The 42,114-nt window shown below is 48.2% G+C and carries 45 protein-coding genes and 6 pseudogenes; 26 read left to right on the top strand and 25 right to left on the bottom strand.

Features of this window, described 5'->3' with window-relative positions; translation table 11 throughout:
- Window positions 1-298: 298 nt before the first annotated feature.
- The gene (locus tag DXA15_RS26575; RefSeq protein WP_196029218.1) at window positions 299-463 is read right to left on the bottom strand and encodes a hypothetical protein; all 165 of its coding nucleotides are present in this window, start codon (window positions 461-463) and stop codon (window positions 299-301) included.
- Between DXA15_RS26575 and DXA15_RS14265 the strand changes: the two genes are divergently transcribed.
- The 19 genes and pseudogenes from DXA15_RS14265 (at window position 462) to DXA15_RS28035 (ending at window position 14,664) form a co-directional block, all read left to right on the top strand.
- Window positions 462-1,388, top strand: a complete 927-nt coding sequence (locus DXA15_RS14265; RefSeq protein WP_005783105.1) for a ParA family protein — start codon at window positions 462-464, stop codon at window positions 1,386-1,388. The genes DXA15_RS26575 and DXA15_RS14265 overlap by 2 nt on opposite strands.
- 2 nt (window positions 1,389-1,390) lie before the next feature.
- Window positions 1,391-1,831 carry a DUF3408 domain-containing protein gene (locus DXA15_RS14260; protein ID WP_004291503.1) on the top strand — a complete coding sequence of 147 codons (441 nt, stop codon included), beginning with the start codon at window positions 1,391-1,393 and terminating at the stop codon, window positions 1,829-1,831.
- Between the two features lie 2 nt (window positions 1,832-1,833).
- Window positions 1,834-2,187 (top strand): DUF3408 domain-containing protein, encoded by a 354-nt coding sequence (locus tag DXA15_RS14255; protein WP_004291505.1) that lies wholly within the window; start codon window positions 1,834-1,836, stop codon window positions 2,185-2,187.
- Between the two features lie 16 nt (window positions 2,188-2,203).
- Window positions 2,204-2,932 (top strand): hypothetical protein, encoded by a 729-nt coding sequence (locus DXA15_RS14250; protein ID WP_004304280.1) that lies wholly within the window; start codon window positions 2,204-2,206, stop codon window positions 2,930-2,932.
- A 201-nt stretch (window positions 2,933-3,133) separates the two neighbouring features.
- A complete protein-coding gene (locus tag DXA15_RS14245; protein WP_002560983.1) occupies window positions 3,134-3,451 on the top strand; it encodes a DUF4134 domain-containing protein in 318 nt (105 codons plus the stop codon).
- A gap of 10 nt (window positions 3,452-3,461) precedes the next feature.
- Entirely contained in the window at window positions 3,462-3,794 is a 333-nt protein-coding gene (locus tag DXA15_RS14240; RefSeq protein ID WP_004291514.1) for a DUF4133 domain-containing protein, read from the top strand.
- On the top strand, window positions 3,791-6,295 hold the full coding sequence (locus tag DXA15_RS14235) for a TraG family conjugative transposon ATPase (protein ID WP_004291515.1): 2,505 nt from the start codon (window positions 3,791-3,793) through the stop codon (window positions 6,293-6,295). The genes DXA15_RS14240 and DXA15_RS14235 overlap by 4 nt, the downstream gene beginning before the upstream one ends.
- Before the next feature lie 40 nt (window positions 6,296-6,335).
- A pseudogene (locus tag DXA15_RS14230) lies at window positions 6,336-6,715 on the top strand (DUF3876 domain-containing protein).
- A gap of 23 nt (window positions 6,716-6,738) precedes the next feature.
- Complete coding sequence (locus tag DXA15_RS14225; RefSeq protein WP_004304283.1) at window positions 6,739-7,368, top strand: DUF4141 domain-containing protein; 630 nt, start codon at window positions 6,739-6,741, stop codon at window positions 7,366-7,368.
- Window positions 7,369-7,371: 3 nt separating this feature from the next.
- Complete coding sequence (gene traJ, locus DXA15_RS14220; RefSeq protein WP_004291518.1) at window positions 7,372-8,376, top strand: conjugative transposon protein TraJ; 1,005 nt, start codon at window positions 7,372-7,374, stop codon at window positions 8,374-8,376.
- A 31-nt stretch (window positions 8,377-8,407) separates the two neighbouring features.
- Complete coding sequence (gene traK / locus DXA15_RS14215) at window positions 8,408-9,031, top strand: conjugative transposon protein TraK (protein WP_004291519.1); 624 nt, start codon at window positions 8,408-8,410, stop codon at window positions 9,029-9,031.
- A gap of 6 nt (window positions 9,032-9,037) precedes the next feature.
- Window positions 9,038-9,346 (top strand): TraL conjugative transposon family protein, encoded by a 309-nt coding sequence (locus tag DXA15_RS25535; protein ID WP_004291520.1) that lies wholly within the window; start codon window positions 9,038-9,040, stop codon window positions 9,344-9,346.
- A complete protein-coding gene (gene traM / locus DXA15_RS14210; protein WP_004291521.1) occupies window positions 9,327-10,679 on the top strand; it encodes a conjugative transposon protein TraM in 1,353 nt (450 codons plus the stop codon). The genes DXA15_RS25535 and traM overlap by 20 nt, the downstream gene beginning before the upstream one ends.
- A gap of 34 nt (window positions 10,680-10,713) precedes the next feature.
- The gene (gene traN, locus DXA15_RS14205; RefSeq protein ID WP_004291522.1) at window positions 10,714-11,700 is read left to right on the top strand and encodes a conjugative transposon protein TraN; all 987 of its coding nucleotides are present in this window, start codon (window positions 10,714-10,716) and stop codon (window positions 11,698-11,700) included.
- Window positions 11,701-11,702: 2 nt separating this feature from the next.
- Window positions 11,703-12,277 (top strand): annotated as a pseudogene (locus DXA15_RS14200) (conjugal transfer protein TraO).
- Window positions 12,278-12,284: 7 nt separating this feature from the next.
- Window positions 12,285-13,187, top strand: a complete 903-nt coding sequence (locus DXA15_RS14195) for a toprim domain-containing protein (protein ID WP_004291524.1) — start codon at window positions 12,285-12,287, stop codon at window positions 13,185-13,187.
- Window positions 13,184-13,681 (top strand): annotated as a pseudogene (locus DXA15_RS14190) (DUF3872 domain-containing protein); the annotation flags it as partial. The gene DXA15_RS14195 and the pseudogene DXA15_RS14190, both read left to right, overlap by 4 nt.
- 1 nt (window position 13,682) lies before the next feature.
- Window positions 13,683-14,210, top strand: a complete 528-nt coding sequence (locus DXA15_RS14185) for a hypothetical protein (RefSeq protein WP_004291526.1) — start codon at window positions 13,683-13,685, stop codon at window positions 14,208-14,210.
- A gap of 64 nt (window positions 14,211-14,274) precedes the next feature.
- A complete protein-coding gene (locus DXA15_RS28035) occupies window positions 14,275-14,664 on the top strand; it encodes a hypothetical protein (protein ID WP_004291527.1) in 390 nt (129 codons plus the stop codon).
- A 33-nt stretch (window positions 14,665-14,697) separates the two neighbouring features.
- Here DXA15_RS28035 and DXA15_RS14175 read toward each other — a convergent pair whose 3' ends face one another.
- From DXA15_RS14175 to DXA15_RS14130, 9 genes and pseudogenes are all read right to left on the bottom strand, one after another.
- Window positions 14,698-15,006, bottom strand: coding sequence for a hypothetical protein (locus tag DXA15_RS14175; protein WP_004304290.1), 309 nt, complete (start codon window positions 15,004-15,006; stop codon window positions 14,698-14,700).
- A 53-nt stretch (window positions 15,007-15,059) separates the two neighbouring features.
- Window positions 15,060-15,362, bottom strand: a complete 303-nt coding sequence (locus DXA15_RS14170; RefSeq protein WP_005783104.1) for a hypothetical protein — start codon at window positions 15,360-15,362, stop codon at window positions 15,060-15,062.
- Window positions 15,302-15,535, bottom strand: coding sequence for a DUF3873 domain-containing protein (locus tag DXA15_RS14165; protein ID WP_004304291.1), 234 nt, complete (start codon window positions 15,533-15,535; stop codon window positions 15,302-15,304). Before DXA15_RS14165 ends, DXA15_RS14170 begins: the two co-directional genes overlap by 61 nt.
- 19 nt (window positions 15,536-15,554) lie before the next feature.
- Window positions 15,555-15,811 (bottom strand): annotated as a pseudogene (locus DXA15_RS14160) (hypothetical protein).
- A gap of 24 nt (window positions 15,812-15,835) precedes the next feature.
- The gene (locus DXA15_RS14155; protein WP_004291532.1) at window positions 15,836-17,167 is read right to left on the bottom strand and encodes a PcfJ domain-containing protein; all 1,332 of its coding nucleotides are present in this window, start codon (window positions 17,165-17,167) and stop codon (window positions 15,836-15,838) included.
- Window positions 17,164-17,580 (bottom strand): PcfK-like family protein, encoded by a 417-nt coding sequence (locus tag DXA15_RS14150; RefSeq protein WP_004291533.1) that lies wholly within the window; start codon window positions 17,578-17,580, stop codon window positions 17,164-17,166. The genes DXA15_RS14155 and DXA15_RS14150 overlap by 4 nt, the downstream gene beginning before the upstream one ends.
- Before the next feature lie 13 nt (window positions 17,581-17,593).
- Window positions 17,594-17,815 (bottom strand): hypothetical protein, encoded by a 222-nt coding sequence (locus tag DXA15_RS14145; protein ID WP_004291534.1) that lies wholly within the window; start codon window positions 17,813-17,815, stop codon window positions 17,594-17,596.
- Between the two features lie 11 nt (window positions 17,816-17,826).
- The gene (locus DXA15_RS14140) at window positions 17,827-18,042 is read right to left on the bottom strand and encodes a hypothetical protein (protein ID WP_004291535.1); all 216 of its coding nucleotides are present in this window, start codon (window positions 18,040-18,042) and stop codon (window positions 17,827-17,829) included.
- Between the two features lie 161 nt (window positions 18,043-18,203).
- Window positions 18,204-18,614 carry a hypothetical protein gene (locus tag DXA15_RS14130; RefSeq protein ID WP_004291538.1) on the bottom strand — a complete coding sequence of 137 codons (411 nt, stop codon included), beginning with the start codon at window positions 18,612-18,614 and terminating at the stop codon, window positions 18,204-18,206.
- Window positions 18,615-18,720: 106 nt separating this feature from the next.
- Here DXA15_RS14130 and DXA15_RS28030 point away from each other — a divergent pair.
- A pseudogene (locus DXA15_RS28030) lies at window positions 18,721-18,932 on the top strand (hypothetical protein).
- 302 nt (window positions 18,933-19,234) lie between these two features.
- Here the strand turns inward: DXA15_RS28030 and DXA15_RS14120 are convergent.
- The 7 genes from DXA15_RS14120 to DXA15_RS14095 form a co-directional block, all read right to left on the bottom strand.
- Entirely contained in the window at window positions 19,235-19,831 is a 597-nt protein-coding gene (locus DXA15_RS14120) for a FecR family protein (RefSeq protein WP_158579667.1), read from the bottom strand.
- On the bottom strand, window positions 19,810-20,112 hold the full coding sequence (locus DXA15_RS25280) for a hypothetical protein (protein ID WP_158579666.1): 303 nt from the start codon (window positions 20,110-20,112) through the stop codon (window positions 19,810-19,812). Before DXA15_RS25280 ends, DXA15_RS14120 begins: the two co-directional genes overlap by 22 nt.
- A 168-nt stretch (window positions 20,113-20,280) precedes the next feature.
- Complete coding sequence (locus DXA15_RS14115) at window positions 20,281-20,823, bottom strand: RNA polymerase sigma-70 factor (RefSeq protein WP_128134445.1); 543 nt, start codon at window positions 20,821-20,823, stop codon at window positions 20,281-20,283.
- Window positions 20,824-21,038: 215 nt separating this feature from the next.
- Window positions 21,039-22,226: a phosphoribosylaminoimidazolecarboxamide formyltransferase gene (locus tag DXA15_RS14110; RefSeq protein WP_128134444.1), complete on the bottom strand. Its 1,188-nt coding sequence runs from the start codon at window positions 22,224-22,226 to the stop codon at window positions 21,039-21,041.
- 20 nt (window positions 22,227-22,246) lie between these two features.
- Window positions 22,247-23,134, bottom strand: coding sequence for an SDR family oxidoreductase (locus tag DXA15_RS14105; protein WP_199676321.1), 888 nt, complete (start codon window positions 23,132-23,134; stop codon window positions 22,247-22,249).
- Window positions 23,131-24,354, bottom strand: coding sequence for a DcaP family trimeric outer membrane transporter (locus DXA15_RS14100; RefSeq protein ID WP_128134442.1), 1,224 nt, complete (start codon window positions 24,352-24,354; stop codon window positions 23,131-23,133). The genes DXA15_RS14105 and DXA15_RS14100 overlap by 4 nt, the downstream gene beginning before the upstream one ends.
- A gap of 15 nt (window positions 24,355-24,369) precedes the next feature.
- Window positions 24,370-25,596, bottom strand: coding sequence for a hypothetical protein (locus DXA15_RS14095; protein WP_128134441.1), 1,227 nt, complete (start codon window positions 25,594-25,596; stop codon window positions 24,370-24,372).
- Between the two features lie 156 nt (window positions 25,597-25,752).
- Here DXA15_RS14095 and DXA15_RS14090 point away from each other — a divergent pair, with 156 nt between their 5' ends.
- Complete coding sequence (locus tag DXA15_RS14090) at window positions 25,753-27,117, top strand: TrpB-like pyridoxal phosphate-dependent enzyme (RefSeq protein ID WP_128134440.1); 1,365 nt, start codon at window positions 25,753-25,755, stop codon at window positions 27,115-27,117.
- Window positions 27,118-27,220: 103 nt separating this feature from the next.
- Here the strand turns inward: DXA15_RS14090 and DXA15_RS14085 are convergent, their stop codons facing one another.
- Window positions 27,221-27,628, bottom strand: a complete 408-nt coding sequence (locus tag DXA15_RS14085) for a DUF3836 domain-containing protein (protein WP_128134439.1) — start codon at window positions 27,626-27,628, stop codon at window positions 27,221-27,223.
- A 369-nt stretch (window positions 27,629-27,997) separates the two neighbouring features.
- Between DXA15_RS14085 and DXA15_RS14080 the strand changes: the two genes are divergently transcribed.
- Window positions 27,998-29,206, top strand: a complete 1,209-nt coding sequence (locus tag DXA15_RS14080) for a hexokinase (protein WP_128134438.1) — start codon at window positions 27,998-28,000, stop codon at window positions 29,204-29,206.
- 47 nt (window positions 29,207-29,253) lie between these two features.
- Here the strand turns inward: DXA15_RS14080 and DXA15_RS14075 are convergent, their stop codons facing one another.
- The 4 genes and pseudogenes from DXA15_RS14075 to DXA15_RS14065 form a co-directional block, all read right to left on the bottom strand.
- On the bottom strand, window positions 29,254-29,925 hold the full coding sequence (locus DXA15_RS14075) for a DUF2461 domain-containing protein (protein WP_009860024.1): 672 nt from the start codon (window positions 29,923-29,925) through the stop codon (window positions 29,254-29,256).
- A 39-nt stretch (window positions 29,926-29,964) separates the two neighbouring features.
- Window positions 29,965-30,252: a hypothetical protein gene (locus tag DXA15_RS26570; protein WP_233567280.1), complete on the bottom strand. Its 288-nt coding sequence runs from the start codon at window positions 30,250-30,252 to the stop codon at window positions 29,965-29,967.
- Window positions 30,249-31,373 (bottom strand): sialate O-acetylesterase, encoded by a 1,125-nt coding sequence (locus DXA15_RS14070; RefSeq protein ID WP_233567279.1) that lies wholly within the window; start codon window positions 31,371-31,373, stop codon window positions 30,249-30,251. Before DXA15_RS14070 ends, DXA15_RS26570 begins: the two co-directional genes overlap by 4 nt.
- Window positions 31,374-31,423: 50 nt before the next feature.
- Window positions 31,424-33,633: pseudogene (locus DXA15_RS14065) on the bottom strand (patatin-like phospholipase family protein).
- 204 nt (window positions 33,634-33,837) lie between these two features.
- Between DXA15_RS14065 and DXA15_RS14060 the strand changes: the two are divergent.
- The 4 genes from DXA15_RS14060 to DXA15_RS14045 all read left to right on the top strand — a co-directional run bounded on the left by DXA15_RS14060 (window position 33,838) and on the right by DXA15_RS14045 (window position 38,922).
- Window positions 33,838-37,860, top strand: coding sequence for a glycoside hydrolase family 2 TIM barrel-domain containing protein (locus tag DXA15_RS14060; RefSeq protein WP_128134437.1), 4,023 nt, complete (start codon window positions 33,838-33,840; stop codon window positions 37,858-37,860).
- Between the two features lie 152 nt (window positions 37,861-38,012).
- Window positions 38,013-38,234 carry a DUF3791 domain-containing protein gene (locus DXA15_RS14055; protein ID WP_010800877.1) on the top strand — a complete coding sequence of 74 codons (222 nt, stop codon included), beginning with the start codon at window positions 38,013-38,015 and terminating at the stop codon, window positions 38,232-38,234.
- On the top strand, window positions 38,231-38,707 hold the full coding sequence (locus tag DXA15_RS14050; RefSeq protein WP_010800878.1) for a DUF3990 domain-containing protein: 477 nt from the start codon (window positions 38,231-38,233) through the stop codon (window positions 38,705-38,707). Before DXA15_RS14055 ends, DXA15_RS14050 begins: the two co-directional genes overlap by 4 nt.
- Window positions 38,704-38,922 carry a hypothetical protein gene (locus DXA15_RS14045; RefSeq protein ID WP_010800879.1) on the top strand — a complete coding sequence of 73 codons (219 nt, stop codon included), beginning with the start codon at window positions 38,704-38,706 and terminating at the stop codon, window positions 38,920-38,922. Before DXA15_RS14050 ends, DXA15_RS14045 begins: the two co-directional genes overlap by 4 nt.
- 88 nt (window positions 38,923-39,010) lie before the next feature.
- Here the strand turns inward: DXA15_RS14045 and DXA15_RS14040 are convergent, their stop codons facing one another.
- From DXA15_RS14040 to DXA15_RS14030, 3 genes are read right to left on the bottom strand one after another with little or no spacing between them, the layout of a single operon-like run.
- The gene (locus DXA15_RS14040) at window positions 39,011-40,174 is read right to left on the bottom strand and encodes a 6-bladed beta-propeller (RefSeq protein WP_128134436.1); all 1,164 of its coding nucleotides are present in this window, start codon (window positions 40,172-40,174) and stop codon (window positions 39,011-39,013) included.
- 31 nt (window positions 40,175-40,205) lie between these two features.
- Window positions 40,206-40,778, bottom strand: a complete 573-nt coding sequence (locus tag DXA15_RS14035; RefSeq protein WP_233567278.1) for a hypothetical protein — start codon at window positions 40,776-40,778, stop codon at window positions 40,206-40,208.
- A gap of 1 nt (window position 40,779) precedes the next feature.
- A complete protein-coding gene (locus tag DXA15_RS14030) occupies window positions 40,780-41,976 on the bottom strand; it encodes a 6-bladed beta-propeller (RefSeq protein WP_128134435.1) in 1,197 nt (398 codons plus the stop codon).
- Window positions 41,977-42,114: the final 138 nt, after the last annotated feature.

Here is a 42,114-nt window from a genome sequence, read left to right as displayed (position 1 = left end):
GAGGGAAAGCCCGCCCCCTGCAAGGGCAAGTGCTTTTCGTGGCTGCTCAAAATATTTTGAGCGGCTGAAAAGACATCTTGCTATGTTCAGGTGAACATAAAAATCCGTCAGGGGACGGATTGGGAAAATACCTTTCAGGACTCCGGGCCGCGCGTCATCGGCGAACCCTGCTGTCCGGGTGCAAAGTTACGCCCTTAAAGCGGTATCGGACAGATGCTTGACCCGGTCAATGACTGCCAACCGGCGCAACGTGCCGCCACTTGCCGGAGAAGTGATACAGGTTCCAAAATATACTTGTTTATTTGCAGCATGATTCAAGAAACGAACGATTTGAAGATATGATAAACGGAACATTCAAATACCCGGAAATCCGCTTCTTCGGATACTTGCCGAAACGGATACCCGAACCGTCGGAAACCCGGTTCTCCGACAATTCGGTGACGTATGGATTCAATGACTTCATGACGCAATGTCGTCAATCACCATTTGTCCGACGCACCGCTTCACCACAGAACCGGATACGCGACGACCCGCCTGCGTGTGTAGTCACGGAAGCGGATGGTGCGACAGCCAAATCCGTATGGAAACAGAAAAACAAATCATCAACAATTAAAATAAATGGAACTATGAGTAAGGAAATCTTCGTTGCATTCGCAACACAGAAAGGTGGCATCGGCAAATCCACTGTCACGGCACTTGCCGCCAGCTACCTGCACAACGTGAAAGGCTACAATGTCGCCGTCGTGGACTGCGACGACCCGCAGCACAGCATCCACGGGCTGCGCGAACACGAAATGGGGCTTATCGACAGCAGCACCTACTTCAAGGCTCTCGCTTGCGACCATTTCCGCCGGATCAAAAAGAACGCCTACACCATCGTCAAAAGCAATGCGGTGAACGCCCTCGACGATGCCGAGAGGATGATTGCCACTGAGGACGTGAAACCCGACGTGGTGTTCTTCGACATGCCCGGCACACTCCGAAGCAACGGCGTGATAAAGACGCTCTCGCAGATGGACTACATTTTCACTCCGCTGAGTGCCGACCGCTTTGTCGTGGAGAGTACCCTGAAATTCGTCACGATGTTCCGCGACAGGCTGATGACTACCGGACAGGCGAAAACAAAGGGGCTGCATCTGTTCTGGACGATGGTGGACGGCAGGGAGAGGAACGACTTGTACGGCATCTACGAGGAAGTGATAGCCGAAATGGGCTTTCCGGTACTTTCCACCCGCTTGCCCGACAGCAAGAAGTTCCGCCGTGACCTTTCGGAAGAGCGCAAGAGCGTTTTCCGCTCCACCATCTTCCCGATGGACACGGCACTGCTGAAAGGGAGTGGCATCCGGGAGTTTTCCGAAGAGATAAGCGACATCATCAGACCGCAGTGAGCATGGGCAGCAGGAAAGTGAACACGGAAGGCATCGACGAGGAACTGCTGTTAGCCTCCATCGGGCGGCGCACACAGGACGGGACACTGCGCCCCGCACAGGAAGTACCCGCAGCTGCACCGACCGAAGAGGACACCGCCGCACCGGAACCATCTCCTGTGCAACCCGTAACACGGGAAAAAGCGCAGAGGGAAAGTGGACGCCGGAAAAGGCAGGACGAGGACTACAACGAGCTATTCCTGCGCCGCAACGAGATAAAGACCCGCCAATGTGTCTATATCAGCCGTGACGTCCACGGCAAGATCCTCAGAATCGTGAACGACATCGCCGGAGGGGAAATCTCAGTAGGCGGATATGTGGATACCGTGCTGCGCCAGCATCTGGAACAGCACAAGGAGAGAATCAACGAACTGTACAAGAAACAACGTGAAGATCTGATTTGAAAATGGAAAAAGAAATGACACCGAATGAAAAAAGACCACAGCAAGACTGCGGAGGTATGTTTACCCAAGTGCAGGCGAGTGTGGAAATACTGTCGCCTGTCCCGGTAAGCGGCAAATGCAGTGAGAAGGACTATGAACGCCTGTTCATCCGCGACCCGGAAGTAAAGGCACGTGAGGGGAAGATGGCGTATGTGCGCCCGGAGTACCACGAGCGTATCATGCGTATCACCCGTGTAATCGGGCATGACCGGCTTACGCTGTCCGCTTACATCGACCATGTGCTGACGCACCACTTCAACCAGTGCGAAGATGCGATAAAGAGCCTTTATGCCCGAAATTACAATTCAGTATTCTAACCAAAAACGGAAGGATATGAATTACACAATCAGCATGACAGACATTCTGCTGGCGGTATCGGTCGGCTGCAACCTCTGGTTCCTGTTCCTGCTCCTTTACGAGCGCATCATGGACACGCGGATTGTCCGCTTCTTCAAGGGCATTGTCGGATTATGGCGGTCACTGGACGGGAATGAGGCTAAACGCATAGCGGCACACGAGGAAGTCCCTGCGGAAAAGGCGGACATCATCGGCAAGAGCCGTTTCAGGATGGCATCCACCCGGACAACCGCTGCCATACCGACGCAAGAAGCCGCCACTATTGAAAAAGGCATTGAGCTGTCGGAGGAAGAGGCTACTTTTGACGACGGAAAAACGGGAAACGCATCCCGCCCGGCACAAGTCCCGGAGGAAAAACTCGATGAGACCTTCACGAGCATACCGCCGGAGGAACTGGGATACGGGGACGACGAACCGGAAGAGGACGCCTCGGACACGCCACGGGCTTCGGGCAGCAGCTTTGACGAGATTGACGACGCCTGCAAGACCGCCAAAAACCCGGACGCGACACAGGCGGAACGTGAAAAGGCGGCTAAGGTGTTCACCGACATGGAGGGCACGGAGTTGTACGAGAAAATGATGGAAGGCTCTTCGGAGATAGGCATCCGCATCAAGGGGCTTATCGAGATTCGGCTGAAGAAATCTGAAAAGGAGTTCGTCGTGCCGGACAACATCGAGGAGTTCGACATTCGCAACTATGTATGACAACAATAAAAGAAATGAACATGAAAGAATGACATCAACCCACGCGGCGAGGAAACGCAAGGCGCATCCCCATCCGCAACGGACACGCCCACGTCCGTGGAAACAAACGGGCATCCACTAAAACCAAAGTAAAGAAACAAAGTATCAACCGCCCGACAAAGGACCATCCACCCTTTTGACGGCAAAAAACAAGAACAGTTTATGAACAAGAACATCTTGAAAAACAGAAAAGCAATCCTCTCCGCGGCACTTGTCATCGCCGCAACCGCCTCCGCTTTCGCGCAGGGAAACGGCATCGCGGGCATCAACGAAGCCACCTCTATGGTGAGTTCTTATTTCGACCCCGGAACTAAACTGATATACGCCATCGGTGCAGTCGTCGGGCTTATCGGGGGCGTAAAAGTGTACGGCAAGTTTTCATCGGGCGACCCCGACACCAGCAAGACAGCCGCCTCGTGGTTCGGCGCGTGCATCTTCCTGATTGTTGCCGCCACCATCCTGCGCTCATTCTTCCTTTAATAAATAATGTATGGCTGAATACCCAATCAACAAGGGTATCGGCCGTCCGGTAGAGTTCAAGGGCTTGAAGGCACAGTACCTCTTCATCTTCTGCGGAGGTCTGCTGGCTCTCTTCGTCCTGTTCGTCATCCTCTACATGGTCGGTATCGACCAGTGGATATGTATCGGCTTCGGCGCGGCATCGTCCTCCCTCCTTGTATGGCAGACCTTCGCGCTGAACGCCCGGTACGGTGAACACGGGCTGATGAAATTAGGAGCGGCACGGAGCCATCCCCGATACCTTATCAACCGGCGGCGGATAACCCGTCTGTTCAAACGACAACGAAAGGAAGAAAGACAATGAGGAATACATCGAAAATGACAACACTGGAAAACAGGTTCCCACTTTTAGCGGTGGAGCATGGCTGCATCATCTCAAAGGACGCCGACATCACGGTGGCTTTCGAGGTGGAACTACCGGAACTTTACACCGTGACGGGTGCGGAGTACGAGGCGATACACAGTTGCTGGTGCAAGGCTATCAAGGTGCTGCCGGACTACTCCGTCGTCCACAAACAGGACTGGTTCATCAAGGAACGCTACAAACCGGAGCTTCAGAAGGACGACATGAGCTTTTTAAGCCGCTCTTTCGAGCGTCACTTCAACGAGCGTCCGTACCTGAAACACACCTGCTACCTCTACCTGACCAAGACAACAAAGGAGCGTAACCGGATGCAGAGCAATTTCAGCACGCTGTGCCGGGGACATATCATCCCGAAGGAGCTGGACAGGGAAACCACGACCAAGTTCTTGGAAGCCTGCGAACAGTTCGAGCGCATCATGAACGACAGCGGGCTTGTCAGGCTGCGCCGCCTCTCCACCGATGAGATTGTGGGTACTGAGGGAAAGACGGGACTTATTGAACGCTACTTCTCGCTCATGCCGGAAGGTGACACCACCTTGCAGGACATCGAGCTTTCGGCAAGGGAGATGCGCATCGGCGACAACCGCCTGTGTCTGCACACCCTCTCCGACGCGGAAGACCTGCCGGGCAAGGTGGCTACCGACACCCGTTACGAGAAGCTCTCCACCGACCGGAGTGACTGCCGACTGTCATTCGCCTCCCCGGTGGGGCTTCTGCTCTCCTGCAACCATATCTACAACCAGTATGTGCTGATAGACAACAGTGAGGAAACCTTGCAGAAGTTCGAGAAGTCCGCCCGTAACATGCAGTCGCTATCTCGCTATTCAAGGAGCAACAGCATCAACCGCGAGTGGATAGACCAATACCTGAACGAAGCCCATTCCTACGGACTGACCTCGGTACGGGCACACTTCAACGTCATGGCGTGGAGCGACGATGCGGAGGAACTGAAGCATATCAAGAACGACGTGGGCAGCCAGTTGGCAAGCATGGAATGCGTGCCGCGCCACAACACCATCGACTGCCCGACACTCTACTGGGCGGCGATACCCGGCAATGCGGCGGACTTCCCGGCGGAAGAGAGTTTCCACACCTTCATCGAACAGGCGGTGTGCCTGTTCACAGAGGAAACCAACTACCGCAGCTCGCTCTCGCCCTTCGGCATCAAGATGGTGGACAGGCTCACGGGAAAACCGCTGCACCTTGACATCTCCGACCTGCCCATGAAGCGAGGTATCACGACCAACCGCAACAAGTTCGTGCTGGGTCCTTCGGGCAGCGGCAAGTCTTTCTTCATGAACCACCTCGTGCGCCAATATTATGAGCAAGGCGCACATGTGGTATTGGTGGACACGGGAAACTCCTATCAGGGCTTGTGCGGCATGATCCGACGCAAGACAGGCGGAGCGGACGGTGTGTATTTCACCTACACGGAAGATAAGCCCATCAGCTTCAACCCGTTCTACACCGACGATTACATCTTCGACGTGGAGAAGAAGGACAGCATCAAGACCCTGTTGCTGACGCTCTGGAAGTCGGAGGACGACAAGGTGACAAAGACGGAGAGCGGCGAGCTGGGCAGTGCCGTGAGTGCCTATATTGAGCGCATCCAATCCGACCGTAGCATCGTGCCGTCGTTCAACACCTTCTACGAGTATATGCGTGACGACTACCGCAAGGAACTGGCACAGCGTGACATCAAGGTGGAGAAGTCCGACTTCAACATCGACAACATGCTCACCACCATGCGGCAGTATTACCGGGGCGGGCGTTACGATTTCCTGCTCAACTCCACGGAGAACATCGACCTGCTCGGCAAGCGGTTCATCGTCTTCGAGATAGATTCGATTAAAGAAAACCGCGAACTGTTCCCCGTCGTGACCATCATCATCATGGAAGCCTTCATCAACAAGATGCGGCGGCTGAAAGGCGTGCGGAAACAGCTTATCGTGGAAGAGGCTTGGAAGGCCCTCTCATCGGCGAACATGGCTGAATATCTGCGCTATATGTATAAGACGGTCAGAAAATATTACGGCGAGGCAATCGTGGTGACGCAGGAGGTGGACGACATTATCAGTTCTCCGGTGGTCAAAGAGAGCATTATCAACAACTCGGATTGTAAAATCCTGCTTGACCAAAGGAAATATATGAACAAGTTCGACCAGATACAGGCGTTGCTCGGACTGACGGAAAAGGAGAAGTCGCAGATACTCTCCATCAACATGGCGAACAACCCTTCACGGCTCTACAAGGAGGTGTGGATAGGCTTGGGCGGCACGCAGTCGGCGGTCTATGCCACGGAGGTCAGCGCGGAAGAGTATCTGGCGTACACCACCGAGGAAACGGAAAAAGTGGAGGTTTACCGTCTGGCGGAGAAGCTGGGCGACGACATCGAAGCCGCCATCCGGCAGCTTGCCGAAAGGCGGAGAAACAAGGAATAACTAAAAAACAGAATGTATCAACCAAAAAAGAAAAACGCGTATGAATTTACCAAAAGTGAAAATGCTGCAAGTCAGCAAGTGCCTTATCGGATTGGCGGTCATGATGCTGCAATCCTGCGACGTGGCCGACAACCGCCGCGACATGCTGTGCGGGAACTGGGAGAGCGTGGAGGGAAAACCTGACGTGCTTATCTACAAGGAGGGCGAAGCTACAAAGTGACGGTGTTCCGTCGTAGCGGTCTGCGCCGCAAGCTCAAGCCGGAAACCTATCTCTTGCAGGAGGAGAACGGCAACCTGTTCATGAACACCGGCTTCCGCATCGACGTGTCCTACAACGAGGCCACGGATGTGCTGACTTTCTCGCCAAACGGGGACTATGTGCGGGTGAAGCCGCAGCCGGGACATCCGACCGAAGAATAACAACCACTAAAATCCAAAGTAACATGAGAACAAGAATAACAATGATTATCTGCCTGTGCCTGCTTTTCGCGGGCAGGGCAAGCGCACAGTGGGTCGTAAGCGATCCGGGCAATCTAGCGCAGGGCATCATCAATGCCTCCAAAAACATCATCCATACCTCCAAGACCGCCACGAACATGGTGAGCAACTTTCAGGAGACGGTGAAAATCTATCAGCAGGGCAAGAAGTATTACGATGCCCTCAAATCGGTGAACAATCTGGTCAAGGACGCCCGCAAGGTGCAGCAGACCATCCTGATGGTGGGCGACATCACAGACATCTATGTGAACAGTTTCCAACGGATGCTCCGTGACGGGAATTTCAGACCCGAAGAGCTTTCCGCAATCGCTTTCGGCTACACGAAACTGCTGGAGGAAAGCAACGAAGTGTTGACGGAACTCAGGAACGTGGTGAACATCACCACGCTCTCCATGACCGACAAGGAGCGCATGGACGTGGTGGAACGCTGCCACTCGAAGATGAAGCGTTACCGCAACCTCGTGAGCTACTACACGAACAAGAACATCTCCGTGAGTTACCTGCGTGCGAAAAAGAAGAACGACCTCGACCGCATCATGGGGCTGTACGGGAACATGAACGAAAGATACTGGTAGCCTATGAAGTTCGACAACCTTCATCAGATTTTACGTTCACTTTATGAGCAGATGATGCCGCTGTGTGGGGACATGGCTGGTGTGGCGAAAGGCATCGCCGGGCTGGGTGCGCTGTTCTACGTCGCCTACCGGGTATGGCAGTCGCTGGCGAGAGCTGAACCGATAGACGTATTCCCGATGCTCCGTCCTTTTGCCATCGGTCTGTGCATCATGTTCTTCCCGACTGTGGTGCTGGGCACGATAAACAGCATCCTCTCACCCGTCGTACAGGGCACGGCAAAGATGCTGGAGGCGGAAACGCTGGACATGAACCGATACCGGGAGCAGAAGGACAAACTGGAATACGAGGCGATGGTACGCAACCCCGAAACCGCCTACCTCGTGTCCAACGAGGAATTTGACAAGCAACTGGAGGAACTCGGCTGGTCGCCCTCCGACATGGTGACGATGGCGGGAATGTATATCGACCGGGGAATGTACAACATGAAGAAGAGCATCCGCGACTTCTTCCGCGAGATACTCGAACTGCTGTTCCAAGCCGCCGCCCTCGTGATAGACACCGTCCGCACCTTCTTTCTCGTGGTGCTGGCGATTCTCGGTCCGATAGCCTTCGCCCTGTCGGTATGGGACGGTTTCCAAAACACGCTCACGCAGTGGATATGCCGCTATATACAGGTCTATCTGTGGCTACCGGTATCGGACATGTTCAGCACCATACTGGCGAAGATACAGGTTCTGATGCTGCAAAACGACATCGAGCGGATGCAGGCAGACCCGAACTTCTCGCTGGATTCGAGCGACGGGGTGTATATCGTATTCCTCTGCATCGGCATCATCGGCTACTTTACCATTCCCACCGTTGCGGGCTGGATTATCCAAGCCGGAGGCATGGGCGGTTACGGTCGCAACGTGAACCAGATGGCGGGACGAGCCGGAAGCATGGCGGGCAGCGTGGCGGGTGCAGCCGCAGGAAACGCAGTCGGACGTGTCGGCAAATTGCTGAAATAATCAATGTGCAATCATAAATTGGAAAATATAAATGGAATTCAAATCACTTAGAAACATCGAATCGTCGTTCAGGCAGATACGCCTGTTCGGTATCGTCTTCCTCTCGCTGTGCGCCGTGGTGACGGTGTGGAGCGTGTGGAACTCCTACCGTTTCGCAGAGAAGCAACGGGAGAAAATCTATGTGCTGGACAACGGCAAGAGCCTGATGCTCGCCTTGTCTCAGGATTTGTCGCAGAACCGCCCGGCGGAGGCACGGGAACATGTGCGCCGTTTCCACGAGATGTTCTTCACGCTATCACCTGAAAAAAGCGCGATTGAACACAACGTGAAACGTGCCTTGCTGCTGGCGGACAAGAGCGTGTACCACTATTATTCGGACTTCGCGGAGAAGGGGTACTACAACCGCATCATCGCCGGGAACATCAACCAAGTGCTGAAGGTGGACAGCGTGGTGTGCGACTTCAACGCCTATCCCTACCGTGCCGTGACCTACGCCACACAGAAAATCATCCGGCAGAGCAACGTCACCGAGCGCAGCCTCGTGACCACCTGCCGCCTGCTGAACGCATCGCGGTCGGATGACAACCCGAACGGTTTTACCATCGAGGGTTTCACCATCATTGAGAACAAGGATTTACAGACTATCAAACGGTAACAGGACATGAAAAGTATCAGAAAATCAATGTGGGGCATGTATTGGAAACTCCACGACAAACGGAAACGCTTGGCGGCAAGTCTCAAAGGGTATCTGGACGGCTTGCCGCCGGAAACACGCCGCCGCATCGTGCTGGGGATGTTCGCCGCCTTCGCGGTGCTTGCCCTTTACACCTTCGGCAGAGCCGTCTATGACATCGGCAGGAACGACGGCTCACATATGGAAACGGGACACGCCGGACGGGTGGAACTGCCGACCCCGGCGGAAACAGGCAATCACTTAACACCTTATTTATATGGAACAGACAAAGAATGAACCGACGAAAGAGAACAAAGCTGCTCCCGAAACGGGGAAACCGAAAAAGGAGCGCGAACCGCTGACAGAGGCGCAACGGCTGAAACGGCAGAAGATGATCGTGCTGCCCGCTATGGTGTTGGTGTTCATCGGGGCGATGTGGCTGATATTCGCCCCGTCCTCCGGCAAGGAGCAACCGCCGGGAACGGACGGATACAACACCGAGATGCCCGACGCTGACAAGGCGAACCGGCAGATTATCGGCGACAAGCTGAAAGCCTACGAGCATGGGGAGATGGAAGAGCGTCAGGAGAGCCGCAACCGTGCCATCGGGCAGCTGGGCGACATGTTCGACCGCGAGATAGCGGGAACGGAGAACGGAGTGGACTTCGACCTCGCCAATCCGGGCGGCAAGGAAGAAAGGGCAAAGCCAGCCACGCCGCAGACCATCCAGTCCTCCGCAGCCGCCTACCGTGACCTGAACGCCACGCTCGGAAACTTCTACGACCAGCCGAAAAACGACAATGCGGAGATGGACGAATTGTTGGAGCGCATCGCATCGCTGGAGTCGGAACTGGAAAGCGAGAGGGGCAAGGCTTCCTCTATGGACGAGCAGGTGGCTCTTATGGAGAAGTCCTACGAGCTGGCGGCAAAGTACATGGGCGGTCAGAACGGAGGACAGCCATCGGCGGAACAGAGGGCAGAGCCAACTACCGTGCAGAAAGGGAAGAAGAACAAGGCAATGCCTATCAGACAGGTGGAGCATCAAGTAGTTTCTTCACTCTCACAGCCTATGAGTAACGCGGAGTTTGTCGCCGCCTTATCGCAGGAACGCAACCGGGGTTTCAACACGGCTGTCGGCACGGCGGAGGTATTGGACAGGAACACCATACCGGCGTGCGTGCATGGGGCGCAGAGCGTGACGGACGGGCAGACGGTAAGGCTGCGCCTGCTGGAGCCTATGGCGGTGGCAGGCAGGACAATACCCCGGGGTGCGGTGGTGGTCGGCACGGGCAAGATACAGGGTGAGCGGCTCGACATCGAGATTACCTCGCTGGAATACGACGGCACGATTATCCCCGTGGAGCTTGCGGTCTATGACACGGACGGACAGCCCGGCATCTTCATCCCGAACTCGATGGAGATGAACGCCGTCCGGGAGGTCGCCGCCAACATGGGCGGCTCGCTGGGAAGCAGCATCAACATCTCCACCAATGCCGGGGCGCAGCTCGCCTCCGACTTGGGCAAGGGGCTGATACAAGGCACGAGCCAGTACATCGCCAAAAAGATGCGAACCGTCAAGGTGCATCTGAAAGCCGGGTACAGGGTCATGCTTTACCAAGAAAAATATTGAAAACAATAAAAATTACCACTAAAATCCAAAAGTAATGAGAAAAGTAATCATCATGTTTGCCCTCGCTATGGGCATCATAACTGCCAACGCGCAGGAGAATGTAACCGTTGAAACGACCAACGGAAGTGAACAACCGACCTTGACGAAGGAGGTCTATCCGCAGAAGGAGGCGGACGGCGACCTATATCACGGGCTGTCACGCAAGCTGACCTTCGACCGCATGATACCGCCGCACGGTCTGGAAGTGACCTACGACAAGACCGTCCACGTCATTTTTCCGGCGGAGGTGCGCTATGTCGATTTAGGCTCGCCCGACCTGATTGCCGGGAAAGCCGACGGAGCGGAGAACATCATCCGTGTGAAGGCTACCGTAAGGAATTTTCCCAACGAAACGAATATGTCCGTCATCACGGAGGACGGCAGTTTCTACACCTTCAACGTGAAGTACGCCGCCGAACCGCTGTTGCTCAACGTGGAGATGTGCGACTTCATCCATGACGGCAGCACGGTGAACCGCCCGAACAACGCGCAGGAAATCTATCTGAAAGAGCTGGGCAGCGAAAGCCCGATGCTGGTGCGCCTTATCATGAAGTCCATCCACAAACAGAACAAGCGCGAGGTGAAGCATATCGGCTGCAAGCGTTTCGGCATCCAATACCTGTTGAAAGGCATCTACACGCACAACGGCTTGCTTTATTTCCACACGGAGATAAAGAACCAGAGCAACGTGCCTTTCGATGTGGACTACATCACTTGGAAAATCGTGGACAAGAAGGTTGCGAAGCGTACTGCCGTGCAGGAGCAGATTATTCTGCCGCTCCGCGCGCAGAACTACGCCACCCTCGTGCCGGGCAAAAAGAGCGAGCGCACGGTCTTCACGATGGCGAAGTTCACCATCCCCGATGACAAGTGCCTCGTGGTGGAATTGAACGAGAAGAACGGCGGCCGTCACCAGTCCTTCGTGATTGAGAACGAGGATTTGGTACGCGCGGGTACCATCAACGAACTTCAAGTACGCTGACCATGAGAAAGTACATCGCAATAATCATCGCGTCGCTTGCCCTTTTACAGGGCAGGCGCACGCCCAGCGGTGTCTGCCGAAGATGCAGGGCATCGAGGTGAGGGCGGACATGGCGGACGGCTTCAATCTCGGCGGCAAGGACGGCGGGTACAGCTTCGGGGCGGCTCTCTCCACCTACACGAAGAAGGGGAACAAGTGGGTGTTCGGTGGCGAATACCTGTTGAAGAACAATCCCTACAAGGACACCAAGATACCCGTGGCGCAGTTCACGGCGGAGGGCGGCTATTACTTCAAGATACTGTCGGACGCCCGAAAGATTGTTTTCGTCTATGCCGGGGCTTCGGCTCTCGCCGGATATGAGGCGGTAAATTGGGGGAAGAAGGTGCTGCATGACGGCTCCACGCTGCACGACCGGGACGCCTTCATCTACGGCGGTGCGCTGACGCTCGATGTGGAGTGTTACGTGGCAGACCGTATCGCCCTGCTTGCCAACCTGCGGGAGCGTTGCCTTTGGGGTGGCGACACACGGAAGTTCCACACGCAGTTCGGGGTCGGTATCAAGTTCATCATCAACTGACACGGGCATGGAAAGGACGGAAATAGATGCTGTCAGAAGGATGCCGCTTGCGGATTTTCTCGCACGGCTGGGGCATGAGCCTGTCAGAAGGAGCGGTAACGAGCTGTGGTATCTTGCCCCGTACAGGGGCGAGCGCACATCCTCTTTCCGTGTGAACGTGGCGAAACAGCTCTGGTACGACTTCGGTTTGGGCAAGGGCGGCGACATCTTCACGCTTGCCGGGGAGTTTCTGCAAAGCGATGACTTCATGAAGCAAGCGAAGTTCATAGCGGAAGCCGCCAATATGACGGTTGCCGGATGGGAAAAGCCCGTCTATCTCTCGAAGCCGACCGAATCCGTTTTTGAGGATGTGGAGGTCGCTCCGCTGCTCCGCTCACTGCTGACGGAGTATTTAGAGGAACGGGGCATCCCTTACGCCATCGCATCCCGTCACTGCTGCCGCTTGAACTACGGTGTGCGTGGGAAACGGTATTTTGCCGTTGGCTTTCCGAACATGGCAGGTGGCTATGAAGTCAGAAGCCGATATTTCAAGGGTTGCATACCTCCGAAGTCTGTATCACTGGTAAAGGCGAATGACATCCCGGCTGACGAGTGCCTCGTGTTCGAGGGCTTCATGGACTTTCTCTCTGCCGTGACGCTTGGTGTAACCGGTAACGCTGACTGTCTTGTGCTGAACTCAGTCGCCAACGTGGAGAAGGCGGCGGGATTGCTGGACGGATACGGGCGCATCGGCTGCTTCCTCGACCGTGACGAAGCCGGACGGCGGACGCTTGCCGCACTTACCATGCGATACGGGGAACGTGTCACCGACCGTTCCTCCCTCTATGACGGTTGCAAGGACTTGAACGAGTACCTGCAACTGACAACGAAAAAACAGAAAAACAACCATCTAAAAATCGAAGAACAATGAACATACTGAACAACAGAAACAAGAGAACATCAATATTCAAGGCAGTGGCGTTATGCCTGATAGCCGCCATGTCATTCACCCTCGTGTCATGTGACGATGACATGGACATCCAGCAGTCCTATCCCTTCACGGTGGAGGTCATGCCCGTGCCGAACAAGGTAGTAAAGGGGCAGACAGTGGAAATCCGCTGTGAACTGAAAAAGGAGGGCGACTTTTCGGGTACGCTCTATACCATCCGCTATTTCCAGTTCGAGGGGGAAGGCTCGCTCAAAATGGATAACGGCATCACCTTCCTGCCTAACGACCGCTACCTGCTGGAGAACGAAAAATTCCGCCTGTACTACACGGCGGCGGGTGATGAGGCGCATAATTTCATCGTGGTGGTGGAGGATAACTTTAGCAACTCCTACGAACTGGAATTTGACTTCAACAACAGGAATGTAAAGGACGACGATCTTACCATCGTTCCCATCGGCAACTTCAGCCCCTTGTTGAATGATGCGTGTATTCATGACAATGCTCTGTTCACTTCTGACGGTCTGTTCTGTGTCCGCGCAGATCAGCCGCCAAGAGGGAACGGACGGGCAGGCGGCAATCTACCGACTGCCGCTTATGGAACGTGCTTTTTTATGCTGCCGCTACTTTGAAGGCTGGCACTCAGAAAAACACTACCCATACGTCGGTTGGGGTCACAAACTTTTGCCAAACGAGAAGTATTCGGCACGAACCATGACAAAACGGGATGCGGATGAACTTTTGCGGAAAGACCTGCGCAAATTTGTCGCCATGTTCCGTAAATTCGGGGTTGATTCGATTTTGCTTGGCACGTTAGCTTACAATGTGGGACCGGCGAAGCTGTTAGGCAGCAAAACAATCCCCAAAAGCACCTTAATCAAGAAGCTGGAAGCTGGTGACAGGAACATCTACCGTGAGTATATAGCCTTCTGCAACTACAAAGGAAAACGCCACGCCATGCTGCTCAAACGGAGAAAGGCGGAGTTTGCGCTGTTGTATATCCCATAAAAGGACTGACAAAACTGGCAAAAGACGTGCCATATTTAACTTGGCACGTCTTTTGCTCTATCACTTGATAGATTATCGTAGGATTTTCTCGTTAATTGACATCGTTGAGCCATTTTTGCCTATCGGTTTCCAAATAACACTTCAAGTTGTAAGTGTTGTGAGAGCAATACAAAACATAGTTATTAACCATAAAAAGTATAGCGAAATTATGAAGAAAGTATTTAGGAAAATTCAGAAAGGAACAACAAAAATGATTGAACGTATCAAATCGTTGGGGGAAATGGAGACGAAGCAGAAATGTGTAGTTCAACGGTTCGAGATTATCATTCCCCTCCACCAAAAAATAACGACCCAATATATAGCCTCCGCAAGTTTTACTTGCGGATTTTTTAGTTATCGCAGATTGGACAAAGGTTTCTTTGCTACTTTCTTTGTCCGCCATCATGCTCACTGAAAGAAAGTAGGGCGGCTCTCGCCGCCCCGCCACTCAAAAGCGTGTGTAAAGTCCCGTCACCATCGTGAACATTTCCTCCAGCATATCAAAATAGATACCCTCGTGTACGGCAATGTCCTTTGTCTTGCACTCAAAGGTCTTTTTGCTGAACGTCCTGCGGTAGAAGCGCATATTGTAGAGGTCTGCCCCTTCGTCATAGATGATGTCAAGGCGGTTGGCACTTGTTTTGTTCCTTGCAAGGCTCATCCGTAAGCCGTTGCCCATATCTATGAAATCACGGCTACCTGTCATGGCGGTGAAGCGTTTTCCGCCTATCTGCTGTAATATCGTCTTGGCTATCATATCTTTTGTTTTTAGGGTTTTAAGTATTGGCGGTGCGGACACCGCCATCCCGTTCAAAATTCTCGCATTTCGGAAATGGGGGTCTGCCGTTGTAGCCACTCTTTCACACATTCCATATTGTACTCGCTCGTGATGACTGCCGTATGGCTGTCGGTGGCGGTGAAACGTGTGCTTTCGTAATCATCTATCCACCCCTTGAGGGTGTCCGTTCCCCACGCTCCGGTATCGTCAAAGATACCGTCCAATGCCGTGATAGGTTCGCTGAACTTGACTATCAGCGTTTGATAGGTCGTGTTCATAGTCTGTCCTCCTTTCCCTTCTTTGCGTTCAGCCACTTGTCCCGTGCGGCTCGGCACTCGTCCAACGTGGGTTTGACACAAGAGAACAATTCTCTGTCTATGGGGTGGCGGTAGTCGTACTGCACAAGTGTCCGCCTGCGTCTTCCGATACCCGATTGGAAACGCTCGTATTTCTCCGTACCTGCTTCCGCGCAGGTGCTTACTCCGTTGATGGTCATTCGTGTTGTCATAATGTTGCTTTTTAGATGGTTAAAAATGTACTGACAGAACTCTGTTCTTCATCACCATTTCGGGGTTGCTTGTGTAGCGTTGGTGCAGGTAGAAATGGTGTGAGCCGAAGCCGTAAAGGAAAAACTTGTCAAGTTCGTGCTTCTCGGCAAACTCCTTTACGCTCTTTCTCAATTCCCCCTCACTCGTTGTGAGAGTGAGGAGGTTCACAAATTCAAGGAACATCGTGGGGATTGCATCATCCACACACAAATCATACTTTCAATTCTTACTTCCATATCAATGTTGTTTTAGGGGTTATGCTATGCCGCTTTCATCCGCTCACGGATAAGGTTGGCGTTCTTGTTCACAAGGTCTATGATGCGCTCGTGATATTCGGTGTCCTGGTTGTGCTTGCCGTGGCACTGCACCACTTCGAGGGTTCGCAAGTCCACCTCTACGGTTTCAATAATCTCATCGCCAATCCTTGCCGATAGTATGAGGGTGTCGGCTTTCTTGTAGTATCCACTGCCAAACACGCAGATGCCCTGCGTCTTGCCCTCGTTGTAATACTCGTCTATGCTTTCAAGCACCTTGACGATTATTTCCTCGTCCGTGATTACCAAGCCGAAGAATTTGGATTTGTTGGCGATGAAATCCTCCGCATCTTTCTTTCGTTGGAGTTGTCGCTGTTGCTCACGCTCACGCCTTTCAATCTCCCAACGGCGTTGCTCTGCGGCTCTTTCCTTCTCGTGTATGGCTTCAATTTTTCGGGTTGCGTTGTCGTGTGCCGCCATGAAATCTTCGGGACAGATGTTCTTCGGGTTACGGAGGTCTTGACCGAGTTTTTTGAGCATACGCAGATAGTCGCACCACATTGAGAGGTTGTCTATCTGATACTTGTGACGCTTGGCAATCAGATATGATGCCCAACATTCATCGGCAGTACGGGTATTGAAAAGAAAGTGTTTCATGACCTCAATCTCACCGCCTTTCATAAGGGTTTCAATTCTTGGGTCTGAAAGCAAGGCTTTGAAAAGACGCACGGGGGAGATGCCGTGGAAATCGCCCTTGAAGCCGTTACGTCTGAGTTGGGGCAATATCCTCATCTTTGGATATGCACAGCTTCTTGCCACCACATCATCGTATAGGCTGTTGTGCGGTCTTACCTCCATATCGCTGCCTAATGCCCACACATCGCAATAGCAGAAAAGGAAGCCACGGAGCAACGCCATGTCCGTAACCTTGCCGTCGGGTGAAATCCAACGCTGCACGACCTCGTGGCAGTAGAAACGCATCGGTTCGCCTTTCCTGCTCTCGCATCTGACCTGCGCCACGCGGATTACCTGATACCCTTTGCAGGTGGTTATCACGCTGAAATTCTGCGTTTCCTTGTAGATGCGTCTGCGTGTGTCCTGCACTTTGAGTTCGGCATGGCATTTGGGGCAGGTGCAGCCTTCAAGGGTGTCGCATAGTCCGCTGTCGCTGTGCCACTCGTGACCGCAGTCGGAACAGGTGATGTTCCCTTTCTTGGTGCGGTAGCCGATATGCTCAACGCAGTGGCGGTATGCCCAATCTATTTGTGTCGCTGATATGGGGCGAAGGTTGGCGGAAAGTCTTGCCACCTCTTTCTGTATCTTGGTCTTCGGTTTCATAAGCCTAAATCAAATAATGAGGGTTGGGGTTGGTTTTCTTTTCTCGCTGACGGTCTGTGGCGGTTCTGCAACTTGCGGAGTTCCTCCTCTTGGTATTTGCGGACAGCGTTCTGACGTGCCTCCGCCTTTTCCTCTGCCGTGAGTTTCACAACGTGGTTCACAACCACTTGGCAGTCCATCGGTTTGCCCACCTCTATCTCGTTTTCCTCATAGTAGTGGATGGCTTGCCCGAATATCTCTCCGTCCGTGAAACCGTTGCAACCGCTTTTCTGCACATAGTTCAGAATGTGGGTCACGCACTCGTCCATGTTCTTGGCAGGGTTGCGGTACTTCTTTGCAAATAGCGCATCTTCCTCCGCACGCTGTTCCAAGTACATATATATCGTTCTCTTGAAATGGTCTGTTCCTTTCATATCGCTGTCATTTTTAGATTATCTGTTTCAGTATCTCTCTCCAATAGGTCGGCTCTACCTCGCTGAGAAGGAAGTCCATGAAATCCCTCCGTGCGTCCTTGTTCAGTTCGTGGTACAATCTTCGGAAAGTTTCAAAATTGCCGTTGATGTACGTTTCCACCATATACACGAAGATGTTGTCCACCTCGTAATATCTGCACTGCTGCGCTGCCGTCTTGCTGTTTCTTTTTGCCATGTCGGTAAGGGTTAAAGGGTGAATAACCAAAGGATGAAGCCAAAGAAGGCAATGGTGGAAAGGATAGCCACGATTACACCTATCGCCACTCGGAACACTCCGTTTACAATCTCTCTGATGATGCCCCAAAGGATGCCGAACACCCCGAAGGCGGTGCGCATCATCAAGCCGCATATCGCCAACCCGATGTGTTGCGCCATTTGTCTGAAATTTGCCGTTGCCGTCATATCTTCGCTGTTTTTGATTTTTTTGTTTTTAATGCGGATTCAAGAGCTGAGGGAGTTGAGTTTCAAACTATCTTATCTGCCTCTCGTTTATCCGACATTTTTTTTATGCGTCTTTCTGTCGCATCGGTCGTTTTCGTTTCGGGTGCTTGAAAAGGTAGGGATTAGGGAATGCAAGGTTTTTCGGTCAAAATACTACCCGCAGGGCTGGAGATTTTTACCGAAAACAGGAGGCTTGACCTTGCTTTCCCGTCCAATCCCGGAATTACCTTTGCGCCCAGAACGAAAATGACTGACTGATGCGGCTTACTGAAAGGCGCAAAATGGAGGTAAACGAAAACAGAGGCAGATTGTGTAGAAAAAAACTTCAGGGGAAAATCCGTAAAAAAAAGAATCACCAAAAGGAAAAAGACATCACCGGAAGCGTGAAAAGGGCAAACCACAACAAAGGAAGTATGATTGTTTCCGATCCGACGGAACTTGTTCAGCCGGGTGGCAACAATCATTCTTCCCGGTTTGTCCGGCTGTGTGTGGGCGCCTGTTTCATTCATGGGGCAGGCTGACACACTCTGCATTCACTTTCCGCTTCCGGCAAAAGAGACAGCGAAAAAAGAAAAATCATTTGAAAACCCGTAAAAGCACCTCTTGGCATAGGCGCAAAAGAAAGGGGCATTGCTTCATCTGTCTAAACATCGTTTAGGCGTGAGGCAATGCCCTTTTCTCCAGCTATGCGGTAGTCGGCACACGTTTGTTCCAAACTCGTTTTGGGCAATGGTGTGCCGACGGACAATACCGCTTTTACGGAAAATTCTTATGAATGAGGGGATAAAAAACGGGAGTTATATCAAAATCTCGAATTAAATAGCTACTTTTGCATACGAAGAGTTCTTTGAAGGTTACGCAACGCGCAGAAGGATAATGCAGTAGATAACTAACTAAATCGTAACCTATTACTATCAAGAGCAATTAACCTACGCTCATTTCCAATAAATTACACTCTTTTCGTAACTTCATTCAGCAAATATTTATAAGATAAATTGTTATTCTTTTTCATGAATAATATTATTTTTGTTGTTGAATACTATTTTTATAATTAAGCCTTATGAAATGTGTTCGGATTTCAAACCGAAGAGTTGAGCCGCAAACAAAACTCTTCGGTTCTTTTTTTCATGGTACTATATGTGTGTGTTAATCATTAATAAATATATACTTTATCCCCTTCTATCTTATATTTAAACCCGGCAATAATTTGTTGCAAAGTATAAAATACTTCCTCCAACGTCTCATCATGCAGGAATTTAACCGTTAAACGTTCATCCTTCAATCCCTTGGAATTAAGGTAAACCGTTACCCCATGATTCCGTTCTATTTCTTTTATGACAGTGTACAATGAAACACTTTGGAAAACCATCTGCCCCTTTTCCCAGGCCAGTACATAATCCAACCGGACATGCTTATGTTCACTTCGCCCTGTTTCCCTGTCATATACGATTTGTTCCTCCGGGTTAAGAATAAAACTTTCCTGACCTGAATTAATATCGACTTTAATTTTCCCTTCCACCAGTGAAGCGGCCGTTTTTTTATCATCCGGATAAGACGAAATATTAAAAACCGTACCCAATGCCTCTACAGACATATCCTGTGTTTTGACAATAAAAGGTTTCTTCTTATCCGGCGAAACCGAAAACTTAGCCTCTCCGCTTAAATAAATATTACGATTCTTCCCTTTAAATTCAGCCGGGTAAAACAGAGAACTTCCTGAATTGACCATCACCTCTGAATGATCGGGCAATATAACGGTACGTATTTCCCTGCGGGGACAAAACATTCTACCCATGCAACTTCCTCCACCGTATGATTTTGTACATACTGCCACGAAAACCATACGCTAAGTAAAGGTATCAGAATAACAGCCGCCACCTGTCCCCATTTCCGGAATGAGAAATGTATCCTCCTGCGTTGCGGAAATCCTAAACGCCTTTCCACTTCATCGAAAGACTGCTCTACCGATCTATCTTCTTTTATCTGAATATCATCCCAAATCCGGCAAAGGGCTTCTTCCTTCTCTTCCAATGAAAAAGAGAAAAACCAGCGAGCAAAGCTCTTCCGGATTTCTTCCGGATGATCTTTCTTAAAGAAATTTTCTATGATCTGATATACTTCGACATAATGTTATTTTCCGTTATCTATAAATTAAGACACGCGAGAATAACAATGCACCCAAAAAAAGTAACTATTTTTTTATATAAAGAAGGAAGTAAATAAAAACAAGGTCTTTCTGATCTCTTTCAACGCCAAGTTCAGGTGATTCTCTACGGTTTTCTTAGAAATACCCATCCGGGTCGCTATCTCATCATTTGTCAGCCCCTCTCTCCGGCTCATTTCATAAATAGCTTTACGTTTACGGGGCATACGGCTGACAGTCAATTGCTCCAGTAATTTTATCTCACGGGCATACAATTCCCCTTCAATAGTCAGTTCAGTTTCTCCCTCATACTCTTCCTGGTAACTTTCTTCCACATATTTGCGCCGCAGATAATTCAGAGCCATATTCTTCGCCATCCGGTAAACGTACGAATTAAACGACTCAACAGCCCCCAACTGTTCCCTGCTCTCCCAAATTCTCATAAAAACATCCTGAGCTAATTCTTCAGCTATAATCTCCGATTTGATAAGATGGCTTATAAAGTATTTAACCTTTGGGAAATAATTCATAAACAGGCACCTGAAAGCGTCATGACTCCCCAATACCAGTTCTTTTATATATAATGTATCCTTTTCCATAAAAGTATCTCCCGGACAAATATAGTACAAATACAATAAAACAAAACGAATCAGATTCTATTTAACACCCCGGAAATAACTTATTTCGACTATTTACTTAGGAGAAGAAAGAGAATCCTATGGTGCTTTTTTGTTCCTTTTAAAAGGAACCATTAGCAAAAAATAAGCAGATTCGCTATCAGGGGAATCTGCTTATCTTCTTTTTATAAATATAATTAATGATGGAACAAACGTATCCCTGTAAATGCCATCGTTATACCATATTTATCACAAGTATCGATCACATGATCGTCACGAACGGAACCGCCTGCCTGTGCGATATATTCGACACCGCTTTTATGAGCACGTTCGATGTTGTCACCGAAGGGGAAGAAAGCATCTGAGCCCAGTGCTACCCCTTTCAGGGTGTCCAGCCAGGCACGTTTCTCTTCGCGGGTCAGCACTTCCGGTTTTTCGGTGAAGAACTGCTGCCAGATACCGTCGGTCAAAACGTCTTCGTGGTCATCGCTGATATATACGTCGATTGTATTATCGCGGTCGGCACGACGGATCTTTTCGATCCAGGGCAGGTTCATTACTTTCGGATGCTGGCGGAGATACCAGATGTCGGCTTTGTTTCCGGCCAGACGGGTACAATGGATACGGCTCTGCTGACCGGCACCGATACCGATAGCCTGTCCGTCTTTTGTATAGCAGACAGAATTACTCTGCGTATATTTTAATGTAATAAGGGCAATGATAAGATCGCGTTTGGCAGCTTCAGAAAATTCCTTATTTTGAGTCGGGATGTTTGTCAGCAGGCTTTCGTCTAGTTTAATCTCGTTACGGCCCTGTTCGAAAGTGATACCGAACACATCTTTATGTTCAATCGGAGCCGGCTTATAAGACGGATCGATCTTAATCACGTTATACGTTCCTTTCCTTTTGTTTTTCAAGACCTCTAAGGCTTCCGAGGTATAATCGGGAGCGATGACACCGTCGGAAACTTCGCGGTTGATCAGGCGGGCAGTAGCTTCATCGCAAGTATCGCTCAAAGCGATAAAATCACCGTAAGAAGACATGCGGTCTGCACCACGGGCACGGGCATAAGCGGTTGCCAGAGGAGTAAGAGGCAGGTCGTCTACAAAATAGATTTTCTTCAGGGTATCGCTCATCTCGATTCCCACAGCGGCACCCGCCGGACTGACATGCTTAAAAGATGCGGCAGCCGGTAGTCCGGTAGCCTCTTTTAGTTCTTTCACCAATTGCCAGCTATTGAAAGCGTCCATGAAATTAATATATCCGGGACGGCCGTTCAATACCTCTATAGGCAATTCCCCCTGCTGCATAAAAATGCGCGACGGCTTCTGGTTGGGGTTACAGCCGTACTTCAGTTCTAAAGAGTTTTTGTTTTCTGTGCTCATATTGCTTGTTATATATGATTCTATCTCATCTCCGCCATTCCTTCTTCAAGGGTATGAGGAGTATAACCTAACTCACGTTTTGCTTTTTCGATGCTCAGCCCGCTGAAACGGGGACGTGGAGTTGCTTCGTTCATTTCTTCGGTGGTGACCGGGATAATCAATGAACGATCCAGTTTGAAATAATCGGCAACACGGTAAGCTATATCGGCTATCGAAAGGCATTCGCCTCCACAAATATGCCAAGTACCGTTTAGAGAAACATGCATCAGTTTTTCTACTCCGATAGCGATATCCTCTACCCAAGTCGGTGTACGGTACTGATCGGAAACGACCCGTATCTGCTGACCAGCTTCCAGGCGGTTCTTTACCAATTGCAAGATATTGCCATGTTGCCCCGGCAATGCTTTTCCGTAGACAACGACCACGCGGACATTCGCATAATTACTGCAATTGGCAGCCACGGCCAATTCTCCCTGATATTTCGACAGGCCATAATAATTCACCGGAGCCGGAATATCTTCCTCGGTGTATAAAGAAGGATTCTTTCCGTCAAAGACAAAATCGGTCGACAGATGAATAAAACGGCTATCTTCCCGCTCGCAACAACGCGCCATATTTTCAACGGCAAGTACATTGGCAGCATGCGCCTCTTCATGATGGGACTCACAATAATCGGGAACGGAAAGTGCAGAAGCGTTTATCACGACATCAGGACGCATCTCCCCGATCAATCGCCCGATGGCCGGATGATCGTTGATATCCGCCTGAACGAAATGGGTATTACTCTCCGGGTGAATATCTTTATGCAAGGAACATCCTGTCAGTTCATACCCACCACACAGGGACAGATGTTGCAAGATGCGTCTGCCTGTAAAGCCGTTTGCTCCAATTATCAGCGTTTTCATCAGAATGAATATATTAATACACCTAATACACGGTGGTTAGTTACTGAATGGGTATCACGAATACGTCCATCGGCAAGTGTACGGTCGCCATACCAGGCCAGAGACGGACTGTACTCCACTCCCAATTTCCAGTGAGGCAACACATATGACATTTGCAAATTAGTGGTAAAGACCTGATCCACATCGAGGCCCACTCCATAAGTCGGTCCGACAATATCCTTGCCTGCCCCCAGGTTCTTCAAATACCCGACAAACAATCCGGGTTGCCATTTTTTACCATATACCACGTTCAACCAGGTCATTGAATGACGGTAAGACGTATACTCCTGTTCGCCGGTACGTTTATCGATACTGCTGACACCATAACCACCCAGCATACAGAGATGGGCCAGGTTCTCTCCCATAATCGTCTTTGCCGAAATCTTCCAGTTATCATCCGTATAACGGGCATGCGCCTCGACAGAAACGGAGGTAACACGCTCTTTTACCTTATAAATCTTATCACCAACTTCGGATTTTACACGTGGTGCCAGCGAAATAAGGTCGGCACCAATACCCACCATCCAATTGTTGGTTTTATAATCGACACCAGCATAAAATTCCGGCACACAACTATTCTTTATATATTCCTCGCTCTTTCCGTTCGGTCCGGTAGACAGATACTGCAACTGCCAGATAGCTGCCCCCGTTAGGCTCCATCCCTGACGGGTATAACGATAGCGAAGCATCGGGTTACGGCTGAACGGCTGGAAAGGTGCTCCGGTGGAAAGGTTCAACATTTGTGGAAAGATATCACCGAATAATGGATGCCAGGTCTGTCCGATCAGGACAGCCGATTTTCCCCAATCCAGATTTACATAGGCATGCCGCACACGAATCATGGCAAAGTTACTTCCCGAACCACGGAAATCCACTTCCAATTTAGCGGTTGTCTTAGCTTTACCGACACTCGGTCCTGCCACATCTATCCCCAAACGGGAATACAACAGGTAAAAGCTACCGTTTGCCGTAGCATTCAAATCATTACCATCTGCATCCGGAGAGATATCTTTCGGATAGAGATGAAACAAACCGTCTACTATCTCGGAATTGGCCCGGGAATTATAGAACAAGTCACCACGAACCTGTCCGTAAAACTTATACGAAAAATTCTTCTTCTGTGCATAACCGGACGTTACAGCTAACAATCCGGCCAATAAAAACATACCTAATCTCGTTCTCATTTAAAAGCGTTCAAATTAGAAATAATACATAACCAATCCTAATATGCGGTGATTGGTTATGGCGTGAGTGTTTCCCACTTTACCGTTCTTCTGATCGATCGTTCCATACCAGGCCGTTGCCGGAGAATATTCCAGTCCGATCTGCCAGTGAGGCAGATTATAAGAGAAATTCATATTTACCGTCAGCAACTGGTCGATGTCCAACCCCATTCCGTAGACTGTTTTCGAAGCCGTCAGCTCATCATCCGTCCCCAGGTTCTTGGTGTATCCCAGGAATAGTCCCGTTTTCCATTTCGTGCCATAGGTAAAATTCGCCCAGGTTGTCGAATGGCGGAAAGGAGTATATTCCTGCTCGCCGGTCTTCGGGTCGACAGAACTGATACCATAGCCACCGATCAGGGCCGTCTGGTCCAGACAAGAAGCCATCAGGCTTTTGGCTGCAAAGGTATAATTACGGCCGGTATATTTCAAGTGAGCTTCGTATGAATATGTCGTCATACGCTCATTTACTTTATATACTTTATCATTTATCTCAGAAGTCGTACGGGGTTTTAAAGAAATAAGGTGAATACCGGCTCCTGCCAGCCAGCCATTGCCGGACGTATAATCGGCTCCTACATAAAACTCCGGCACACAACTATTCTTTATATAATCTTCGCTCATCCCTTTCGGACCGCTCGACGTGTATTGCAACTGCCACATAGCCGAAGCGGTTAGCTTTACTTTACCGGCCTTATACTGGTAACGAATCTGCGGACTACGGTTGAAAGGTTGGAAAGGTGCGCCTGTCGACAGATTCAGCATATCCGGAAATACGGAACCGAATAAAGGATGCCAGGTATGACCGATCAATACATTACTTTTCTCCCAGTCCAATGCGACCCATGCTTGACGGATACGCAACATAGTCGTACTTCCCGAAAAGCCGCCGAAGTCAGTCTCCAGGCAAGCTGAAGTACGGGCCGAGCCGACATTCGGGCCGGTCACACTCAATCCCAGGCGGGAAGTGAACGTATAAAAACTACCGTTGGGAGTCGCATTCAGGTCTTTCCCGTCAGCATCCGGTTTTTCATCCAAAGGGAAAAGGTAGAAGTTTCCGTCTACCGGAGCCATATTTGCACGGGTGTTGTAGAACAAGTCACCACGTACAAAACCATAAAACTTGTAAGTGAAGTTTTTCTTCTGGGCAGTTGCGGAAAACAAAGTCAGCATACTTACCAATAGCAGAGCCAGCTTTTTCATCGTTGTCGTTTGTTATCTATTTGTCTAGTTTGAAGGCGCAAAGGTATATATTTTTGTTTATTCAATTTGAAGAACGAAATATTATTTGTTACTTTGCTTCCAAGTTGTAAGCCTGAAAGGCCAAAATGATTAATAATGTAAACTACATAAAGAATTATGAGTACTAAAAAGTTTTTATTGGAGGAGAAAGACATACCTACAGCCTGGTATAACATTGTGGCTGACATGAAGAACAAACCACTTCCTATTTTAAATCCGCAGACAAAGCAGCCGTTGAAGGAAGAAGACTTGTATCCTTTATTTTCCAAAGGTGTTTCACACCAGGAAATGAACACGACAGATGCATGGATTGAAATACCGGAAGAAGTTCGCGAATTATATAAGGTATGGCGTCCGACTCCGCTGGTTCGTGCTTACGGACTGGAGAAGATGCTGGATACTCCTGCACATATCTACTTTAAGAACGAAAGCGTCAGCCCGATCGGTTCGCATAAACTGAACTCGGCTATCGCACAGGCTTACTACTGCAAACAGGAAGGTATTACCAATATCACTACGGAAACAGGTGCCGGACAATGGGGCGCCGCCCTCTCCTATGCCGCCAAGGCTTTCGGCCTGGAACTAGCAGTATATATGGTAAAGGTCAGCTATCATCAGAAACCTTACCGCCGCTCTATTATGCAGACATTCGGTGCACAGGTGATAGCCTCTCCGAGTATGAGTACGAAAGCGGGACGTAAGATTCTGACCGACCATCCCAACTATCAGGGAAGCTTGGGTACGGCTATTTCGGAAGCGGTAGAACTGGCAATGCAAACTCCGAACTGCAAATATACATTAGGTAGCGTATTGAACCATGTTATGCTGCATCAGACAGTAATCGGCTTGGAAGCAGAAAAGCAAATGGAAATGGCCGGCGAATATCCGGACGTTGTAATCGGTTGCTTCGGTGGCGGTTCAAACTTCTCCGGTATTACATTCCCCTTCCTGCGCCATAAACTGACAGAAGGAAAAGATGTACGTGTTATTGCCGCCGAACCAGCTTCCTGCCCGAAGTTGACACGCGGACAGTTCCAGTATGACTTCGGTGACGAAGCCGGCTACACACCGCTCATCCCGATGTTCACGTTAGGACATAATTTTGCCCCGGCAAATATCCATGCAGGCGGTCTGCGTTATCACGGTGCCGGTTCTATTGTCAGCCAGTTGATGAAAGATGGCTTAATGAGCGCATACGATGTAAAACAGTTGGATACATTCCAGGCAGCCACCCTATTTGCCCAGGCGGAAGGTATCATTCCGGCTCCGGAATCATCACATGCTATTGCCGTTGCTATCCGCGAAGCACTGGAAGCGAAAGAAGAAGGCAAAACCCGTACGATCCTGTTCAACCTGTCCGGTCACGGATTGATCGACATGGCAGCTTACGACCAGTATCTGGCCGGCGACCTGACAAACTACGAAGTAACAGATGAGGAAGTTGCTAACAATTTGTCAGAACTGGAAAAGATCATCAAATAAGAGAACTATTTACCAAAATAAAAGTGGCGCTAATAACAGGGACTCACGTCTTTTGTTATTCGCGCCACTTTCGTGTGTGTCTATGAATGTTTTAAAATAGGTATTATGAGAAAATTTCCTCATAATTGGTAGCCGGAACAAGCATTTTCTGTGTATTCAGGCTATAATCTTTCTTCTTTTTGTCCCACATTCCGTATTCGGAAGTGATATTTCCGTCTTCATTATACTGATATGTAATCAGATAATAAGGATCCCATGTCTCTTTTGCCTGATTCCAGCGGTACGCTTTTTTCTCAGCGACTTTGCCGTTATCATTGTAGGCGAATTCATATTTCACCTGTTTGTTCAAAAGCCCTTCTTCCTGTAGGAATATTACTTTTGAAACGATCTTTCCGTTCTCTTCTTTCGTATCATACAGATAGTTTCTGGGAGAAGCGGCACTCATTGCCAGACTGCAAACAAACAAAACAACAAGTGATAAAATTTCTTTTCTTAAAATTGAAGTTTTCATAAAATATATTACCTATAAGATTTACTTTCAAATTGCGTGCAAATGAACACAGTTTTCCGGTAACAACCAAATATATTTTGACATATTGATAGCAAAACAGTCTTATTTAACTATTTTAAACTACACCGAAATATTCACAAAAGAGCACACAACTTACAGTTTATAATAAAAACAATTTACAACATCAAAATAACATTGTTTTTAGTCACTATTTTCTTAATAAGCCAAGAGAAAAAGCCAACTTACTTACGAATTGACACCAATAGTTTTTTTCATCATCAGCAGCATTATTCAGAACTAAATATACACTCACGATTGTTATTTAGAAATAAAAGAAGGATATTAGCATCCAAATTAAATCGGTATATCATGGAGAGAAATATTTTTAAACTGGAAAATGACCAATTGAAAGAGATTGCTCTTTCATTGCGACAGAAAGTAGAAGAAGGTCTGGCGAAAGACGGCCAGGAGATACAATGTATCCCGACATTCATCACCCCCAAAAGTACAAACATAAACGGTAAAGCCCTCGTTCTCGACCTGGGAGGTACGAATTACCGGGTGGCAACAGTCAACTTTAATAACGACAAACCGACTATCCATCCTGAAAACGGCTGGAAAAAAGATCTGTCGGTAATGAAAACTCCCGGCTTCACCCGTGACGAGCTGTTCAAGGAACTGGCCGACCCTATCGGAGAGATCAAGCGGGAGCAGGAAATGCCTATCGGTTATTGTTTCTCGTACGCAGCCGAATCGCTTCCCGACGGGGATGCCCGGTTGTTGCACTGGACAAAGGGAGTGCATATCAAGGAAATGCTCGGACAGCCGGTTGGGAAACCTTTGCTTGACTATCTGAATGACAGAAATACCCCCGGGTTTACAGGCATAAAAGTTCTTAATGATACCGTAGCCAGCCTGTTCGCCGGACTTACCGACAGCAGTTATGACGCCTATATCGGACTTATAGTCGGGACGGGAACTAATATGGCGACCTTTATTCCTGCCGATAAGATTACAAAATTACCCTCTTCCGTACAGGCACACGGGCTAATCCCTGTCAATCTGGAATCAGGAAATTTCCATCCGCCCTATCTGACAACTGTCGACGACACGGTCGATGCCTGCTCCGACAGCCGTGGCATGCAACGTTTTGAGAAAGCCGTCTCCGGCATGTATCTGGGAGAGATATTGAAATCGACCTTTCCGCTGGATGAATTTGAAGAAAAGTTTGATGCGCAGAAGTTGACGACTATCATGAATTATCCGGATATTCATAAAGATAAATATGTACAGGTTGCCCACTGGATATATAACCGTTCTGCCCAACTGGTAGCTGCTTCGCTTGCGGGACTGGTCTCTTTATTGGTTTCCTATAATAAGGATATCAAAAAAGTATGCCTGGTGGCCGAAGGAAGTATGTTCTGGAGTATTAACAGGAAAGATAAAAATTACAGTGTACTCGTAATGGAAGAACTGGAAAAGCTGCTGAACGAGCTTGGAATAGGCGATGTGAAAGTTCATGTGAACAAAATGAATAATGCAAATCTGATAGGGACGGCTATTGCAGCATTGTCCTGATAAGAAAACGAGGGTATGTCAATCAGTTGAAATACCCTCGCTATTTCTTATACTCTTCCTAAAAATTCATCCACCGTATAATTCAGAAAATTATTAAACGGCAGTAATTCTTCGAATCGCTTTAAGGTCTGATCCATCCAGTCATCCGCCATAAAGAACTCGTCCGGCAAGTTGGCCGCAAAACAAAAATCTTTATGCTTCATGATCTCGTCATATTTGAAATCGGTCGGATAACCGGCCGGCATACGCTTCAGTACCTCCCCTTCCATCACCGGGAAGGCTTCCTTAAAGGATGGCTTTTCAATGATACCGACAAACTCGTCGATGTGATCGTAAATATCCTGGCGAAGCATTTTCAATAATTTAGGCGGAGGACACCATACACCACCGGACAGCATACAGGCACCCGGTTCGAGATGGATATAATATCCGCCCCGCTCGCTGGCACGTCCGCCCTGGGCCATATAAGCTGCAAAATGAACCTTATAAGGTGTCTTGTCCGGAGAGAAACGCAGATCGCGGTAGATGCGAAACTGGCAATCCTTCGATTCCAGGCCTGCTACCTGCGGATCGAACAGGGCAATCCGGTTGATTACTTCCTGCACTTCGTCGATAAATCCTTTGTGCAGGACATCGAAGCGGTCCTTGTTTGCCTGGAACCACTCCCGGTTGTTGTTTACGCTTAATTCCTTCAGGAATTGTATAATCTCTTTATTCATATTCTCTGTCTGTTTTACCTACAAAGATAGGGAATAATATTATTCATTCTTCCAGTTTCTGTCGGTACGGAAAGGAGCGACCGGCAAACCTTCCTTGCTGAACAGGTTGCCGATGGTCGCATCATCGAAACAATAGTGCACCACGACAGGCTTCTTCACTTTGGAAGAGGTTACAACAACCGTATTATCTTTGATCCGGACTTTGGCAGGTACAAAGACACCGTCTTCGCCGGCTATCATGAATCCGGTAATTTCCTTATCTTTACACATCAAACCGTTACCGGCATGCAGGAAAGAGATGACAGCTTTGTTCTTATCGATAGTCATACTTTCAAACAGAGGCTTTCATATCCGGAATCGAGCCGGCCGTATATCTTGCCCAATGCCATATTCGCCAGGCGTTGTCCTACACTTTGCTTATCGGTCGGATGGATATTCTTTACATCTGCCACGCAATCTGAAACAGCGACCATCCCGGCCCCTGGAACCGTACGGGCAACCCATTCCTGATGCTCGCGAACCAAAGCAGCGCCATTATCGCCGGCATTATAGGTAAACGGTGCGATCTGCACCAGATAGAACGGAAAGTCTTTTTTGAAACTCTTACGCCAGCTCTCGACCATCGTTTTCAGCAGGATTCCATACGAATCCGGATGATCGCGGTTGGATTCGCCCTGATACCAGATAGCACCAGCCAGGGCATAAGGCACGACCGGGCTGATCATCTGATTATACAGTACACCCGGCTCTACGGGCCACCAGGGATATGTTTTATCGGGCATTACATCACGTATGCGGGGATTATTCATTACCTGTTCTTCGGGCACCCATACCTCAGCCGGAGTACCTCCCCAGGCAGACACGATCAGGCCGACAGGGACATTCAGGTCTTTTTGCAAGTCACGTCCAAAGAAGTAAGCTATAGCGCTGGTACTCTTCATCCTGTCAGGAGTACAGAGTGCCCACGACGCTTCACAATTATTCTGTGGAGTAGCAGCTCCACGTTTGGGGATATGGAAGAAACGGATATTCGGATAATTGGCGGCAGCGACCTCTTTTTCACTGTTGTCGATACCGTGCATCGGAGTCCATTCCATATTGGACTGGCCGCTACACAGCCATACTTCGCCCAGCATGACGTCTTTCAGTTCACGGGTGCCATCGCCCAAAACCGATAAGGTATAAGGACCGCCCGCTCCGATCGTTTTCAGGGTGGTATCCCAGGTTCCGTCCGAACGGACGACAGTCGTTGCCGTATCCTGCGGAGCCCAGCTTCCGACAACTTTGATTGTAGCACTTGCAGATCCCCAGCCCCATACAGGCACTTCACTTTTCTGCTGTAACACCATATGGTCGGTAAAAACAGACGGCAGACTAACCTGTGCCTGCATACCGGCAACCAGAAGGGACAGACCGGCGGCTATCCCTGTAATTCGTGTAAGTTTCATGTATCTCTTTGTATTTGATTGATTAACGGATAACAAATGTACAACAAAAACTAGAACGAGAATCCCAGATTCAAATAAAATTGAAGGCTGGTGTTTTGATTGGACATGCTGAAAGTCGCACTTAGCGGTCCCGCAATGCTGTTATACGCATATCCGAGACTTCCGCCCCATACGCTTTTCCCTTTCAGCAGGTGGAAGAAGTCATCATGATGAATCGCATAATTACCGATCAGGGAAATATAGTTATTCCCTGCAATACGCTGACGGAAATGCAGGCGGGCAACGGCTACCGAGTTGTCGAATATCTCCATCCGGTTGATTCCGGCAAACGGCAGCTGCTGGGGCACATACCGTCCTTCCACCTCGCCACCGACCGCATTCAGGAAAGGATAGGCCAGGTTTCCACCGATCAGTACGCGGCCATACAGGGAAGGCAATATACTGAAATGGGAAGTAACAGGTATGACAGATGTGAAATTCAGGCCGACCGCAGAGAACGGTGCATGCCCGTTATAACTGACGAAATTGTCCGTATAAAAAGAATAGTCTGCTTTCAGGGAAACGCCTTTTGTCGGGAAATACCGCTTATCGAACGTCTCCAGATGTGCCATAGCGAAATAACTGATAAAACCTTCCGGCTTTACCTCGTATTGGTTATTATCACCGGTATAGAGGAAGGAATTATAATCATAATATTCATAACGCAATCCCAGCTTGAACTTGAAATTCAGCCAGTTCATATCCGAATAACCGAACTCGGCAAAATGATGGGTATAGCTGGTATTGAATGTTTTATCGCCTTTCTTGTAGATATCCAAATCCTGGTAAGTGAACTGGTAGGCCAGGTTCAGATTACGCAAGGGAGTCCTTTCGATGGCATAATCCAGGCGGGCAAACGAAGTCTTCCCCCCGACACGCCCGGTAAATCCCAGCTTCGAATGATTGCGGGCCCGGTGATCGAAAGTGGCATTCACCAAGACGCCGATGACCTCTTCCGAATCGAAACGCACACCCAGGTTCACAGAGCTGACTGATTTCTTTTGTGCCGTCAGCACCAAATTCTGCTGTTGCTCGCCGGTCAGCATATAATCTACATTCGAATAGGCATTGGAGCCGATCAACACAGACATGGCATGATGGAGTTCGTGCAACGTGATCCGGCTGTTTTCCCGCAAACCACTGATCTTCATCAGCCACTTTTCGTCCCTCGGATCGGTACCAACAAAGGAGATCGTCCGGATATAGAAGCTGTCGGTAGGCAACGCGGGGTAAGATTTCCGGACATGTCCATGCTCTTCCGGACAGGATCTTCCGCTATTCCTATTTTCTCTTTCAGTGCAATGATCTCATCCCAATGGGCATAGGCTTCCTGCTCTCCGCGACGGATCAGCGTATCGAGTGCAACCGTACTGAAGCTGGCAGCATTATAAGAGGTCATATTCGGGCGGAGCAACAGGTCGGTCTGCTCCTTATTACGTGCATATTTATCATGTCCGTGCAAGGCGATGATCTGCCCGATCACATCACCGGGACTGTTCAGCTTGTCAAGCGTCTTCAAATCACTGGTACCCAGGTCTACACCAATAATAACGTCGGCACCCATCTCCCGGGCGACATCTACCGGGAAATTATCGTTCAATCCCCCGTCTATCAACACCATACTATCCAGCCGGACAGGGGTAAACACTGCCGGGATCGCCATACTGGCACGCATCGCCAGCGGCAGGCTGCCTTTACGGAACACATAATCCTTCCCATCAACTGCATCCACAGCGACACAGGCGAAAGGTATATTGAAGTTTCTGAAATCTACGGAATCATGATAACCGATCGTCAGGTTGGAAAAGAGATTCATCAAGTTCTGTCCCTTTATCATCCCCTGAATGACACGATCCTTTTTGTCCTTTCCAAAAGGCAGAGAAAGAATATATCGTTCGGAGTTTTCCTTTTCCGGAAAGGTAAGGCTGCTTCGTTTGATCCGGTCGCTGAGCAACATCGTCCAATCCTGTTCCAGCACCATCGTATCTATTTCCGCCGGCGTATACCCGATGGCATATAAGCCGCCGACAATGGCGCCCATACTCGTACCCGCCACGTAATCAATCGGAATGCCGGCTTCCTCCAACACTTTCAACACCCCAATATGAGCTACACCTTTTGCACCCCCGCCGCCTAATACAACTCCAACCTTCTTCCGTTGAGCTGTCAGGGAAGGCAAAGCGACCAGTAACATCAGCAAAAAGCAAAGTAACTTTTTCATCTGCACACTATTTACGACAAATGTAGTTCGTTTACGCTAAAGATGCAAACGATTCGGAGTTTACTGCATTTACTATACCGGATTCATAATTTATCATACGGGAGGAAACGCAATGAGATAAATAAAACACGAAGTAAACAACAGACTCTCCGATAAATGTATTAAATTTGAAGCCTATTTCTCACCTTAAGAAGAAAAACTCATATGCAAAAATCAGCATTCTGTCTATTACTATGCTGCTTGACATTTCAAAGCTATGCGACAGTAGATTTACTGAAAGGCTATCAGTATGCCTCAGAACAAGCGCCGAAAGGGAACGAGTGGGAATCACCCGAGAACCTTGCGCTGAACAAAGAACAACCCCGTGCCTGGTTCTTCTCCTTCCAGAATCTGGAGAGTGCCCGGAAAGTATTACCGGAAAACAGTGCCTACTGGCAATCCCTGAACGGAGATTGGAAATTCAATTGGGCCCGTACGCCCGAAGAACGTCCGAAGGATTTCTACCAGACCTCCTTCGATGTATCAGGCTGGGACAATATCCCCGTGCCATCCAGTTGGAACATTGTCGGTCTTCAGAAAGACGGGACACAGAAGTATGGTACCCCTATTTACGTGAACCAACCGGTTATCTTCCAGCACAAAGTGGCTGTCGACGACTGGCGGGGAGGCGTGATGCGCACCCCACCGGAAAACTGGACGACCTTTAAAGACCGCAACGAGGTCGGTTCTTACCGTCGTGAGTTCACCATCCCGGAAGACTGGGACGGACGTAATGTATTTATCAGTTTCGACGGAGTAGATTCCTTTTTCTACTTATGGATTAACGGCCATTATGTAGGTTTTTCCAAAAACTCCCGTAATGCAGCCAATTTCAACATTACTCCTTATCTTCAAAAAGGAAAGAACATTGTGGCAGCCGAAGTGTATCGCAGTTCCGACGGCTCGTTCCTCGAAGCACAGGATATGTTCCGCCTGCCGGGTATCTTCCGGACCGTTGCACTCTATTCGACACCGAAAGTGCATTTCCGCGATCTGGTAGTAACACCCGATCTGGATGCAACATATACCGACGGTTCGCTGACCGTCAAGGCAGACATTCGTAACCTCGATAAAAAAGCAATCAAGAATTATAAAGTGTATTATTCACTTTATGCCAACAAACTCTATTCAGACGAAAATACACTTGTCGATGGATTCTTATCGCCTGTCATCGAACGGATCAATCCGGATGAAACAACAGAGAACCTGATGACCATCAAAGTGAAAGCGCCCAACAAATGGTCGGCCGAACAGCCCTACCGCTATACACTGGTTGCTGAACTGAAAGATAAAAAGAATAAAACGATCGATATGGTTTCCACCACTGTAGGTTTCCGCAAGGTAGAAATCAAGGATACACCGGCATCTGAAGACGAGTTCGGACTAGCCGGACGTTATTATTACGTAAACGGCAAGACTATCAAACTGAAAGGTGTGAACCGTCACGAAAGTAATCCGTCCGTAGGCCATGCCATCACACGCAAAATGATGGAAGACGAAGTGATGCTGATGAAACGTGCCAATATCAACCACGTTCGTAACTCACATTATCCGGATGATCCGTACTGGTATTACCTGTGTAACAAATATGGTCTTTATCTGGAAGATGAAGCCAATATCGAATCACACGAATATTACTATGGCCAAGCCTCCCTGTCCCATCCGAAAGAATGGCGGGATGCACATGTGGCACGTGTCATGGAAATGGTAAACGCCCATATCAACCATCCGTCTATCGTGATCTGGTCGCTGGGGAACGAAGCCGGTCCGGGACACAACTTCGTAGAGGCCTACGATGCTTTAAAGAAAGCAGACCTGTCACGTCCCGTTCAGTACGAGCGCAACAATAAAATTGTAGATATGGGTTCCAACCAGTATCCGTCTATCTCCTGGGTACGCGGTGCCGTGAAAGGCGATTATGACATCAAGTATCCGTTCCATATCTCAGAATATGCCCATTCGATGGGGAATGCCTGCGGTAACCTGGTTGATTACTGGGATGCAATGGAGTCGACCAACTTCTTCTGTGGTGGCGCCATCTGGGACTGGGTGGACCAGTCTCTCTACAACTATACGCCCGACGGCAAACGCTACCTGGCTTATGGCGGTGACTTCGGCGATACGCCCAACGACGGTCAGTTCGTAATGAACGGTATCGTGTTCGGCGACCTGGAACCGAAACCGCAGTATTATGAAGTGAAAAAGGTATACCAGCATATCGGCGTCACAGAAGTCGATGCACAGAAAGGCCTTTTCGAGCTGTTCAATAAATACTATTTCAACGATCTGTCCGATTACGATGTGAAATGGTCGCTTTACGAAAACGGCAAAAAAATGGAAAGCGGTTCACTGAATCCGGGTAAGGTTTCACCACGTAAACGTGTGCAAGTAGCCATTCCTTATACGTACAGCCAGCTAAAAGCGGACAACGAATATTTCGTTAAAGTACAGTTCCTGCTGAAAGAGGACAAACCCTGGGCCCCCAAAGGTTATGTAATGGCAGAAGAACAACTTCCAGTCAAAGCATCTGCCGGTAAACCTGCCATCAACGAAGTGGCAAATGCCTCAGCGGTAGAATTAACTCTCGAAAAACAATCGGACGCACGCTTCTCAACGATCAAAGGAGAGAACTTCAATGTCACATTCGACAATGAAAGCGGTACGATCTATAATCTGAATTATGGTGGCGAAACAATCATTGCCGACGGAAACGGTCCGAAACTGGATGCTTTCCGTGCCTTCACGAATAACGATAACTGGTTCTATGGAAGCTGGTTCGAAAACGGATTACACAATCTGAAACATAAAGCTACCGCGTCCAAAGTGATCAAGCGGAAAGACGGTTCCCTGGTATTGTTCTACACCGTAGAATCGCAGGCTCCCAACGCAGCCAAGATACTGGGCGGAACATCCAGCGGCAAGAATAAAGTGGAAGAACTGACTGATAAAGCCTTCGGCGAAGACGACTTCAAGTTCACGACCGACCAGGCATGGACCATCTACCGTGACGGTTCCATCGAACTGCAAGCCAGCATCACCTCCAACAATTCAAGCCTGGTACTGCCACGTTTAGGCTACCGGATGATCGTTCCTCAGCGTTATGAAAACTATACATACTACGGACGAGGTCCGGTTGAAAATTATGCCGACCGTAAAGCCGGACAGTTTATCGAGCAATATAAATCGACCGTAGCCGACCAGTTCGTGAACTTCCCGAAACCACAGGATATGGGTAATCATGAAGATGTGCGCTGGTGTGCACTGACCGACAAGGCTGGCAAGGGAGCTCTCTTTGTGGCAACCAACCGCCTTTCTACTTCTGCTTTGCAATATTCCGCACTCGATATGACATTGGCCGGACATCCTTATCAGTTACCGAAGGCCGGTGACACTTATCTGCATCTTGACCTTGCCGTTACAGGTTTGGGAGGTAACAGTTGCGGACAGGGTGGCCCGTTGATTCATGACCGTGTATTTGCCGGACAAAACAATATCGGCTTTATCATCCGCCCGGCCACACAAGACCTGTCAGCTGCCGCGCAGGTATCGGCTGCCGGTGAGATTCCTTTCTCCATCACCCGTTCCCGTGTAGGTATGGTTGAATTATCATCTATTGATAAGGATGCTGTCTTCTGCTACACGATCGGCAAAGAGAAAAAAGCGAAAGAATATACCGGAGCTATCCCGATGCGCGAAGGCGGAACAATTACTGCCTGGTTAAAGAATAATCCGGAGATCAAGTCGACAAAGACTTTTAACAAACTGGAAAGTGTCCAGACAGAAGTTATCTACGCCAGCAGCGAAGAGGTTGGCGAAGGCGATGCCAAACACCTGGTAGACGGCGATCCGAATACGATCTGGCACAGTATGTATTCTGTCACAGTAGCCAAATATCCACACTGGGTAGATCTGGATGCCAGCGAAGAGAAAGCATTCAAAGGCTTTATCTATATGCCTCGCAAAGACAGCAACAATGGTAATATCAAAGAATATTCCATTCAGGTCAGCTCCGATGGTAAGAATTGGGGTGAGCCTGTCTGCAAAGGCCAGTTCGCAAATAACCGGGACGAAAAGAAAGTCCTCTTCGACAAACCGGTAAAAGGACGTTACATCCGTTTCACCGCACTGAGTTCACAGAACGGACAGGATTTTGCAACGGGGGCGGAACTGACTATTTTGAGTGAATAAGAGATTTGTATCTTAGGATGTCTCTATAGGGGCGGGCTTTTGCCCGCCCTTTTTAGTAATTGCCCAAGCAGCAATCAGCCTTACTGAATAAAGATTTGCCTCTATTTGGAAAATCAGGAAAAATCCTGTTTCTTTGTAAAAAGGTTATATCAATGAGTAACATAAGAGACAAAGTGGAATTTATAGCGGCTATGATTGATGCGTTTGCACAACGGAATAGCTTAAATAAACAGCAAGCTTACCGTTATATCCGCCGTTTTCACGGGATTGACTTCCTGGAGCAGCACTATGAGGCTATCCATACGCTTGATTTTAAAGAAGCTCTTTCTTATCTGACACTTTATTGCCAACGCCAGGGAGGGGCTATCGCATGATACTTTATCATGGTTCCAATGTCATCATAGAAAATATAGATTTAACTCGCTCTAAACCTAACAAGGATTTTGGGAAAGGTTTCTATTTGTCTTCGGATGAAGAACAAGCTTTTCATATGGCCGCTCTAAAATCTGCTATTTTAGGTGGAGAACCTATAGTGACTCGTTATGAGTTTGATGAAACCTATCTTCACGGAACTGATCTATCAGTGAAAATATTCAGTTCATATACAGAGGAATGGGCGCAGTTTGTGTTTGCAAATAGAAATAGTAAAAATGGAAATGCCGTATTTCAATATGATATCGTTTATGGACCGATAGCAAATGATAAGGTTGGTTTACAAATCAAGAAATTAGAAGATAAATCTATTGATATACAAGAATTTCTCCATCGATTAAAATATATGAAAGGGATTACTTTCCAGTATTATTTCGGAACTGAAAAATCAATTCATTTACTAAGAAGATTATGACAGACTTTGATTATATGGTTGAATCGGTTACGGCAGACTTAGTTGTCTTACTGATGGAACGTTTGGGGATGGATTTACAAACCGCATTGGATACGGTTTATACATCGGATACCTTCGCTAAATTGTCCAACCCGGCTACGGAGTTGTATTATCAAAGTCCATATTATATTTACTCTTATCTCGAAACCGAAATAAGAACAGGCGTGATGGGATAAGGTATTATCTCGTCATAGTGAAGCCGGACAGGGGCCGGCTGTTCACTTAAACAAGTTATTAGTAGCGGAACAATAATAGTAATCAGTATTATTTTTTCATTGTAACGATTATCAAAACAGGGTTATCATCTTCCTTCAGATTCTGTAAAGCTTTATGTTCCAATAAAGCAGGATCCTTTTTTGCCAGTTCCAAAATATCCGTTACCTCCCACAGATTAATAACCACATCATCCGTTGCCTGGATATTCGGATAAAAAGGTAACCGGCTATTCATATCATTTTTTATGTATCCGCCTTTTACATTATAACTACTTTTCCCCTTTTTATCGTATACGACCAGTTTGCGTCCTTTGATACGATCTTCAAATTTCCAGGGAGAATAAGGAACGAAAACCGAACGGGTGGTTTCCACCATATTAGGACGCCAGTAAGGAGCTGAGACTTCATTAAAGCGCTCCCAGTTTCCATCCAATACTTCAAACCGGTACTTATCGGGCAATCTATACTTTCCCATGTCAAAGATATAACGCGGTATAAGCTTATCCTTCTTTACAGTAAAAACGGTATCATTATAAAACTCTTTCAGACAGGTGTTTCCGGCAAACTGATACAAGTATCTGTCATAAGGGTCTGTATTATAAAACATCATTCCGCTCGGGACGGTAAACTGATCGTATTGCGGGAAAGTATTTATCTGTTCTCCTTTCATATTAGACAAAATAATCTTCTCTCTTTTCTTTCCGTTACCATTATATACATAAGAAACATACGTATCTTGCCCCAACAGTTCTAATTGCCACACCATCGGGAACCGGGCTTCCCTCAAAGATTTACCTTCCGACGAGAAAACCAGCACTTTTCCATTAGTTAATAAATGGATTTGCTTCTGTACTCTATCAACAGCGACATAGCGGATATTAGCATATTCACCAGGCCCCTGCCCTTTACGGGAAACAGAGCGGATAAATTTACCGTCATCGGAAAATTGAAGCAGTCCCATATCACAAGGAATATAAATATCATGTCCGATCATCTGTATGGCACCTGCTTTCACTTTTGAGAGTAAACAATTCTCCGTTGTTTCCAACGGTACTATTTTCACATCCGCTGCAATCTGGCTCAAGACTAGTTCTTTCGTTGTATTTAATGCTGTTTCAAACGGTATTTTAACAGGGGATACATCTTGTGCATCCATATCATAGTAACTACTTAAAAGCAGCAACATAAACAAAAATAAGTTTTTCTTTTTCATAATGCCCTTGACTTAAAGTTATAATTCAATGTTACTCAAAAAATAAATCAAACCATATATACTCTTTCATATTAAATGCTTCATGCCATTCCTTCGGAGGAAGTTTAGCATTACGGACATCACAATAGCTACCAGCCTGTTGTTTCTTTCCTTCAAGCATCACTTCATATAAAGCACCACTCGTATAACTGGTAAGAGGTATCGTATCATTGGAAGTATAGATTCTTGTCGGATATGTCTCCAATAAAATACTGTGCAAGACATCTTCTACCTCTGCTTTTTCCACAATTAGCGTTTCACCTTCCACGGTAAAGTCCACTTCATGTGCATGGAGAGGCTCAACCGCGATACGAATAGAGAATACGGTATCTTTTATTACATAAGCCTGTTCATTCAGGATTTTATAAGACACAACTCCTTCTTTATAATGTGCCATCCGTATCTTATAAGTTCGTTCTTGCAAATCTCCGGACAACTTAATAACCTGTGCACCCGAGGGAGAAGGTGTCGTCTCATCATAATGAAGCCGGACAGGAACCGGCTGTTCAACTGAATAATTGAACAGTAACGGAAACAACAAAAGAAATTGGATAAAATATATCATACTACTTCAAATAAACAATCATCAATACCGGATTATCATCCTCTTTGAGATTTTTCAGCTGTTCATATTCCAGGATAGAAGGATCATCTTCCGCCAACTCCATTATCTCGGGTGCTTCAAGAAAATAAAGCAATACATCATCCGAAATGCGAGTCTCCGGATAGAAAGGTAAACTCCCCTGCATATCATTTATGATACGATTGTTTTTCACCTTATAGCAAGCGCCTTTCTTCTTATCGTACATGGCCAGACGGGGCAACTCATCTTTGTTGGTAACATCCCAGGAGGTATAAGGGAGAAATACCCATTGAGACGTTTCATGGAAATCCGGTCGCAGATAGGCTTGTGCCGGCTCTGAATAGGCTTGCCAATTTCCTTCCAGAACTTCAAAACGCCTTTCTTTCGGTATCTTATACTTTCCCAAATCCAGGATATAGCGCGGTTCAAGCCGTTCCGGGGTAACCGTAAAGACCGTATCATTATAATACTCTTTACAACAGGCTTCTTCCCTGAAAGAATAGAGATAACGATCATAGCGCCCCCACAAATAATAATTCAATCCATTGGCTATCGTAAACTGATCATATTGAGGAAAAGTATTCAGTGTCTCTCCCTGCCGGTCAACCAGGACAAGCCGGTCTTTCTTCTGGCCTGTATTATTATAAATGTAGCCGACGTATGCACTATCTCCCAACAAAGTAAACTGCCAACAGAAAGGTATTTTAGACTCTCCTACATAGTCACCGCCTATTGTATAGGTAAGAATCCTTCCGTTATCCATTATATAAATTTGTTTCAACCTGTTGTTAGCCGCTATAAACCGGATAATGCTGTATTCTCCCGGCCCTTGTCCCCGCTTGACTACTGAGCGGACAAACTTTCCATCATCCGTAAACTGCAATAACCCTTCGCTACATGGAATAAACAGGTTATGATCTATCATCTGTATCATTCCCTGAGATACTTTGGCAACCAGACATTCGGGCTTTGTTTCCAATGGCACGATCTTTACTTCCCTGGCAATTTCACTCAACCGGACCTCCTGCTCTGTCTCAATGCCCTTGGCAAAGGAGATTGTTATCGGATATTCAGGCACTTCCGATATATTTTCAACCGGCTGATCACCGGACTTCTTTCCTCCGCATGAGAGCAACAAAAGGGTAAATCCCCCTAAAAGCAAGTGTTTGATAGTTTTCATATTTGTGTATTTTGTTATTTATTTTTCAATAATACTTCGTTAAATTTATAACTAATCCGTTGAGAACAAATAAGTTAATTGATAAAATTTAGTACAATAAAATAGGTCAAGTGGCTGATTTTCATTACCTTTAATGGT

The organism is Parabacteroides sp. AM58-2XD (assembly GCF_003463685.1).
GTDB lineage: Bacteria > Bacteroidota > Bacteroidia > Bacteroidales > Tannerellaceae > Parabacteroides > Parabacteroides segnis.
This window is presented reverse-complemented; position numbering and strand designations above follow the sequence as displayed.

Coding starts and splice junctions, on each gene's coding strand:
- DXA15_RS14265 (WP_005783105.1), top strand. CDS start 462: ATGACGCAATGTCGTCAATCACCATTTGTCCGACGCACCGCTTCACCA.
- DXA15_RS26575 (WP_196029218.1), bottom strand. CDS start 463: ATGAAGTCATTGAATCCATACGTCACCGAATTGTCGGAGAACCGGGTT.
- DXA15_RS14260 (WP_004291503.1), top strand. CDS start 1,391: ATGGGCAGCAGGAAAGTGAACACGGAAGGCATCGACGAGGAACTGCTG.
- DXA15_RS14255 (WP_004291505.1), top strand. CDS start 1,834: ATGGAAAAAGAAATGACACCGAATGAAAAAAGACCACAGCAAGACTGC.
- DXA15_RS14250 (WP_004304280.1), top strand. CDS start 2,204: ATGAATTACACAATCAGCATGACAGACATTCTGCTGGCGGTATCGGTC.
- DXA15_RS14245 (WP_002560983.1), top strand. CDS start 3,134: ATGAACAAGAACATCTTGAAAAACAGAAAAGCAATCCTCTCCGCGGCA.
- DXA15_RS14240 (WP_004291514.1), top strand. CDS start 3,462: ATGGCTGAATACCCAATCAACAAGGGTATCGGCCGTCCGGTAGAGTTC.
- DXA15_RS14235 (WP_004291515.1), top strand. CDS start 3,791: ATGAGGAATACATCGAAAATGACAACACTGGAAAACAGGTTCCCACTT.
- DXA15_RS14225 (WP_004304283.1), top strand. CDS start 6,739: ATGAGAACAAGAATAACAATGATTATCTGCCTGTGCCTGCTTTTCGCG.
- traJ (WP_004291518.1), top strand. CDS start 7,372: ATGAAGTTCGACAACCTTCATCAGATTTTACGTTCACTTTATGAGCAG.
- traK (WP_004291519.1), top strand. CDS start 8,408: ATGGAATTCAAATCACTTAGAAACATCGAATCGTCGTTCAGGCAGATA.
- DXA15_RS25535 (WP_004291520.1), top strand. CDS start 9,038: ATGAAAAGTATCAGAAAATCAATGTGGGGCATGTATTGGAAACTCCAC.
- traM (WP_004291521.1), top strand. CDS start 9,327: ATGGAACAGACAAAGAATGAACCGACGAAAGAGAACAAAGCTGCTCCC.
- traN (WP_004291522.1), top strand. CDS start 10,714: ATGAGAAAAGTAATCATCATGTTTGCCCTCGCTATGGGCATCATAACT.
- DXA15_RS14195 (WP_004291524.1), top strand. CDS start 12,285: ATGGAAAGGACGGAAATAGATGCTGTCAGAAGGATGCCGCTTGCGGAT.
- DXA15_RS14185 (WP_004291526.1), top strand. CDS start 13,683: ATGATGCGTGTATTCATGACAATGCTCTGTTCACTTCTGACGGTCTGT.
- DXA15_RS14175 (WP_004304290.1), bottom strand. CDS start 15,006: ATGATAGCCAAGACGATATTACAGCAGATAGGCGGAAAACGCTTCACC.
- DXA15_RS14165 (WP_004304291.1), bottom strand. CDS start 15,535: ATGACAACACGAATGACCATCAACGGAGTAAGCACCTGCGCGGAAGCA.
- DXA15_RS14155 (WP_004291532.1), bottom strand. CDS start 17,167: ATGAAACCGAAGACCAAGATACAGAAAGAGGTGGCAAGACTTTCCGCC.
- DXA15_RS14150 (WP_004291533.1), bottom strand. CDS start 17,580: ATGAAAGGAACAGACCATTTCAAGAGAACGATATATATGTACTTGGAA.
- DXA15_RS14145 (WP_004291534.1), bottom strand. CDS start 17,815: ATGGCAAAAAGAAACAGCAAGACGGCAGCGCAGCAGTGCAGATATTAC.
- DXA15_RS14140 (WP_004291535.1), bottom strand. CDS start 18,042: ATGACGGCAACGGCAAATTTCAGACAAATGGCGCAACACATCGGGTTG.
- DXA15_RS14130 (WP_004291538.1), bottom strand. CDS start 18,614: ATGCAGAGTGTGTCAGCCTGCCCCATGAATGAAACAGGCGCCCACACA.
- DXA15_RS14115 (WP_128134445.1), bottom strand. CDS start 20,823: ATGGAAAAGGATACATTATATATAAAAGAACTGGTATTGGGGAGTCAT.
- DXA15_RS14110 (WP_128134444.1), bottom strand. CDS start 22,226: ATGAGCACAGAAAACAAAAACTCTTTAGAACTGAAGTACGGCTGTAAC.
- DXA15_RS14100 (WP_128134442.1), bottom strand. CDS start 24,354: ATGAGAACGAGATTAGGTATGTTTTTATTGGCCGGATTGTTAGCTGTA.
- DXA15_RS14095 (WP_128134441.1), bottom strand. CDS start 25,596: ATGAAAAAGCTGGCTCTGCTATTGGTAAGTATGCTGACTTTGTTTTCC.
- DXA15_RS14090 (WP_128134440.1), top strand. CDS start 25,753: ATGAGTACTAAAAAGTTTTTATTGGAGGAGAAAGACATACCTACAGCC.
- DXA15_RS14085 (WP_128134439.1), bottom strand. CDS start 27,628: ATGAAAACTTCAATTTTAAGAAAAGAAATTTTATCACTTGTTGTTTTG.
- DXA15_RS14080 (WP_128134438.1), top strand. CDS start 27,998: ATGGAGAGAAATATTTTTAAACTGGAAAATGACCAATTGAAAGAGATT.
- DXA15_RS14075 (WP_009860024.1), bottom strand. CDS start 29,925: ATGAATAAAGAGATTATACAATTCCTGAAGGAATTAAGCGTAAACAAC.
- DXA15_RS26570 (WP_233567280.1), bottom strand. CDS start 30,252: ATGACTATCGATAAGAACAAAGCTGTCATCTCTTTCCTGCATGCCGGT.
- DXA15_RS14070 (WP_233567279.1), bottom strand. CDS start 31,373: ATGAAACTTACACGAATTACAGGGATAGCCGCCGGTCTGTCCCTTCTG.
- DXA15_RS14060 (WP_128134437.1), top strand. CDS start 33,838: ATGCAAAAATCAGCATTCTGTCTATTACTATGCTGCTTGACATTTCAA.
- DXA15_RS14055 (WP_010800877.1), top strand. CDS start 38,013: ATGAGTAACATAAGAGACAAAGTGGAATTTATAGCGGCTATGATTGAT.
- DXA15_RS14050 (WP_010800878.1), top strand. CDS start 38,231: ATGATACTTTATCATGGTTCCAATGTCATCATAGAAAATATAGATTTA.
- DXA15_RS14045 (WP_010800879.1), top strand. CDS start 38,704: ATGACAGACTTTGATTATATGGTTGAATCGGTTACGGCAGACTTAGTT.
- DXA15_RS14040 (WP_128134436.1), bottom strand. CDS start 40,174: ATGAAAAAGAAAAACTTATTTTTGTTTATGTTGCTGCTTTTAAGTAGT.
- DXA15_RS14035 (WP_233567278.1), bottom strand. CDS start 40,778: ATGATATATTTTATCCAATTTCTTTTGTTGTTTCCGTTACTGTTCAAT.
- DXA15_RS14030 (WP_128134435.1), bottom strand. CDS start 41,976: ATGAAAACTATCAAACACTTGCTTTTAGGGGGATTTACCCTTTTGTTG.